Annotated in this window: 51 protein-coding genes, 4 tRNA genes, 1 pseudogene and 1 riboswitch (1 of these 57 running past the window's edge); of the genes and pseudogenes, 24 read left to right on the top strand and 32 right to left on the bottom strand. The window is 55.8% G+C overall.

The window, feature by feature from the left end; translation table 11 throughout:
- The 4 genes from ACQY5R_RS06625 to pabB form a co-directional block, all read right to left on the bottom strand.
- A protein-coding gene (locus ACQY5R_RS06625) for an ABC transporter substrate-binding protein (protein ID WP_428606056.1) crosses the window boundary here: on the bottom strand, positions 1–797 show its 5' portion. The gene continues 28 nt to the left of window position 1, outside the view; 797 of the gene's 825 nt are visible here — the first part of the coding sequence; the start codon lies at positions 795–797; the stop codon falls past the left edge of the window.
- Between the two features lie 79 nt (positions 798–876).
- A complete protein-coding gene (locus ACQY5R_RS06620; protein ID WP_428606053.1) occupies positions 877–2,709 on the bottom strand; it encodes a TonB-dependent receptor domain-containing protein in 1,833 nt (610 codons plus the stop codon).
- A 192-nt stretch (positions 2,710–2,901) separates the two neighbouring features.
- Positions 2,902–3,096: riboswitch (cobalamin riboswitch) on the bottom strand.
- Positions 3,097–3,193: 97 nt separating this feature from the next.
- Positions 3,194–4,021 (bottom strand): energy transducer TonB, encoded by an 828-nt coding sequence (locus ACQY5R_RS06615; RefSeq protein ID WP_428606051.1) that lies wholly within the window; start codon positions 4,019–4,021, stop codon positions 3,194–3,196.
- Between the two features lie 13 nt (positions 4,022–4,034).
- Positions 4,035–5,471: an aminodeoxychorismate synthase component I gene (gene pabB / locus ACQY5R_RS06610; protein WP_428606048.1), complete on the bottom strand. Its 1,437-nt coding sequence runs from the start codon at positions 5,469–5,471 to the stop codon at positions 4,035–4,037.
- A gap of 125 nt (positions 5,472–5,596) precedes the next feature.
- Between pabB and ACQY5R_RS06605 the strand changes: the two genes are divergently transcribed.
- Positions 5,597–6,169, top strand: coding sequence for a DNA-3-methyladenine glycosylase I (locus ACQY5R_RS06605; protein ID WP_428606046.1), 573 nt, complete (start codon positions 5,597–5,599; stop codon positions 6,167–6,169).
- Positions 6,170–6,246: 77 nt separating this feature from the next.
- Here ACQY5R_RS06605 and ACQY5R_RS06600 read toward each other — a convergent pair.
- The 10 genes from ACQY5R_RS06600 to ACQY5R_RS06555 all read right to left on the bottom strand — a co-directional run bounded on the left by ACQY5R_RS06600 (position 6,247) and on the right by ACQY5R_RS06555 (position 14,165).
- A tRNA-Pro gene (locus ACQY5R_RS06600) sits at positions 6,247–6,323 on the bottom strand.
- Positions 6,324–6,389: 66 nt separating this feature from the next.
- Positions 6,390–6,749 carry a MerR family transcriptional regulator gene (locus ACQY5R_RS06595; RefSeq protein ID WP_029132688.1) on the bottom strand — a complete coding sequence of 120 codons (360 nt, stop codon included), beginning with the start codon at positions 6,747–6,749 and terminating at the stop codon, positions 6,390–6,392.
- The gene (gene ihfA, locus ACQY5R_RS06590) at positions 6,730–7,029 is read right to left on the bottom strand and encodes an integration host factor subunit alpha (protein ID WP_428606043.1); all 300 of its coding nucleotides are present in this window, start codon (positions 7,027–7,029) and stop codon (positions 6,730–6,732) included. The genes ACQY5R_RS06595 and ihfA overlap by 20 nt, the downstream gene beginning before the upstream one ends.
- A 4-nt stretch (positions 7,030–7,033) precedes the next feature.
- Positions 7,034–9,412: a phenylalanine--tRNA ligase subunit beta gene (pheT, locus tag ACQY5R_RS06585; protein ID WP_428606040.1), complete on the bottom strand. Its 2,379-nt coding sequence runs from the start codon at positions 9,410–9,412 to the stop codon at positions 7,034–7,036.
- 97 nt (positions 9,413–9,509) lie between these two features.
- Positions 9,510–10,541 (bottom strand): phenylalanine--tRNA ligase subunit alpha, encoded by a 1,032-nt coding sequence (gene pheS, locus ACQY5R_RS06580; RefSeq protein WP_428606038.1) that lies wholly within the window; start codon positions 10,539–10,541, stop codon positions 9,510–9,512.
- A 140-nt stretch (positions 10,542–10,681) separates the two neighbouring features.
- Positions 10,682–11,041, bottom strand: coding sequence for a 50S ribosomal protein L20 (gene rplT, locus ACQY5R_RS06575; protein ID WP_428606036.1), 360 nt, complete (start codon positions 11,039–11,041; stop codon positions 10,682–10,684).
- 18 nt (positions 11,042–11,059) lie between these two features.
- Positions 11,060–11,257 carry a 50S ribosomal protein L35 gene (rpmI, locus tag ACQY5R_RS06570; RefSeq protein WP_428606034.1) on the bottom strand — a complete coding sequence of 66 codons (198 nt, stop codon included), beginning with the start codon at positions 11,255–11,257 and terminating at the stop codon, positions 11,060–11,062.
- A 107-nt stretch (positions 11,258–11,364) separates the two neighbouring features.
- Positions 11,365–11,856, bottom strand: coding sequence for a translation initiation factor IF-3 (gene infC / locus ACQY5R_RS06565; protein WP_428606031.1), 492 nt, complete (start codon positions 11,854–11,856; stop codon positions 11,365–11,367).
- A 100-nt stretch (positions 11,857–11,956) separates the two neighbouring features.
- Positions 11,957–13,867, bottom strand: coding sequence for a threonine--tRNA ligase (gene thrS, locus ACQY5R_RS06560; RefSeq protein ID WP_428606029.1), 1,911 nt, complete (start codon positions 13,865–13,867; stop codon positions 11,957–11,959).
- 221 nt (positions 13,868–14,088) lie between these two features.
- Positions 14,089–14,165 (bottom strand) — tRNA-Val (locus ACQY5R_RS06555).
- Positions 14,166–14,348: 183 nt separating this feature from the next.
- Here ACQY5R_RS06555 and ACQY5R_RS06550 point away from each other — a divergent pair.
- From ACQY5R_RS06550 to ACQY5R_RS06530, 5 genes are all read left to right on the top strand, one after another.
- On the top strand, positions 14,349–15,506 hold the full coding sequence (locus ACQY5R_RS06550; RefSeq protein ID WP_428606027.1) for an efflux RND transporter periplasmic adaptor subunit: 1,158 nt from the start codon (positions 14,349–14,351) through the stop codon (positions 15,504–15,506).
- A complete protein-coding gene (locus ACQY5R_RS06545; protein WP_428606025.1) occupies positions 15,503–16,189 on the top strand; it encodes an ABC transporter ATP-binding protein in 687 nt (228 codons plus the stop codon). The genes ACQY5R_RS06550 and ACQY5R_RS06545 overlap by 4 nt, the downstream gene beginning before the upstream one ends.
- Complete coding sequence (locus tag ACQY5R_RS06540) at positions 16,189–17,394, top strand: ABC transporter permease (protein ID WP_428606022.1); 1,206 nt, start codon at positions 16,189–16,191, stop codon at positions 17,392–17,394. The genes ACQY5R_RS06545 and ACQY5R_RS06540 overlap by 1 nt, the downstream gene beginning before the upstream one ends.
- A 1-nt stretch (position 17,395) precedes the next feature.
- Positions 17,396–18,595, top strand: a complete 1,200-nt coding sequence (locus tag ACQY5R_RS06535) for an ABC transporter permease (RefSeq protein ID WP_428606019.1) — start codon at positions 17,396–17,398, stop codon at positions 18,593–18,595.
- Between the two features lie 69 nt (positions 18,596–18,664).
- The gene (locus ACQY5R_RS06530) at positions 18,665–19,423 is read left to right on the top strand and encodes a phosphatase PAP2 family protein (RefSeq protein ID WP_428606017.1); all 759 of its coding nucleotides are present in this window, start codon (positions 18,665–18,667) and stop codon (positions 19,421–19,423) included.
- Between the two features lie 5 nt (positions 19,424–19,428).
- Here ACQY5R_RS06530 and uvrB read toward each other — a convergent pair whose 3' ends face one another.
- Positions 19,429–21,435, bottom strand: a complete 2,007-nt coding sequence (uvrB, locus tag ACQY5R_RS06525) for an excinuclease ABC subunit UvrB (RefSeq protein WP_428606014.1) — start codon at positions 21,433–21,435, stop codon at positions 19,429–19,431.
- Positions 21,436–21,568: 133 nt separating this feature from the next.
- On the opposite strand from uvrB, the gene ACQY5R_RS06520 reads away from it, so the two are divergent.
- Positions 21,569–22,126, top strand: a complete 558-nt coding sequence (locus tag ACQY5R_RS06520) for a GspH/FimT family protein (RefSeq protein WP_428606012.1) — start codon at positions 21,569–21,571, stop codon at positions 22,124–22,126.
- Between the two features lie 118 nt (positions 22,127–22,244).
- Positions 22,245–22,320 (top strand) — tRNA-Asn (locus ACQY5R_RS06515).
- Between the two features lie 114 nt (positions 22,321–22,434).
- Here the strand turns inward: ACQY5R_RS06515 and ACQY5R_RS06510 are convergent.
- The 7 genes from ACQY5R_RS06510 to msrB form a co-directional block, all read right to left on the bottom strand.
- The gene (locus ACQY5R_RS06510) at positions 22,435–23,418 is read right to left on the bottom strand and encodes a WD40 repeat domain-containing protein (protein WP_428606010.1); all 984 of its coding nucleotides are present in this window, start codon (positions 23,416–23,418) and stop codon (positions 22,435–22,437) included.
- 152 nt (positions 23,419–23,570) lie between these two features.
- On the bottom strand, positions 23,571–24,461 hold the full coding sequence (locus tag ACQY5R_RS06505) for an FG-GAP repeat domain-containing protein (RefSeq protein WP_428606007.1): 891 nt from the start codon (positions 24,459–24,461) through the stop codon (positions 23,571–23,573).
- A gap of 5 nt (positions 24,462–24,466) precedes the next feature.
- Complete coding sequence (locus ACQY5R_RS06500) at positions 24,467–24,691, bottom strand: DUF2835 domain-containing protein (protein WP_428606005.1); 225 nt, start codon at positions 24,689–24,691, stop codon at positions 24,467–24,469.
- 7 nt (positions 24,692–24,698) lie between these two features.
- Positions 24,699–25,118, bottom strand: coding sequence for a CBS domain-containing protein (locus tag ACQY5R_RS06495; RefSeq protein WP_428606003.1), 420 nt, complete (start codon positions 25,116–25,118; stop codon positions 24,699–24,701).
- Positions 25,119–25,263: 145 nt separating this feature from the next.
- Complete coding sequence (locus tag ACQY5R_RS06490; protein WP_428606001.1) at positions 25,264–25,854, bottom strand: class I SAM-dependent methyltransferase; 591 nt, start codon at positions 25,852–25,854, stop codon at positions 25,264–25,266.
- On the bottom strand, positions 25,847–27,031 hold the full coding sequence (locus tag ACQY5R_RS06485) for an O-succinylhomoserine sulfhydrylase (protein WP_428606000.1): 1,185 nt from the start codon (positions 27,029–27,031) through the stop codon (positions 25,847–25,849). Before ACQY5R_RS06485 ends, ACQY5R_RS06490 begins: the two co-directional genes overlap by 8 nt.
- 254 nt (positions 27,032–27,285) lie before the next feature.
- Positions 27,286–27,756 (bottom strand): peptide-methionine (R)-S-oxide reductase MsrB, encoded by a 471-nt coding sequence (gene msrB, locus ACQY5R_RS06480; protein ID WP_428605998.1) that lies wholly within the window; start codon positions 27,754–27,756, stop codon positions 27,286–27,288.
- A 297-nt stretch (positions 27,757–28,053) separates the two neighbouring features.
- Here msrB and phaZ point away from each other — a divergent pair, with 297 nt between their 5' ends.
- From phaZ to ACQY5R_RS06455, 5 genes are all read left to right on the top strand, one after another.
- Positions 28,054–29,214: a polyhydroxyalkanoate depolymerase gene (phaZ, locus tag ACQY5R_RS06475; protein ID WP_428605995.1), complete on the top strand. Its 1,161-nt coding sequence runs from the start codon at positions 28,054–28,056 to the stop codon at positions 29,212–29,214.
- Positions 29,215–29,778: 564 nt separating this feature from the next.
- Entirely contained in the window at positions 29,779–33,231 is a 3,453-nt protein-coding gene (locus ACQY5R_RS06470; RefSeq protein ID WP_428605993.1) for an indolepyruvate ferredoxin oxidoreductase family protein, read from the top strand.
- Positions 33,232–33,262: 31 nt separating this feature from the next.
- Positions 33,263–34,312 carry a Glu/Leu/Phe/Val dehydrogenase dimerization domain-containing protein gene (locus ACQY5R_RS06465; RefSeq protein WP_428605991.1) on the top strand — a complete coding sequence of 350 codons (1,050 nt, stop codon included), beginning with the start codon at positions 33,263–33,265 and terminating at the stop codon, positions 34,310–34,312.
- A gap of 132 nt (positions 34,313–34,444) precedes the next feature.
- A complete protein-coding gene (locus tag ACQY5R_RS06460; protein WP_428605989.1) occupies positions 34,445–35,248 on the top strand; it encodes an N-formylglutamate amidohydrolase in 804 nt (267 codons plus the stop codon).
- A gap of 183 nt (positions 35,249–35,431) precedes the next feature.
- Positions 35,432–36,580, top strand: a complete 1,149-nt coding sequence (locus ACQY5R_RS06455) for a carboxylate-amine ligase (protein ID WP_428605987.1) — start codon at positions 35,432–35,434, stop codon at positions 36,578–36,580.
- Between the two features lie 17 nt (positions 36,581–36,597).
- Here the strand turns inward: ACQY5R_RS06455 and ACQY5R_RS06450 are convergent, their stop codons facing one another.
- Entirely contained in the window at positions 36,598–37,080 is a 483-nt protein-coding gene (locus ACQY5R_RS06450; protein WP_428605985.1) for an asparaginase domain-containing protein, read from the bottom strand.
- Positions 37,081–37,287: 207 nt separating this feature from the next.
- On the opposite strand from ACQY5R_RS06450, the gene ACQY5R_RS06445 reads away from it, so the two are divergent.
- Entirely contained in the window at positions 37,288–38,058 is a 771-nt protein-coding gene (locus tag ACQY5R_RS06445) for a TSUP family transporter (RefSeq protein WP_428605983.1), read from the top strand.
- Between the two features lie 224 nt (positions 38,059–38,282).
- Positions 38,283–38,358, top strand: a tRNA-Gly gene (locus ACQY5R_RS06440).
- Between the two features lie 133 nt (positions 38,359–38,491).
- Here ACQY5R_RS06440 and ACQY5R_RS06435 read toward each other — a convergent pair.
- The 6 genes from ACQY5R_RS06435 to thrC form a co-directional block, all read right to left on the bottom strand.
- Positions 38,492–39,352, bottom strand: coding sequence for an HDOD domain-containing protein (locus tag ACQY5R_RS06435; protein ID WP_428605980.1), 861 nt, complete (start codon positions 39,350–39,352; stop codon positions 38,492–38,494).
- 127 nt (positions 39,353–39,479) lie between these two features.
- Complete coding sequence (locus ACQY5R_RS06430) at positions 39,480–39,950, bottom strand: hypothetical protein (RefSeq protein WP_428605977.1); 471 nt, start codon at positions 39,948–39,950, stop codon at positions 39,480–39,482.
- 195 nt (positions 39,951–40,145) lie between these two features.
- Complete coding sequence (locus tag ACQY5R_RS06425; RefSeq protein WP_428605975.1) at positions 40,146–40,583, bottom strand: arsenate reductase ArsC; 438 nt, start codon at positions 40,581–40,583, stop codon at positions 40,146–40,148.
- 16 nt (positions 40,584–40,599) lie between these two features.
- Positions 40,600–41,655 (bottom strand): methyltransferase domain-containing protein, encoded by a 1,056-nt coding sequence (locus tag ACQY5R_RS06420; RefSeq protein ID WP_428605973.1) that lies wholly within the window; start codon positions 41,653–41,655, stop codon positions 40,600–40,602.
- Positions 41,656–41,825: 170 nt separating this feature from the next.
- Complete coding sequence (locus ACQY5R_RS06415) at positions 41,826–43,367, bottom strand: alpha-isopropylmalate synthase regulatory domain-containing protein (protein ID WP_428605971.1); 1,542 nt, start codon at positions 43,365–43,367, stop codon at positions 41,826–41,828.
- A 99-nt stretch (positions 43,368–43,466) separates the two neighbouring features.
- Entirely contained in the window at positions 43,467–44,849 is a 1,383-nt protein-coding gene (gene thrC, locus ACQY5R_RS06410; RefSeq protein WP_428605969.1) for a threonine synthase, read from the bottom strand.
- 220 nt (positions 44,850–45,069) lie between these two features.
- Between thrC and ACQY5R_RS06405 the strand changes: the two genes are divergently transcribed.
- The 8 genes and pseudogenes from ACQY5R_RS06405 to ACQY5R_RS06370 all read left to right on the top strand — a co-directional run bounded on the left by ACQY5R_RS06405 (position 45,070) and on the right by ACQY5R_RS06370 (position 54,037).
- On the top strand, positions 45,070–46,515 hold the full coding sequence (locus ACQY5R_RS06405) for a helix-turn-helix domain-containing protein (RefSeq protein ID WP_428605967.1): 1,446 nt from the start codon (positions 45,070–45,072) through the stop codon (positions 46,513–46,515).
- Positions 46,516–47,030: 515 nt separating this feature from the next.
- The gene (locus ACQY5R_RS06400; protein ID WP_428605965.1) at positions 47,031–48,602 is read left to right on the top strand and encodes a methyl-accepting chemotaxis protein; all 1,572 of its coding nucleotides are present in this window, start codon (positions 47,031–47,033) and stop codon (positions 48,600–48,602) included.
- Positions 48,603–48,998: 396 nt separating this feature from the next.
- Complete coding sequence (locus ACQY5R_RS06395; protein ID WP_428605962.1) at positions 48,999–49,175, top strand: hypothetical protein; 177 nt, start codon at positions 48,999–49,001, stop codon at positions 49,173–49,175.
- A gap of 138 nt (positions 49,176–49,313) precedes the next feature.
- Positions 49,314–50,101, top strand: a pseudogene (locus tag ACQY5R_RS06390) (diguanylate cyclase domain-containing protein); the annotation flags it as partial.
- Entirely contained in the window at positions 50,099–50,980 is an 882-nt protein-coding gene (locus tag ACQY5R_RS06385) for a putative bifunctional diguanylate cyclase/phosphodiesterase (RefSeq protein ID WP_428606302.1), read from the top strand. The pseudogene ACQY5R_RS06390 and the gene ACQY5R_RS06385, both read left to right, overlap by 3 nt.
- A gap of 193 nt (positions 50,981–51,173) precedes the next feature.
- The gene (locus tag ACQY5R_RS06380) at positions 51,174–51,671 is read left to right on the top strand and encodes a substrate-binding periplasmic protein (protein WP_428605960.1); all 498 of its coding nucleotides are present in this window, start codon (positions 51,174–51,176) and stop codon (positions 51,669–51,671) included.
- On the top strand, positions 51,671–51,898 hold the full coding sequence (locus tag ACQY5R_RS06375) for a hypothetical protein (protein WP_428605958.1): 228 nt from the start codon (positions 51,671–51,673) through the stop codon (positions 51,896–51,898). The genes ACQY5R_RS06380 and ACQY5R_RS06375 overlap by 1 nt, the downstream gene beginning before the upstream one ends.
- A 12-nt stretch (positions 51,899–51,910) precedes the next feature.
- Positions 51,911–54,037: an ATP-binding protein gene (locus tag ACQY5R_RS06370; RefSeq protein WP_428605956.1), complete on the top strand. Its 2,127-nt coding sequence runs from the start codon at positions 51,911–51,913 to the stop codon at positions 54,035–54,037.
- Positions 54,038–54,451: 414 nt separating this feature from the next.
- Here the strand turns inward: ACQY5R_RS06370 and ACQY5R_RS06365 are convergent, their stop codons facing one another.
- Positions 54,452–55,117, bottom strand: coding sequence for a hypothetical protein (locus tag ACQY5R_RS06365; RefSeq protein WP_428605954.1), 666 nt, complete (start codon positions 55,115–55,117; stop codon positions 54,452–54,454).
- A gap of 147 nt (positions 55,118–55,264) precedes the next feature.
- On the opposite strand from ACQY5R_RS06365, the gene ACQY5R_RS06360 reads away from it, so the two are divergent.
- Positions 55,265–55,921, top strand: a complete 657-nt coding sequence (locus ACQY5R_RS06360; protein WP_428605951.1) for a class I SAM-dependent methyltransferase — start codon at positions 55,265–55,267, stop codon at positions 55,919–55,921.
- Between the two features lie 173 nt (positions 55,922–56,094).
- On the opposite strand, the gene ACQY5R_RS06355 is transcribed toward ACQY5R_RS06360, so the two are convergent.
- The gene (locus ACQY5R_RS06355; protein WP_428605949.1) at positions 56,095–56,463 is read right to left on the bottom strand and encodes a rhodanese-like domain-containing protein; all 369 of its coding nucleotides are present in this window, start codon (positions 56,461–56,463) and stop codon (positions 56,095–56,097) included.
- A 224-nt stretch (positions 56,464–56,687) separates the two neighbouring features.
- The coding region (locus ACQY5R_RS06350; RefSeq protein WP_428605947.1) for a DUF3362 domain-containing protein at positions 56,688–57,671 on the bottom strand (984 nt) is incomplete at its 5' end.

Below are 57,671 nucleotides of genomic sequence, written 5' to 3'. Positions count from 1 at the left end.
TCGACCGCTTCGGCGATCATCGGCCCGCCGCAAATCCAGTACTTATAGGCTACCTCGATCGGCTTGCGGCCTTCGGTCAGCCGTCGCAGTACCGGGTGTTGCAACATCTGCTGCCCCCGCGACTGGGTACCGGGCGCATAAGAGGAGGTAAACAGCTGAACCGGCTTTGCCAGGATCAATCGCTCCAGATCGATCGCACCGTAACCGACCACCCCTTCACTCACCGCAACATTGTCCCACCCGGCCAATTCGAGGGCACTGTGCTGTAAGGTGTGGGCACCACTGGTATACCCGTTGGGCTGATAAAATACCCCTTTGGGCCTGTGAGTCGGACGCTGTTGCTTGACTTGTTCCAGTCGGCTGTCCATATCGGCAACCAATAGTTCGCCTTGCGCTTTTTTGTCGATCAATCGAGCCATCAGACGAATATTGTCACGGATATCCTGAATATCGGAAGCGAGCGGAAACCGCTCCACCCGGTAACCCAGTTTCTTCAGCAAACCGACCAATGAACGATTGGTATAGGCGCCGGCCACAATCAGGTCGGGTTTCAGGGCAAGAATCTCCTCCGCCTTGCCATGGTTGACCGGGTACGCTTTCGCCTGTCGTGCCATATAGGAACTGTTGGGCTCCAATGCAAGATGACTGACCGAGGCAATTTGCCCCGGTTCACCCAACATCAGCAGCAACTGATCGGTACAAAGATTGATAGAGACGATACGTTGCGGAGGCTCTGCCGCATCGGCGATCAGTACCGTGCCGATGCATAACAGAAAAGTGAGTAATCCCTTGTTCATTATTTAGTTACTCACTTTTCTATTCGCGTGATCTCCGCCCTGCCCACCCGAGACGATGAGTGAGCAGAACGATTATCCCCTATTTCGGTTGATACTGAACAGAGACAAACAGTTCACGCCCGCCAGTGTTATAGGTGCGAATCGTCTCATAGTCCCGGTCAAACAGGTTACGGACCTGTCCGCGCAGCGTCCAATCCCGGGTCAAGTGGTGAGCCACCCTGAGATCCACTACCCCAAAGCCGTCCGTCCTGAGGGTATTGGTGGTATTGCTGTAACTGTGGCTGCGTGCCTTCCAGGTGGCGCCCAATTCGGTGTTGCCGAAGGCCCGGTCGATATCCACCCGAACGGCCCGCTCATTGCGGTCGGTCAGCAGCTTATCCGTGGCACGATTACGCGGATCGAGCAGGGTCAGACTGCCGCTAACCTGCCAACCTGCCAGCTCGGTGCTGACACCGGCCTCCAAACCGTCAATCCTCGCCTGACTGACATTTTGCGGCTGATACACGAACGGGCTGATCTCAACCCACTCAATCAAGCCGTCGATATCGGTGCGGAAGAGATTGACGTTCCACTCACCCCACGCAGGTTTACCCCTGAGCGACAACTCGACGCTCTCCGACTCTTCCGGCGTCAAATTCGGATTGCCGCTCGAACCCCATGGATCCACATAGTAGAGGTCATTAAAGGTCGGCGCACGAAAGCCGGTACCATAGGAAGCCACCAACCGTATCGTCTCGGTTAAGGCCCTTCCCCAGGCGATATTGCCTGTGTTGGCACTGCCAAATGCTTCATTGTCATCGTGGCGTAATCCAATCACCAGATCGTTCTCGCCGAATGCCGTCTGATACTGGACAAACAGCGCCTTATTGTCGCGCTGATTGACACTGTAGGCACTGGTGCCTTCGACCTGATCCCGCAAAAAATCAACGCCAACGGTGAGGATACTCTCTTCGCTGAGCGCCACATCGTTTTGCCAGGCGATCTGGCTCCGTTTGGTATTGAAGAAGGAGCTGAAACCGCTGTTGACGAAGTTGGTTGTCTCATCCCGACTTTCGCCGAGTATGAATGACATATCCCAGGCTTCGGTGGGTGAGTACTCCAGCTTGCCATTCACCGCCCGTTGCAGGAAGTCGGTATCGTATAAATTGCTGGCGCCCCAGGCGCTGTCGTATTCATTCTCGCCCTTTGCCTGTAATGCGCTAAAGCTGAGCTTAAGACCGTTCTCAAAACGGTAGCCGAGGTGACCGGAGATGGAACGATTCTGATAACCGTCCTTATCCGGATTATTGTTTTTCAACGCCGTAAAACCATCCGTTTCAAGATCGGCCAAATCGATACCGTAATCCAGGTTACCCTGACTACCGTTGACCCCCAGTGCCACCCTTCGGGTATTGTGTGAGCCATATTCCGCCTCGGCATTGATCTGCCCACCGCTTGCCCCCTTTTTAGTAAATATCTGGATCACCCCTCCCATAGCATCAGCGCCATAGAGTTGGGAGCGCGGCCCCCGGACGATCTCGATACGCTCGACCTGTGCCAACGGTATATCTTGAATCGCTGTCAGGCCCAGGGTGGCGGAACCGACACGTACACCGTCAATCAATATCAACACCTGTTTCGAGTCGGTACCACGTAGGCGGATACCGGTTGCCTTGCCCAGTCCGCCATTGCTGCTGATGGTGAGTCCCTGTGAGCCATCGAGCAGTTGGGTGAGATCTTTGGCTTGGCTGTGCAGAATATCTTCATGGGTTATCACGGTGACAGCGGCCAACGTCTCATCGATGCTCTGAGCCATCCGATTGGCGGTTACGTTCACCCTGTCAAGTGATGTGGCGGCATGGGTCGCCCCCAGCGGCAGCGCCAGGGCGAGGCTGGATAGAATTATCGATGGATACGGTTTATTGCGGATCATTGTTGGGTCTCTCCGTTACTCCACAGAGGGAGTGCATTTGGAACAAATGCAGGGCGGAAAAGAGAGACTTGCGAATGCCGAGAAGATCTCACGAATCTCAACAGCGGGACTGCATACAAGTACAGGTATTTCCGACCTGCCTGAATGCGTCAGCTAACGGAAGACCGCTCTACTGAATACCCCGTTCGGTAGAAATGCGACGCATGAAAGGCAGGTTTCCTGACTTGCAGATCGACACCCGATGTCGCCTTCCCAATCGTTGGATCAGTGGCTTCGTGAAACCGGATTACTTGCTTACAGTTGCGAGGACAGTCGAGGAGTTGCCTGGATCAGGCTCACCTTGTTCCCTATTAACCCTTAACGGGCACCTTTCAGAGGCGGCTATTTTAAGCCAAGTTGAAAAATCCACAAGGGAATTTACTCCCCATAGAATATTCGGCCATGCAGGTATTCGCTGTTTTGGGCGCTGTTTTCCATCCAGCCGTCAATTCATGGCAAAACGGATAGGTAATTGAAACTCCCACTGATCGCGGCCCAGTTGGGGGGGAATCCGCTTAAAACGCCCCAGATCCAAAACCGCCCGGGAAGCGGCCCGGTCCAGAATCGACCAGTGGGAACTGCTGACGATCTCTACGTTGGCGATGGTACCGTCCTTAAGCACAGTGAACAGCACCCTGACCTCACCCTCATAACCCTTTTTGCGCGCCCGCAACGGGTAGCGTTTGTGCCTTTCTATGGCAGCCACCAAATCATCCATGTAAGACTGTTCAATCTGATTCAGCTCCCCTTCCCGCTGCTTTGACGCGATATCAGAGCGGTGTGAGTCTGTGGCCAGCGCAGGACCGGAGGAACCGGTCTGCGACAGCTCCGACACTGCCTCAAGGGGCGAATCGGCCTGTTTCGCCGATTCCGCTATGTCTTGCGTTGTCGGCGGCAGGGGCTGCTTCTGCTGCACGGAGGAAGCGGCCGCCGGCGGTTGCTTTTCTACACGACCGGATGCGCTGGGTGCTTGAGTGGCAGGTGACGTCCGGGGCAGCCTCGGCTGTCTGGGCGGCGGTACGGGTTCGATCGCTTTCGGCGTCAACGGCCCCGCCACCCGAACAGTCGGCTTTTGTGGTGATACGCTCACTTCAGTCGAGGGCGGCTCCGGCACATTCGGTAAGCTGTTTTTGCCACGCACAACGGCAACCTTCACGCCCTTGCCCGGAGCGGCCGCTTCCGACCGCTCTTGCAACGTAACGCTACCCAAATAGAAAAAAACTGTTCCGTGGGCCAGTAGTGACAGAAACACACTGACCATGCGCGCTGACATGAGTTTCTTCAATTCAACCGTTTATCAAGTCCTGGAAAGCCGCATCTTGGGCGCGTCCAGGGAGTGAATGGTCAGGTTGCAATAGCTGGAGCATCGCCTTTGCCTTGTGAAAGGTTTCCTGATACTCGGCTTCCATTTCCGAGTCTGCTACCAGACCACCACCTGCCCAAAAGCGCATCCTACCATCAATATGCACCAGCGTGCGTATAGCGATATTGGTGTCCATTTGGCCGTCGAATCCGATATAGCCGATCGAGCCGCAATAGACACCGCGCCGCTCCGGCTCCAACTGTTCAATGATCTCCATCGCCCGCAATTTCGGCGTTCCGGTGATGGAGCCACCAGGGAAACAGCCCCGCAGCAGATCCAGCGTATCCCGATTCGATGCCAGCCGACTGTTAATAACGGAGACCAGATGATGCACCGTAGCATAGCTCTCCAAACCGAAAAGTTGGCTAACCTCGACACTGCCCAGGGCACTGGATTTACTCAGATCATTTCGCAACAGATCCACAATCATCAGGTTTTCCGCCCGATCCTTGCTACTCTCCTGTAGCCGCTTCCGCAGCAACAGATCCTCCCCGGGGTCCGCACCGCGCGGCACTGTCCCCTTGATCGGCCGGGTCTCCACCAAACCGTTCCTGACCTTGAGGAACCGCTCCGGTGATGAGCAGAGCACCTGCACCGCCGGCGTGTTGAGATAGGCCGAAAACGGTGCCGGATTGAGCCTCCGCAACTGCTGGTACGCCTGCCAGGGATCGCCCTCGGTCGTGACGGAAAAACCTTGCGCCAAATTCACCTGATAGCAGTCCCCTTCCAATATATAGCGCTGTACCTGCCGAAAGGCGTCCGCATACTGCTGCCGGGTCATATTGGATGAGAGGGTCCCTGTCACCTTGAAGGGAGCCGTTTTCGTGTGGGTACCGGGACGGCTGAAACGCTCCTCCAATTGCGTCCACTGTAGCCTTGTACGCGGGTCAAACCCGCTACCGGCCAACCAACTGCGCTGCTCCAGGTGATCCACCACCACCGCCCAGTCATAGATTCCGATGGCCATCTCCGGCAATGACTCCCTATCCCGCGCCTTTACCGGTAATCGTTCAAGCAAGCGTCCCAAGTCATAGGAGAAGTAACCCAACGCGCCACCATAAAAGGGCAATGGACCGGCCTGTTCCGCCGGATACCGTTTAAGTAACGACTGCAACAGTCGCAACGGATCCTCATTTGTCGTAGTACGAGCGCCATCCGCTGCAATCACCTCCGTCTGCCCATTGCGGGTCACCAGAGACAACATTGGATTCTCTACTATCAGGTCATAGCGGGCCTGATTGCCGATTCGGTCTCCACTATCCAGCAGTATCGACCAAGGCTCACCGGCAATCGGGGCAAACAGCCTCGAGGTATCGGACAGGTAGGGAAGTTCCTGCAGCAGTGGGATCGACTGACTCATTATCGGAGATGGATAAGGGGTATGAAAACGGTTCACAAGTTAGTTCAGGCCGGGCAGTATATCATCAGCCGTCATATCCGCCGGGTCTTAACCGGTGGATCACCCACATTCCATAGGAAAGCGACATGTCCCACCCTCTCCACCGTTGCGAATGGGCCGGAACGGACCCACTCTATCAGCAGTATCACGATCAGGAGTGGGGTGTCCCCTGCCGGGATGATCGCACGCTGTTTGAATTCCTGATCCTGGAAGGTGCACAGGCCGGACTTTCCTGGATCACCGTTCTGCGGAAACGGCAACGCTATCTTCAGGTCTACGATCAGTTTGATGCGGAAAAGATCGTCCGCTACAGCCCGCGCAAGATCGAGCAACTCCTGGCTGACCCCGGCATCATTCGCAATCGACTGAAAGTTATGGCCAGCATTAATAATGCCCGGTTATTCCTTGATATTAAAGATGAATTTGGTGATTTTTCATCCTTCATCTGGCGTTTTGTCAACGACCGGCCAATTATTAATCATTGGCCATCCCTGAACGCGGTACCCGTCACCACCCCTGAATCCGATGCCATGTCCAAAGAGCTGAAGCGGCGTGGCTTCAAATTTGTCGGTAGTACCATCTGCTATGCCTATATGCAGGCTGTTGGCATGGTCAACGACCACACGGTCAACTGTTATCGTCACCGGGAACTCTGTTGAAGCGTCGACAAAATTTCCACGACGGAGCGCCTGTTACAACATAAAAAAGGGATGCCTAATCGGCATCCCTTTTTGATTGGTCGGGCGGACAGGATTTGAACCTGCGACCACTTGTCCCCCAGACAAGCACGCTACCAGACTGCGCCACCGCCCGAAAACTGAGCGCGCATACTAGGCGGTATGCACCCCGTTGTCAATGCTGCCCTGAGCCACCCGGGAGTCAGCGCTTGAGTATCTGCAGCACCTCTTCCAACTCTGCCCGCAGCTGCCGGGCTATCTGATGACTTTGGTCCTGATCATCCTTGGCGCCCTCTCCGGAAAGCTGCTGCCGCGCACCGCCAATAGTGAACCCCTGGTCATAAAGCAGGCTGCGTATCTGGCGAATCATCAGTACGTCGTGACGTTGATAATAGCGACGATTGCCGCGCCGCTTGATCGGCTTCAGCTGCGTAAACTCTTGCTCCCAGTAACGCAGCACATGAGGCTTGACGCCGCACAGCTCGCTTACTTCACCAATGGTGAAATAACGTTTACCGGGTATCGCCGGCAGATCGGCAGTATTACTGCTTGCTTCCAGCATAAGCTTCGACCCTCGCCTTCAATTTTTGACCCGGGCGGAATGTGACCACTCTGCGTGCCGAAATCGGGATCTCTTCACCGGTCTTTGGATTTCGTCCAGGGCGCTCCTTCTTTTCACGCAGATCGAAGTTACCGAATCCGGACAACTTAACCTGGGCCCCTTCTTGCAGTGAAATGCGCACTTTCTCAAAAAACATTTCAACCATCTCCTTGGCTTCCCGTTTGTTCAGGCCAAGTTCATCAAAAAGTTTTTCGGCAATATCCGCCTTGGTCAAAGCCATATGTTCAATCTCTCAGTTGTGCGTTGTAGCGATCCGTGAGCGCAGTGATCACTTGCGCCATCACGCTTTCCACTTTTTCATCGGTAAGAGTGTGGGAACTTTCCTGTAAAATCAAGCCCAAAGCGAGACTTTTTCGTCCTGAGTCTACCTTTTCACCAGTATAGACATCAAAAAGCAGGATTTCTCTCAGAATTTCCGGCACGGTTTCACTAATTGTCTGACGAATCGCATCAAATTCGACGCCCTGATCCACCACAATCGCGATATCACGACGAATGGACGGATATTTGGAAAGGGTCTGGAAGGCCGGCAAACGCCCCTCCAAGAGGCTGTTTACGCCGATTTCGAACAGGTATACCGCACCGGTCAGGTCGAGTTTACGCTCCAACTCCGGGTGCAGCTTGCCAATCCAGCCGACAGATTCACCCTGGCGAAGCACCTGTGCACTCTGTCCCGGATGCAAGGCACTGTGCTCAGACACGCTGAACTCAAAGGCTTCCGGACAACCGGTCAGGGCGAACAGGGCCTCCAGGTCCGCCTTCAGGTCGAAGAAGTCTGCTGCGCGCGCCGGTGCTCCCCATGCCTCTGGCGCCGCCGCACCAGAAATGAGCCCAGCAATCATTAATTCTTGTTTAATTTCATTATCTTGCTTAATAAACCTAAGGCCTGACTCGAAGATTCTGACGCGGGATTGTTGGCGCGACTGGTTATACATGGCCGTCTGCAGCAGACCAGCCCAGAGCGTAGTACGCATGATGGACATATCCGATGAGATCGGATTGGCCAACACCACCGTGTCATGGCCCGAGTCGACCAGGTCGTGCATCTCTTTACTGATAAAGCTGTAGGTAATCGCCTCCTGATAATCCCGATCCACTAACAGCTGTTTGGCGCGCTGCAGACTAAAGGTAACTTCCGGCTCCGCCCGCATGACCGTAGCGGCCGCGCTGCGCCGGGTGGGAATACGCGTGTAACCGTAGATCCGCCCTACCTCTTCGATCAGATCCTCCTCGATACTGATATCGAAGCGGCAACTGGGGGCTGTCACTTTCCACCCCTCCTCGACCGCCTCAACCTGCATCTCCAGACGGGTCAGGATATCGGCAATGGTCGCATCGTCCACTTCCAAGCCCAGCACCCGCGCCACCCGCTTGCGGCGCAATAGGATTTCGGGGCGCAGTTCGATATAGCCCTCTTCCGACGACTCCGCCACGGGTCCCGGCTCACCGCCGGTGATCGACAACAGGAGCTGGGTGGCACGCTCAATGGCACGCCGCTGCAGTTGGGGATCGACTCCACGTTCAAAACGGTGTGAGGAGTCGGTATGCAGTCCGTAGCTGCGGGCTTTGCCGGTGATCATGGTAGGGGCAAAAAAGGCACTCTCCAGCAGGATATCCCGCGTGGTCTCACTGACCCCGGAATGTTCGCCCCCCATGATACCGGCCATCGCTACCGGTTTGGCCTGATCGGCAATCACCAACGTATCACTACGCAGGCTGATCTCCTGGCCATCCAGCAAAACCAGCTTTTCGCCTTCATCCGCCATGCGCACCCGGATGCCGCCCTCCAGCTCGGCCAGGTCGAAGCCGTGCATCGGTTGGCCCAACTCAAGCATCACATAGTTGGTCACATCGACGACCGGGCTAATGGACCGCAGGTCGCTACGCCGCAGCCGCTCCTGCATCCACAGCGGCGTCTCAGCGGCGGGATTGATGTTGCGCACAACCCGACACAGGTAGCGAGGGCACCCCTGCGGGGCCTCCAGAGAGACCGGGAAACAGTCCTCATGTGTCGCGGCAACCGGTTCCATGGCAGGAGGGGTAACCGGTGTACGGTTGATCACACCCACTTCCCTGGCGATGCCGGCCAGACCCAGGCAATCCCCCCTATCCGGCGTCAGGTCCACATCGATCGCCTGATCGTTGAGGGAGAGGTAATCGCGGAAATCCGTGCCCACCGGCGCATCGTCAGCCAGCGGCAAAATACCGTCCGAAGAGGCCGCCAGACCCAGTTCCGATGCGGAACAGATCATGCCCTGTGACTCCACACCACGCAGTTTGGCGCGCTTAATCTTAAAATTGCCGGGCAACAGGGCGCCGATGACCGCTACCGGGACCTTAAGCCCTGCCGCCACATTGGATGCGCCACAGACAATCTGCAAAGGCTCAGCCGCACCGACATGGACGGTACAGAGGCTGAGTTTGTCGGCATTAGGGTGCGACTCCCGAGTCAGGACTTCACCGACCACAACCCCCTCAAAGGTGCCGGCGACCGGCTCAACCGAATCCACTTCCAGACCTGCCATACTGAGCTGATCCGCCAGTTCAGTGGTCGAAACCGCTGGATTGACCCACTCACGCAACCAGGCTTCACTGAATTTCATAATCTCTTATCCAATCCTGAAGGGCACGACCGATTGATGATCAGGTCGCACCGAAAATCGTTTAATTCTGCCACCTTTGAGACAGCAAACCGGCCGCTCAAGCAAATTGCCGGAGAAACCTCAAATCATTCTCAAAAAATAGCCGTAAGTCATTGACACCATAACGTAACATGGTCAGCCTCTCCACTCCCATACCGAAGGCGTATCCAGTATATTTCTCACTATCGATGCCGACATGACGGAACACTTCGGGGTGTACCATGCCGCAACCCAGCACCTCTAACCAGCCGGTATGGCTACAGACACGACAGCCATCACCGCCGCACATGACGCACTCGATATCCACCTCAGCCGAGGGTTCGGTAAAGGGGAAGTAGGAAGGACGGAAGCGAATCTTCAGATCGCGCTCAAAGAAGCTCTGCAGGAAGTCATACAGCACCCCTTTCAAGTCGGCGAAGGAGACATTTTCATCCACCAGCAGACCTTCCACCTGGTGGAACATCGGGGTATGGGTCAAATCGGAGTCACAGCGATAGACGCGGCCCGGCGCAATGACCTTCAGCGGCGGTCCGGCATTCTCCATGGTACGAATCTGCACCGGCGAGGTATGGGTACGCAGAAGCAGATGCGCGTCAAAATAAAAGGTGTCGTGCATAGCACGTGCCGGGTGATGCGCGGGAATATTCAGCGCTTCGAAGTTATGGTAGTCGTCTTCAATCTCCGGCCCCTCTTCGATGGCGAAGCCAGCGCGCGAAAACAGATCCTCAATACGCTGTAGCGTTCGCGTCACCGGGTGCAATCCACCCTGCCCCATGCCCCGTCCCGGCAAGGTCACGTCGATACGCTCGGAACCGAGACGCGACACCAGTTCCTGCTGCTCCAGCAGGGCACGACGCTGCTCAATAGTCTCTTGCAGCGCCTGCTTGGCCTTATTGATGGCTTGCCCGGCCAACGGGCGTTCCTCAGCCGGGAGTTTTCCCAACTGCTTGAGCTGTGCCGTGAGTAAGCCGTTTTTGCCGAGAAAGCGCACCCGCACCTCGTCCAGTGCCGTCAGTTTCTCCGCCGCCGCGATCAGGCCAGTCGCCTCATCCACCAGCTTAGCAAGTTCGATATTGGATTCAGAATCCATCAAAAGGGTCCTCATCTGGAATCAGTGCCAGGGATCATACGAACTGAACACTGCCACAAAACAAAAGGGGAAAGACCTAAAGGCCTTTCCCCTGTCGTTGTCACACATAGGCGGCGGAATTTCCGCGCCATGACAAGCTATCAGCTGGAGAGACTGGCCTTGGCCTGTTCTGCCAGGGCGCTAAACGCCGGCTTGTCAAAGATAGCCAGATCGGCCAGCATCTTGCGGTCGATCTCCACACCCGCCTTCTTCAGACCGTTGATCATACGGCTGTAAGAGAGACCGTTGTTGCGGGCACCGGCATTGATACGGGCAATCCAGAGTGCACGAAACTGGCGTTTCTTCTGGCGACGATCACGGTAGGCATATTGACCAGCCTTGATCACCGCCTGCTTGGCTACACGGAAAATCTTCCGACGGGCACCGTAATAACCTTTGGCCGCTTTAAGCACTTTTTTGTGTCGGGCGTGTGCTTGTACACCACGTTTTACGCGAGGCATCTGTTCAGTCTCCTAGGCTTAAGCGTATGGGATCATACGACGGGCAACGGCCACGTCGGCTTTGTGCAGTTGTGCAGGACAACGCAGTTGGCGCTTACGCTTGGTGCTCTTTTTCGTCAGGATGTGACGACGGTGGGACTGACCGCGTTTGATGGCGCCATTACCGGTTACTTTGAACCGTTTTGCAGCGCCACGATTTGTCTTAATCTTTGGCATTACTTGTAACTCCGCTATTTAACCCGCCGATCGGGGTCGACATCCGGAACCCATGCGGCTCTGAAATGACAACCTGTCTCGATCCTTGGATCTCGATTTTAAGATACTTACTTTTTGGGACGCAGAACCATCACCATCTGCCGGCCTTCCATCTGAGGCTGCTGCTCAACTTCACCGTACTCAGACAGATCTGCCTCAACACGTTGCAGCAACTCCAGACCGAGTTCCCGATGGGCATGTTCACGACCGCGGAACCGCATGGTTACCTTGGTCTTGTCCCCGTCATTCAGGAAACGTATCAGGTTGCGTAGTTTGACCTGATAATCCCCTTCACCAGTCCCTGGCCTGAATTTGATCTCCTTAACCTGCGCCTGCTTCTGCTTTTTCTTAGCCGCAGACTTCTGCTTCTTCGCCTCGAAAACGAATTTGCCGTAATCCATCACCCGACAAACAGGTGGTTCGGCGTTCGGCTGGATCTCAACCAGATCCAGATTACTTTCTGCAGCGACAGACATGGCCTCGTCTATTGAGACAATCCCTATCTGTTCGCCATCGGCGCCGATCAGTCGGACTTCACGGACATCGATCTCATCGTTCATCCGATTTCTTTTTGGTGCAGCGATAACTCAGTTCCTCCACAGAACCAAAGCCTACCAACACAAAAAGCACCGATAACCGGTGCTTTCAACTGGTAAGCCTTTAATTTGAACGGCGGCTGATTTCGTCCTGCAGGCGTTGTGAGAAATCCTCGATGCTCATGCTACCGAGATCTTCACCGCTGCGTGTGCGGACGGCCACTGTCCCCTCTTCCATCTCGCGGTCGCCCACCACCAACAGGTAGGGAACTTTTGCCAGAGTATGTTCGCGAATTTTAAAGCCGATCTTCTCGTTTCTCAAGTCTATTTGTACCCGGAAGCCCTGATTATCCAGGATTTCGGACACTTTTTTCACATATTCGGCCTGTCGGTCGGTAATATCCATGATCACCGCCTGTTTCGGCGCCAGCCAGAGCGGCAAGGCACCCGCCGACTCCTCGATCAAAATACCGATAAAACGCTCCAGCGAACCGAGTATCGCCCGGTGCAGCATCACCGGTACCTGGCGGCTGTTATCGTCGGCGATATAACTGGCATCCAGTCGGCCCGGCATAGAGAAGTCGACCTGCATGGTGCCGCACTGCCAGACCCGACCCAGGCAGTCACGCAGGGAGAAATCGATCTTCGGGCCATAGAAAGCGCCCTCACCCGGCTGGATCTGCCAATCCAGATCCTTGGCGTTCAACGCTTGCTCCAGCGCCCGCTCCGCTTTATCCCACACTTCATCGCTGCCGACCCGCTTTTCTGGGCGGGTGGAGAGCGCAATCTGGATATCGCTGAAGCCGAAATCGGCATAGACCTCAAACAGGAGATCGACAAAGGCCGACACTTCGGCCTGGATCTGGTCTTCGGTACAGAAGATATGGGCGTCATCCTGGACGAAGTTGCGTACCCGCATCAGGCCGTGCAGGGTACCGCTCGCCTCGTTGCGATGGCAGGAACCGAATTCCGCGAGACGCAGCGGCAGATCACGGTAACTCTTCAGCCCCTGATTGAACACCTGTACATGGCAGGGGCAGTTCATGGGCTTGATGGCGAAATCCCGCTCTTCCGAATTGGTGGTAAACATATCGGCCCGGTACTTATCCCAATGCCCGGACTTCTCCCACAGACTGCGGTCGACGATCTGCGGGGTACGGATCTCCCGGTAACCGGCCTTCCTGATCTTGTTGCGGATGTACTGCTCCACTTCGCGGTAGATGGTCCAGCCGTTGGGGTGCCAGAACACCATACCGGGCGCCTCTTCCTGGATATGGAACAGGTCCTGTGCCTTGCCGAGCTTGCGGTGATCCCGCTTCTCCGCCTCTTCCAACCGGTGCAGGTAAGCCTTCAGGTCTTTCTTGTCCCGCCAGGCGGTGCCATACACCCGCTGCAGCATCTCGTTGTCCGAGTTGCCGCGCCAGTAGGCGCCGGCCAGTTTCATCAATTTAAACGCCTTCAGACACCCGGTACTGGGCACATGGGGTCCACGACAGAGATCGGTAAACTCCCCCTGGGTATAGAGTGAGAGATCCTCGTTGGCCGGGATCGATTCGATGATCTCCGCCTTGTACAGCTCCCCCAGGTCACGAAAGAACTTGACCGCTTCATCACGTGACATCACAGAGCGGGTAACAGGCAGATCGGCCTTCACCAGCTCCTTCATCTTCTCTTCGATCGCCTTCAGATCTTCAGGTGTGAAGGGGCGCTCAAAGGAGAAGTCGTAATAAAACCCATCCTCGATCGTAGGGCCGATGGTGACTTGAGCGGTGGGAAACAGCTGTTTGACCGCCTGGGCCAAAAGATGGGCCGTGGAGTGACGGATCACATCCAGCCCTTCGGCATCCCGATCGGTGATGATCGCCAGCTGGCTGTCCCGCTCGATCAGGTAGCGGGTATCCACCAACCGATCGTCTACGCGTCCGGCGAGAGCGGCCTTGGCCAGGCCGGGGCCAATGGAGGCGGCCACATCGTGAACAGTAACCGGATTGTCGAAGCTCCGCTGGGAGCCGTCTGGGAGGGTAATGACTGGCATCGATTCTCTCTCTCAGTGGTGACCCATACGAGAGGCCACATGAATTAACACGGATCTTCATGATCCACACAATTTGACATGCCGCGCATGCCGCCGATACTGACCGGGGTTTCTATTTTAGCATCGCGGATAGGCGAAATCCGCCCCACACCCGCACTTACCCGTGCTTCACCGGACAAGACAAAAAAGCCTCCGTGTTTAGCGGAGGCTTTTCTGAGTGTTGGTAGGCGCGATCGGATTCGAACCAACGACCCCTACCATGTCAAGGTAGTGCTCTAACCAACTGAGCTACGCGCCTGTAAAAGAGCGCGAATAATACACGCTGTTCGACAGGTAGTGCAAGCGGGAAAAATCAGATCTGATAGCAGGCAGGATAAATATAAGAATTGATTAAGCACCGGTTGCAAGGCTATATAACTACAGGCAGGCTAACACTGCTGTCGAACGCATCTGCAATTAGGGTTAAACCAAGGATATCGTTGTGACGTTCAAACACAAGCCACTTATTCTGTTACTGCTCTTTGTATCGATAGCGGCCATGGCCATCTGGTATGTCAGCCGCCCCAAACCCCTCTCTGTCACTACCGCTCAAGCGGATATCGGCCTGGTTGAAAAAACCGTGGCCAACACCCGTGCCGGTACAGTCAAGGCGTGCCGACGGGCCAAGTTATCACCCGGTACCGGCGGCCAGATCGCCCAACTGGATATCCACGAAGGCGACCAAGTCAAACAGGGGAAATTGCTGCTACAGCTCTGGAACAAAGACCTGATGGCCCAGATCAAATTAAGCGAATCGGAGGCCCGGGCCACCACGGCCAGTGCCCGCGCGGCCTGCCTGCAGGCAGAGGTCTCCCGCCGCGAAGCGGACCGCATGCAGCGCCTGCATAAAAAAGGGGTGGTGTCCGAAGAGGCAATCGACAAGGCCCTGACCGAGGCGCAGGCGCGCCAAGCGGATTGCGAATCCGCCAACGCCTCTTCCCGGGTAGCCTCCGACCGGGTGGAGGTGAACCGCAGTTATCTGGAACGGACCCAGCTGTTTGCCCCGTTTGACGGGATCGTCGCTGAGATCAACGGTGAGCTGAATGAATATGTCACCCCTTCACCGCCCGGTATCGCCACCCAGCCGGCCGTCGACCTGATCGATAACTCCTGCTTCTACATGGAGGCGCCGATCGACGAGGTGGACGCCGCGCATATCGAAATCGGTCAGACAGCCCGGGTCACCTTGGATGCCTTTGACAAACAGGCCTTCCCCGGCAAGGTGCGACGTATCGCCGCCTATGTGCTGGACCAGGAGAAGCAGGCGCGCACCGTCGACGTAGAAGTGGAATTCAGCAATCCGGAAGATATCCGTAAGCTGCTGGCCGGCTACTCCGCGGATGTGGAAATCATTCTCGATGGGAATCCCACCGCTTTACGCATCCCTACGGAAGCGGTGGTGGAAGAGAATCAGGTCTACCTATTGTCGACAGATAGTGGTCTGGTCGAGAAAAGAACCATTAAAACCGGCCTCTCAAACTGGGATTACACGGAAGTGACCGACGGTCTGCAGGATGGGGATCAAGTGATCACCTCGGTAGATCTGGAGGGACTCGAAGCGGGGGTGGCGGCTATCCGCAAGGAGAGCAAGACACAATGATCCGGCTCGAACAGATCAACCGCAGTTTTATGGTGGGTGACGAGACGGTGCATGCGCTACGTGATATCAACCTGGAGATGAACGCGGGTGACTACCTCTCCATTATGGGCCCCTCCGGTTCGGGCAAATCCACCTTGTTAAATATATTGGGTCTGTTGGATAAACCGGACAGCGGCCACTACTACCTGGAAGGAACCGATACCACGACGTTGGATGAAACAGAACAGGCAGTGGCTCGGCGCGACCATATCGGCTTTGTCTTTCAATCCTTTCACCTCATCCCCCGCCTCACTGCGGCACAGAATATCGAACTACCGCTGATGCTGGCCGGAGTCGATACCGCGGAGCGAACGCACAAGGTCGCCACCGTCATGGCGCAGCTCGGGCTGACCGAACGGGCCAAGCACCGCCCGGACCAGCTCTCCGGAGGCCAGCGCCAGCGCGTGGCCATTGCCCGGGCGACCATCATGCAGCCGGCCCTGCTGTTAGCGGATGAACCCACCGGAAACCTGGACAAACATTCCGGCGACGAGGTCATTCAGACCCTGGAGCAACTCAACCGGCGAGGGATCACCCTGGTGGTCGTGACCCATGATCCGGAGATCGGCGGCCGCGCTTCACGCCGGATTCGCATGGTGGATGGTGCCATTGACGGCGATCATCACGTCACGGACGTGGCCTGATGCGCCTGGAGGACGCCTTCAGCTTCGGACTGCGCGCCCTCTCCGGGGCACGCAGCCGCACCGGCCTGATGCTGTTGGCCATGGCGATCGGCGTCGCTTCGGTGGTACTCCTGACCGCCCTGGGGGAAGGGGCCAGACGTTTTGTCGCCAACGAGTTCTCCAGTCTCGGCTCCCATCTGGTGATCGTCATCCCCGGTAAGATCGAGACAACCGGCGACACGCCGCCACTGGTCGGAGGAACCCCCCGGGATCTGACTCTGGAAGACGCCCTGGCGGTGCAGCGCAGCAGCGCCATTCAACGGGTCGCCCCGTTGGTTCTGGGCGCCGCCCCCATCTCCCACCGCCAGTTGGAACGCGATATCACGGTCCTGGGTTCTACGTCCGCGCTGATGCCGGTACGTAATATGGAGTTGGCCCGCGGCAAATTTCTGCCCGAGATCGACCCCACGCGGGAAAGCGCCGTCACCGTGCTCGGCGACAAGTTAAAAAAGGAGTTATTCGGCAACAGCCGGGCAGTCGGCGAGTGGGTGCGTATCCACGACCGGCGCTTTCGGGTCATCGGGGTGTTAAAACCGCTGGGTGAATCCCTCGGCATGGATGTGGGCGATATCGCCGTTATCCCGGTAGCCTCGGCGCAAAGCCTGTTCAACACCGAGGGGCTGTTCCGGATCCTGGTGCAGGCGGACGGACGTGAAGCGGTCCCTCGCGCCCAGCAGGCGGTGATCGACATCATCAAAAAACGCCACGACGACGACGAAGACATCACCGTCATTACCCAGGACGCCCTGCTCGCCACCTTTGACAGCATCTTCCGTTCACTCACCTACACGGTGTCCGGCATCGCCTCCATCAGTCTGGCGGTGGCGGGCATCCTGATCATGAATGTGATGCTGGTAGCGGTTTCACAACGCACCGCAGAGATCGGCCTGCTGAAAGCACTAGGCGGGAGAAGTGGTGAAATCATGCTGCTGTTTCTGATTGAAGCCGGATTGCTCTCGGCAACCGGCTCGGCCATTGGGATCGTAATCGCCTATGGCGGTGTCTGGATCATGGGACAGATCTACCCTGATTTCCCGCTGGCGATCCCGCTCTGGGCGTTAACCGCCGCGCTGGGCATCTCACTAGCTACCGGCCTGCTGTTCGGTATCCTGCCCGCCCGGCATGCCGCCCGGCTGGACCCGGTCGTCGCCCTGGCGGGCCGCTGATATGTTGACCCGCGACTTTATTGCCCTCTCCCTGAGTTCGGTACGTTTTCACCGTACCCGCAGCCTGCTGACCGCGCTGGGTATCGCCGTTGGGATCGCAGCCGTGGTGCTGCTCACTTCGATTGGCGAAGGCATCAACAAGTTCGTGCTCGCCGAGTTCACCCAGTTTGGCACCAACCTGGTGGCCGTTAACCCGGGCAAGTCGGCGACATTCGGCATCTCCGGGGCTCTTGTCAACAGCGTCCGCCCCCTCAGCCTGGACGATGCCGGGACCCTCGCCCGCCTCCCCCACATCGAAGCGGTGGTACCGATGGTGCAGGGAAATGCCGCGGTGGAGTCGAGCCAGCGGTCCCGCCGCACTTACGTATATGGCGTAAGCGAGTCTGTACCCGCCGTCTGGCAGATGAAACCAGCGCTGGGACGCTTCCTGCCCGCGGATGATCCACGCTTTGCCCGCTCGTTTGTCGTACTGGGCAGCAAGATTCGTGATGAACTGTTCAAGCAGGAGAACCCGCTGGGCGAGCGGGTGCGCATTGGCGGCGAAAGTTTCCGGGTGATTGGCGTGATGGAGTCGAAAGGCCAACTACTCGGCTTCGACCTGGACGACGCCGTCTACATCCCCACCCATAAGGCGATGGCCCTGTTCGACCAGGAAGGGTTGATGGAGATCGATCTGCTATATCGAGCCGGCATCGACAGCACGGTGATTGCAGACCAGGTGAAACAGCATTTGATCGCACGCCATGGCAATGAAGATTTCACTATCACCACTCAGGACCAGATGTTGGAAACCCTCGGCTCGGTGCTCAATATCCTGACCCTGGCGGTGGGAGCCCTGGGTGGCATCTCCTTGCTGGTGGGTGGAGTCGGCATCCTCACAATCATGACCATATCGGTCAACGAACGCATCGCCGAAGTGGGACTATTGCGGGCACTGGGAGCACAGAAAAACCAAATCCTCTGGCTCTTCCTGGGTGAAGCGGTAGTGCTATCCAGCCTGGGAGGATTGGCCGGCCTGGTGATCGGCACCGGCGGTGCGGGGCTGTTGCACGCCGCTATTCCAGCACTACCGACCCACACATCCTGGAGCTATGTCCTGGCGGCAGAGTGTGTCGCCGCCGTGATCGGACTGGCAGCCGGCGTCATGCCGGCTTGGCGGGCCGCCCGGCTCGACCCGATTGAGGCGCTGCGAACAGAGTAACCGGGCTCGGTTGACTTCCCGCCGGATAGAGGCTAAAAACCTTCTCTTTTTCACTTCGGAGCGTTATTTGTGCCGCAGCAACCGCGCATCTGGTATCCCCTGCCTTTTATCCTCTGCCAGCTCTGTGCGCTGCTGATCTACGCCAGTTGGCTGTTTCAGCCGACCCGGGCACTTTGGGACGCTCTCGACAGTCGTGTCTTCTTCCTGCTCAACGGCATGCTGGCGGATGGGGATCAGGGTCGCTTGTTCTGGGCTACTGCCAACACCAAAATCGCCGATATCTTCACCGGTGTGGGGATGATCCTGTTCTTTTTCCTCTACATCTTCAGCGGCCCCAAGGCGTTACGCATCGAACGGCTTAGCATGTTCGGCATCCTTTCCGGCATGATTCTGCTGAGTCAGGATGGTGGTTTGGTCGACCTCTATAAACAGATCCTCTCGGTGCAGCGAGCCAGCCCGTCGCTAACGCTGGAACCGGTCTACCGATTGAGTGAACTGGTGCCCCATATCCACGCTAAGGACGCTTCTTCGGGCAGCTTTCCAGGAGACCACGGCATCGTCACCATGATCTGGGTCGGTTGTGTCTGGTTTTTCGCCAACTGGCGCTGGGGCGTGGCGGCCACCCTGATCGGCGCTCTGATCCTGTTACCGCGCATGGTCGCCGGCGCCCACTGGTTGTCGGACAATCTGGTCGGTTCCAGTTTGCTGGCACTGCTGATGGTGGCTTGGATTCTCTGCACCCCGCTCAGCCACGCTCTGCAGCGGCTCGGCATCTGGATCCTCGGCTTCATACTCCCAACCGGTTGGGGGAAGAGCGCGTCGGCATAAGCCTCTCAGGCCAGCAACCCCTTACCTTGCAATGAATGGATCTGATCGCGCAGCCGTGCCGCCTCTTCAAATTCCAGATCCCGGGCATGCTGGTACATCTGTTTTTCCAGCTCCTGGATACGCTTGGCCATCTGCTTCGGCGAAAGTGAAGCGTACTCCGCCGTCTCCTCGGCAACCTTGGCGTAACGCTTGGCCGACATGGGTCCACCGGGGCGGGCACCTTCCATAATATCCGCTACCGATTTGATGATGGTCTGCGGGGTGATGCCGTGCGCAATATTGTGAGCGATCTGCTTCTCGCGTCGGCGATTGGTCTCGCCGATCGCCCGCTGCATGGAACCGGTCACCCGATCGGCATAGAGGATCGCCTTACCGTTGACATTGCGGGCAGCACGGCCGATGGTCTGGATCAACGCCCCCTCGGAACGCAGGAACCCCTCCTTGTCCGCATCCAGGATCGCCACCAACGACACTTCCGGCATATCCAACCCCTCACGCAGCAGGTTGATGCCGACCAGCACATCGAACTCGCCGAGTCGTAGATCGCGGATGATCTCCACCCGTTCCACGGTGTCGATATCCGAATGCAGGTAACGCACCCGGATCCCGTGGTCGTTCAGGTAGTCGGTCAAATCCTCCGCCATGCGCTTGGTCAGGGTGGTCACCAACACCCGCTCTTTCACGGCGATACGCAGGTTGATCTCCGACAGTAGATCATCTACCTGACTGCCGGCAGGACGCACCTCCAGTTCCGGATCCACCAGACCGGTGGGACGCACCACTTGCTCAATCACCGCACCGGAGTGTTCCAGTTCGTAGTCGCGCGGGGTGGCGGAGACATAGATCGTCTGGGGCGAGCGCTGCTCAAACTCTTCAAAGCGCAGTGGCCGGTTATCCAAAGCGGACGGTAGCCGGAAGCCATACTCCACCAAGGTCTCCTTGCGCGAGCGATCCCCGCGGAACATGCCGCCCACCTGGGGAATGGAAACATGGCTTTCATCCACGACCAACAGGGCACTCTCCGGCAAGTAATCGAACAAGGTGGGAGGCGCCTCCCCGGCCTGGCGACCAGAGAGATAGCGGGAGTAATTCTCGATGCCGGAGCAGTAGCCCAACTCCAGAATCATCTCGATATCGAATCGCGTGCGCTGCTCCAGCCGCTGTGCCTCCACCAGTTTGTTGGCCTCGCGCAGTTGCTCCAGCCGCTCCTTCAGCTCTTCTTTGATCTGTTCCACTGCGACCAGCAGGGTTTCGCGCGGGGTCACATAGTGTGACTTGGGATAGATGGTGTAACGCGGTACCTTGCGCAGGATCTCGCCGGTCAGCGGATCGAACAGGGAGATGGACTCCACCTCACCGTCAAACAGTTCCAGCCGCACCGCCTCCCCATCCGATTCAGCTGGATAGATGTCGATCAGTTCACCGCGCACCCGATAGGTGGCACGGTGCAGCTCCACATCATTGCGGGTGTACTGCAGTTCTGCCAGACGCCGCAAGATAGCGCGTTGATCCAGCACGTCACCACGTACCAGGTGCAGCACCATACTGAGATAGGAGCGCGGATCGCCCAGGCCGTAGATGCAGGAGACCGTTGTGACAATGATGGTATCCGGCCTTTCCAACAACGCCTTGGTGGCGGAGAGCCGCATCTGCTCGATATGTTCATTGATCGAGGCATCTTTCTCGATGAAGGTGTCCGAAGAGGGAACGTAGGCTTCCGGCTGGTAGTAATCATAATAGGAGACGAAATACTCCACCGAATTGTTCGGAAAGAACTCCTTCATCTCACCGTACAATTGGGCCGCCAGGGTCTTGTTATGGACCAGGACCAGTGTGGGCCGCTGTAGCTCCTGAATCACATTGGCAATCGTGAAGGTCTTTCCGGAGCCGGTTACCCCCAACAGGGTCAACCCCGCCTCACCATCCTGCAGCCCCTCGATCAGTCGACGAATCGCCTCGGGCTGATCGCCCGCCGGCGCAAAATCGGATACCAGTTGGAACGCTTTAGACATATCAACTCTTTCAATCGGAAAATTCCTACCGCGACTTCACGGCAATCCTATCGGGATCGGATACCAACTCGGTTACATTCTACCCCGCCAGGCACAAAGGGATTGTGCCATAAGCACGCAAAGGAGTGTCATCATGAAATCTCATGTTTATGGGAACGCGTTATATTGTAGGGGCGTCACCCTGCTGGAAATGTTAACCACCCTGACCATCGGCAGCATCACCCTCTCCCTCGGGATACCGGCCATGGGCGCCCTCACCGGGAACAGCGCCCGCAGCAGCGCCATCAATACCATGATCAGCCACATCCAACTGGCCAGAAGTGAAGCGATCACGCGCGCCAACCGGATGATTCTCTGTCCCAGCCTCGACGGGCAAACCTGCGATAACAGCACCACCTGGGATCAGGGGTACATTCTGGTTGAAGACAGCAACGATAACAAAACCGTAGACAGCGGCGACAAATTGCTTCGGGTATTTCAGAGCCTGGATGAGAGAATATCCATCCACTCTACCACCGGCCGAAAGCGGATTTTATTCAATCCCCTCGGTATGTCATTTGGATATAACCTGACACTCAGCTTCTGTGATCAGCAACAGCTCGTTGCACCCAAGACCGTGATCGTCTCCAATACCGGCCGCCCTCGTGTATCCGACACCAAGCCGGATGGTTCATCCATTGACTGCAATTAATGGACTGACGGACATCCTCAAACCGGGCCATAACGACCCTGATAATCAATTTGAAACTTTTTCCGCCTTGGCCTTGACCCCGAACTGATAGCTGATTAGTATACGCGCCTCGACACATTCCTCGGTAGCTCAGTTGGTAGAGCGGGTGACTGTTAATCACTAGGTCGGCGGTTCGAGCCCGTCCCGAGGAGCCAAACAAAACAAAGGGTTAGATCATATTTGATCTAACCCTTTTTTGTTTGCATGGCATTTTTTAGCGCGTTATAACATCGCAGATAAACCAGCGAGTGCAGATAAAATCTACATCACTACCAACTGTCGCCCACCCGCTGTGGCCGATACGGTTTGCTGAGATCGTACAACCGGACACTCTCATCATCACTGCCACTGGCGACATAGCGTCCATCCGGGCTGAAACGCACAGCCGCGCCACACAGTCGATGCCCCTGCAACCGCCGCAACACCTTGCCGTCAGCCGTCGTCACCAGACGCAGATTGGCGTCGGTGTGACGCCCCAGACTGATCAGCCGCTTGCCATCAGGATGGTAGTCCAGTGAAGCCACCGCACCCCAGTGTTCCGTCTCTTGTACGCGCAGGCGGCCGCTCTCCAGATCCCAGTAAAAAACGTGATACCAGGCCCCGGCCGCCAGCGCCCTATCATCCGGCGAGAAACGCAACTCCAGGGCAGAACGGGGCGGCGGCGTCAGCTCCACCGGCTGGTAAAAAGTTGCGTCCCAAATCCGTACACGTTTATCGTCAGTGGAAACAGCCAATTTATCTCCGTTATGGTTGGTCGCCAGGGCAATCACTTCGGCGCCAAGATCAAGCTGCTTCACCGGTAGCAGATCGGGATACCGAAAGAGCCGCAGCAAACCATCGCGATAACCGGCTACGATCAACCGGGAACGACTTATATAGGCCAATGCAGTCAAACCATCCGCCGTCTCCAGCCGCTTTGAAATCAGCCGCCGCGTCACGTCGGTTATGACGATACCACCCGCCTCTTCCCCGCTGAGCAACTGATCCTGTCCAATCCAAACCAACCCGCGAACCGGCGAGTGATGCCAGTTGAAGCGATCGAGAGCCGCTCCCTGCGGTACCGACCAGATCGCCAAGTCTCCTTTATAGCCGGCTGTAGCGATACGTTTGCCCGTGGTATCAAAACTGAGTTGAGTGACACCAAAGAGATGACTTTGCGGGATATTCAGATCGGGCGGTTGTGCCGGTTCAAGCCCGGCACAACCGACAAGCAATAAAGATAGCAACACCACTAAACCTACCGCACTTCGCATGCACCCACCCTGCTTTCTATCCTTTGAAGTGTAAAGCGCTATCCCGCGTCGGCAACACCAGATGCCAAATAACACAGCTGTTCATTTCCCGTTATTCGCCGCTAAAAACGCATTGGTCCAATAGGAGAGTCTGGTCGATTGAACGGTATCCATCAAGGCAGCAACAGTTCCACCTGTTGCCCATCGGCAAGTCCATAACGGAGATCCTGATCGCCGTCTCCATCCAGGTCCGTCACCTGTATTGCCGTTGCAATGGGACTGCCATGCACCACTCGCCTGACTTCCGTCAGAGTCCCGTCAATGATGGCGATCAGCCGAAGTTCATGAAAACCGACGGCGGGAACGGCCAGGTCCGCGATGCCGTCACCGTTGACGTCCACTACCGCCGATTGGCCCAGTATCCGGGAACCGATTCGGTGGTTGGAAAAACCGGGCATATGCTGGACCGGCAATAACCGCTCCCCTTGCCGTTTATAGAGGGTCAGGACACCACCAATATGGGGCGTGATCACCGCAGCGAGTTCGATTTCACCGTCCTGATCGAAATCGCCAGCACCGACGGGATTCATCCAACGATGCGGCAATCCGATCGGATCCGACTCCGCCAGGATCTTCAGCCCGTCCGACGTAGACTTCAGCACCACCAGCGCGGCACCATGCTGCAGATAACTGCGCACCAGGATGATCTCTTCCTCACCGTCGCCATCCAGGTCGATCAATCTCGGATAGAGATCTTCAAAAACCGAATCATTCGGTAACCTGAATGTCTGGATGATGCCGGATGCCCGTTCAATCCTGACGCCGCCCGCCTCGATGTCATCACCCAGAATGGCATGATCATAACGCCGCGTCGGAAACACCAGCCAGGCACGGCGCACATCTCCCGCCCCCACTGTCACCACTCCATCCGGCAGGGCTTGTTTCTCAGCCAGCGGCGGCATCACCGTCTCTGCCACGGATAAACGCTCACCGGCCGTTGGGCGCTTCTCCCCTGCCTGGCCAGCCGCAGGCACCACCAGGGCAAGCAGGAGTAACCATTGCATTCTCATCATGTGATTCGGCGCAGATCAATCAGCTTGTTTTGGGCATCCAGCGTCAACTCAAAACGACCGACTATGCCGCTGGCGGTAACAAAGGGTCGAAGGCGATTGGCCGGTAGCTGGATGGTACGCCCATCCTCGGCCTGGACAATCACGGCACGGGCGGCGCCGCGATAGTAGTGCAGGAATCTTTCCGCACTGAGATTCAATTGGAAACGATAACGTTGCGTCACAACGTTGTCATCGCTGCTGTTCGAGTCCCAGGAAGATGCCATCCAGCACCAGCAGGTTGGGGCTGATGGTTCCGAGTATTTTCTTATCCTCCACCACCAATGCCCTGACCAGATCGAATCGGGCAAACAGGCGGGAGCAATAGCGGATATCCATCTGGGGATCCACATAGACGGCCGGCTTAGTCATCACCTCATACACATTGACCCGCTTGGGAGAGCGATCCAGCGCCAACACCTGACGGGCGATATCCGATACCAGCAATAACCCGTACTCATCATCCTCATGGCGCTTGTTCACTACCAGGAGCGAGGTGCGGAGCTTTTTCATCATTAGCAACGCCTCGAAGATCGTAGCGCTGCCTTCAATCAGGCCAAACTCGGTTTTCATGACATCCCGTACACTGATACGGGGTAGTGCCTCATTCATGTCGCTCTCCTTGAGTCAAAGCAAGCACGCCCTGCACGTTCGTTGCCCTGTTTAAGCCGGCGACCACGGATCGGCCGACCGGGTGCAATGGGACGGCATGGCGATGTCTGTCATTATCCTGCAACTCGCTGGCTAACTCTAGCGCTCAGACCCATTCCGCCACCAACATGGCCAAGTCACGCCAACCGCGGCTCGTGTCACCCAGGCAACGCTCTTCCCGATAGACCCGCACTTTGAGCATGGCAAACAGATCAAGCAGTTCATTATCGCCCAAACGATACTGTTCAGACCTCGGCCCCTCGTCACTGACCGCCGCACGACTAAAGGTTTGGTAGAACAGCAGACCACCCGGCCTGAGTGCCCGGGCTATCGCCGGCGCTAGTGAACGTTCGAGAAAATAGCTGACCAGTACCAGATCAAAACTGGCCGGTTCCGGCGGTGCGGCGATGACATCCCGTACGGCAGTCCGGATGGAGAGACCCTGCTCTGCCGCCGCCAACTCCAAACGTTGGATAGCGACCGGGGAGAGATCCCAGGCGGTCACATCCAATCCTGCGGCCGCCATATACAGGGCGGTTGCCCCGCGCCCGCAAGCCAGATCCAGCGCCTGGACACCCGGCTTTACCAGATGCAGATTCTGCTCCACCACCGTGGCGACCCGCCCCAGGTCTTCCGCCTCGGCGTGGCGGCGGTTCCACGTCTCAAGCAACGCCTGGTCGACCATCGAATCAGCCACTCAGTCCCGCGGCCAGATCTCCTTTAATATCTTCGATATCTTCCAGCCCGACCGCCACCCGGATCAATCCCTCTTCAATACCGGCCAACCGCTTCTCTTCATCGGTCAGCCGCCCGTGGGTGGTGGATGCCGGATGAGTGATGGTGCTTTTGGTATCCCCCAGATTGGCCGTAATGGAGATCATCCGGGTGGCGTCAATCAGACGCCAGGCTTGCTCACGCCCGCCCTTTACCACAAACGAGACCATACCCCCTGCCGCCCGTTGCTGGCGGGTAGCCAGTTCATATTGCGGGTGGCTCGACAGGCCGGGATAAAAGACCTTCTCAACCCCCGGCTGATCCTCCAACCAGCGCGCCAGGGTGAGGGCGTTGTCGGAATGGGCCTGCATGCGCAGTTGCAAGGTTTCCAGACCCTTCAAGAACACCCAGGCATTAAATGGACTCATGGTGGGACCGGCGGTGCGCAGGAAACCAAACACCTCTTCGCCCACCAACTTTCCATCGCCGACAACGGCCCCCCCCACACAGCGTCCCTGTCCATCCAGGTACTTGGTGGCGGAATGGATCACAATATCCGCCCCCAACGCCAGCGGCTGTTGCAACGCAGGGGTACAGAAACAGTTGTCCACTACCAGCAGCAATCCTTTGGAATGGGCCAGGTCTGCCAGGGCGGCAATATCACACAACTCGGTAATGGGATTGGAGGGTGTCTCGGCGTACAGCAGCCGTGTTTCCGGGCGGATGGCCGCCTCCCAGGCCGACAGGTCACTGAGCGGCACAAAGCTGGTTTCGATATTCACCTTGGCAAGAAACTTGTTGAACAACACATTGGTGGTGCCAAAGATGCTGCGGGAAGAGACGATATGATCGCCCGATTTGAGCAGCGCCAAACAAGTGGAGAGGATCGCGGACATCCCGGACGCCGTGGCAACGCAGGCCTCCCCCCCTTCGAGCGCCGCCAGCCGCTGTTCAAAACAGGCTACTGTCGGATTGGTAAAGCGGGAGTAAATATTCCCGGGCTCGTCTCCGCCAAAACGGGCAGCGGCCTCAGCCGCACTTTGAAAGACAAAGCTGGAGGTGGTAAAAATCGGTTCCGAATGCTCGCCCTCCGCCGTACGAGTGTGGCCTGCCCTGATCGCCCGGGTTGCCAGACCCCAGTCATCATACGCTTCTGTCATTTCTGAATACCTTTACTGAATAAAAAACGCAGGCATCGCTGCTCCCGTCCATCCCTGGCCTCCGCGGCATACCTCCATCCGTGGACATAAAAAAACCCGCCTGGCCGACACAGCCAAAGCAGGTGTTCCTCGCTTTAGCCGTATTTCTATAGCGCCCGCAATCTGAGATAAATCGGCGCTTTGGACTAGACTAGGTCGGCGACCGCGTTATTGTCAAGCGATTGTGCCGATCCGGGCTATTTCACAACACGGTATTACTCAAACAGCTTGAGATAGTCGCCATACCCCTCCTCTTCCAGCGACTCCCTGGGGATAAAGCGGAGCGAGGCGGAGTTGATGCAGTAGCGCAGACCGGTCGGGGCGGGGCCATCGGCAAACAGATGCCCCAGGTGGGAATCACCCTCCCGACTGCGTACCTCAGTGCGCTCCATAAACAGCTTGCGATCCGTCCGCTCAACGATGCGTGTCGGTTCTACCGGGCGGGAAAAACTGGGCCAACCTGTTCCTGAATCGAATTTATCCCGGGAACAAAACAGCGGTTCGCCGCTGACGATATCCACATAGAGCCCCTCTCGCTTCTCATCCCAGAAGGCATTTTGAAATGGCCGCTCGGTACCCTCTTGCTGGGTCACCTGATACTGCAGTTCGGTCAATTTGTCACGCAACTCATCCTCTGAAGGGCGTTGGTAGGTCGTAGTTTTGGATGATGATTTTTCACTGTTCATGATGGTCCTCTCCTGATCTGCTTTAGAGCTATAGACTAAAAACTGCCTAAAGAAAACCTGATCATTATGCGGTTCGTCATGACATCCGCACCCTCGCCTCAACGCTACACCCATTCCCTTATGCTTTTCAGGTTAATGACATTTACTACCTATATTTCAATCAGTTACATTTGATACCAATCAGATCGATTGATCGTCAACGCGTTACAGCCCGCTGGTGACGGTTTTTTTGGTTGCTGCACCGCACTATTATCGTTACTGTAACCTTCATCTGATGCAGTCTGTCGAGTTACTTCTATGCTTTACAATCTTCACTCCATGGGGGCTTTCTGGGCCCGCTCGGTCAATTATTACGCCTTTCTCAATGCCACCCTGACCAAAGACATCCCCTGGTTGAAGCAGTGGCATGCAGCCAGTCGACTCCTGGAGCGTTACACCCGCCCCTATTCCCGTCCCGCGTTTGACCTGGGAGTCGAAGAGAGTGTGGTCATTCGCAAGTCATTCGGCGATCTGCTGCTGTTCGGCACCCCCGATAGCGGTAAGCCCAACTTGCTGATGGTGGCACCGATGTCCGGTCACTATGCCACCCTGTTGCGGGGTACCGTCAGGGAGTTTATGCAAGACCACAACGTTTATATTACGGATTGGCATGACGCCGGCAGCGTGCCCTTGTTGGACGGTCGTTTTACCCTCGATAGCTACGTCGATTATCTGCGCGAATTCATTGGCTTTTTTGACGGGGACGTGCATCTGATGGCGGTCTGCCAACCCTCTGTCCCGGCGATTGCAGCAGTCTCCCTGATGGCGGAAGACGGCGAGAAAGTCCCGCTCAGCATGATCTTGATGGGTGGACCGATCGATACCCGCAAGACTCCGACGGAAGTGAACGATTTTGCCGAAAAACGCAGTCTGAATTGGTTTAGACGCCACACGATTCACACCGTACCGTTGAACCGCCGTGGCGCGGGCCGCCGCGTCTACCCCGGATTCCTGCAGTTGGCGGGATTCCTCTCCATGAATCTGGACCGGCACATGACGGCCCACCACGACTATTTTGAGCATCTGGTTTCGGGCGACGGTGACAGTGCCGCGCAACATGAAGCCTTTTATGATGAGTATCTGGCAGTGATGGATCTGGACGCCCTGTTCTATCTGCAAACCATCCAGAAGGTGTTCCTGGAGCACCACTTGCCGAAAGGGATCCTGCATTGTCACGGTCGGCTGATCAAGCCGGAATTGATCAACGCCACCGCACTGATGACGATTGAAGGCGAACTGGACGATATCACCGGCCCTGGGCAGACCCGTGCGGCGCACAAGCTCTGCCCTGCCGCACCGTTACATGAGCACTTAACGCAAAAAAGTGTCGGCCATTACGGCATTTTTAACGGCCGGCGCTTCCGCGAAGAGATCGCACCGAAAATCCGCGCCTTCATCGGCCAGGCGAGCCATCGATAGACCGGCCACGTAGGGCAGGCCCCTGTGCCTGTCCGCTCCAACAGGCATACCGTGCTCCCGGGCAACCACCGGTTTACCCTACATACCCCGGAGTGTCGACTGTCACCGAAATCCATTCCCCATGGCCTATAATGGATAACAATGGAAAATAAATCCGGGCCAGGCAAAACCAAACTTGACGCATTTACTGAGTTATCCTATTGTCTGCGTCCAACCTGCCTCACCCAGGCAGTTGGAAAATTGTGATTCTGAGGCCCCACAAGGGCTATTGATCAGTCTGAACCCCGGTTCAGGCAACAACCAGATGCGGCGACCCCGCATTGGAGGACAGAAAAATGAGTTACTCAATCCCCCGGTGGATTAAACCACCCGTGCACCGCCATACCGCTCCCGAATCCGTGCAAGCACTCGGCCGATCAGCGCCCATCAGCTAGCCGCCAACACTGACCGATTTCACACGTCGTGCGCACCCTGTCGCAACGGGCGAACCGTTGTGCCGGCGCGATTGCCGACATCTGACTTTTCCGGGCCACAGGCCCGAATCAGGCCTTGGGAGATCCTCACATGGCGCTAGCGGATATCAAGCTCGATGATAAGTACACCCTCGACTCCGGTCGGGTTTACCTGACCGGCGTGCAGGCACTGACCCGCCTGCCGATGCTGCAGCAGCAGCGCGACCAGCAGGCCGGTCTCAATACCGCCGGTTTTATTTCAGGTTATCGCGGGTCCCCACTGGGCGGACTCGATAAAGAACTCTGGAAAGCCAGAAAGTATCTGGACCAACACCGCATAACCTTCAAGCCGGGACTCAACGAGGATTTGGCCGCCACCGCCGTCTGGGGCACACAGCAAGTCAATCTGTTCGAGGGCGCCCGCTACGATGGGGTGTTCAGCATGTGGTACGGCAAGGGTCCGGGAGTTGACCGTTCGGGCGACGTTTTCAAGCACGCCAATGCCGCCGGCACCTCACCCCATGGCGGGGTCCTGGTTATCGCCGGTGATGATCACAACAGCAAATCTTCCACCCTCCCGCATCAAACCGAATACGCCTTCATGGACGCCATGATCCCGGTGCTCAACCCGGCCGGCGTGCAGGAGATCCTGGACTATGGACAGATTGGCTGGGCGCTGTCGCGCTACTCCGGCTGCTGGGTAGCTCTCAAGACCATCGCCGAGACCGTCGACACCTCCGCTTCGGTCTCCATCGACCCGGCGCGTGTGCAGATTACCATCCCGGATAATTACGTGATCCCTGAGGGAGGACTCAACATTCGCTGGCCGCACACGCCGCTGGATCAAGAGGCGCTGCAGCACCGCCATCGGCTTTACGCCGCCCTCGCCTTTGCCCGGGTCAACAAACTGAACCGCATTGTCATCGACAGTCCGCAACCCAAGCTGGGCATTGCCACGACCGGAAAGTCTTACCTGGATGTCCTGCAGGCGCTGGAGGATCTGGGGATCACCCCAGACATGGCGGCACGCATCGGCATCCGGCTCTACAAGATCGGCATGAGTTGGCCATTGGAGCGCGAAGGGGTACGGCAGTTTGCCGAGGGACTGGATGAAATCCTGGTCGTTGAAGAGAAACGGGGCCTGATCGAGAACCAGATCAAGGAGCAACTCTATAACTGGAAGGAGGCGGTACGCCCCAAGATAGTCGGTAAGTTCGATGAGACCAACCAGTGGCTGCTGCCCTCGGCGGGTGAACTGACTCCGGCGCGGATCGCCCGGGTGATCGCCGCACGGATCGAGCGTTTCCACCAAAGCGAAGTGATCGAAAAACGGCTCCATTTCCTGCAGAAAAAAGAGGCGGAACTGGCACTTCCCCGTCTAACCCTGGACCGGGTGCCCCACTTCTGTTCCGGCTGTCCCCACAACACCTCCACCCGGCTGCCTGAGGGGAGCCGCGCCACCGGCGGTATCGGTTGCCACTACATGGCTACCTGGATGGACCGGGGCACCGACACCTTCACCCAGATGGGCGGCGAAGGCGTTCCCTGGATCGGCCAGGCCCCCTACACCGATACCCCACACATCTTTGCCAACCTGGGAGAAGGGACCTACTTCCACTCCGGCGTATTGGCCATCCGTGCCGCCTTGGCCGCCAACGTCAACATCACTTACAAGATCCTCTATAACGACGCCGTGGCAATGACCGGCGGCCAGCCGGTGGATGGACAGTTCAGCGTGCAGCAATTGAGCCAGCAGCTGGCAGCGGAAGGGGTGAAACGCATCGCCCTGGTGAGCGACGCACCTGAAAAGTTCACCGACCCCAGCCAATTCGCCGCCGGCACCACCTTCGATCATCGGGACAATCTGGAGAAGATTCAGCGCGAACTGCGCACCACCCCGGGCGTCTCGGTTTTGATCTACGAACAAACCTGCGCGGCCGAGAAACGGCGCCGACGCAAACGGGGCACCCTGGAAGACCCCAAGGTCCGCCCCTTTATCAACAGCGCGGTATGCGAAAACTGCGGCGACTGCAGTACCCAGTCCAACTGCCTCTCGGTAATTCCGATAGAAACCGAGTTCCGTCGTAAACGGGCCATCGATCAATCCTCCTGCAACAAGGATATGCGCTGCGTCGAGGGCTACTGCCCGAGCTTTGTCACCGTGCATGGCGGTCAGCTCAAACGTGCCGCCAACCAGCCCGATGGTCTGGCCTGGCCCGATCTGCCACTACCCGTTTTACCCGATCTGGAGCGCCCCCACAGTATCCTGTTGACCGGTATCGGCGGTACCGGCGTAGTCACCATCGGTGCCCTGTTGGGAATGGCGGCCCACATTGACGGGCGCGGTGTCACGGTACTGGATATGACCGGGCTGGCACAGAAATACGGCGCCGTGGTCAGCCACATACGTATCGCCAAAAGGCCGGAGGATATCCATGCCATGCGCATTGCAGCCGGACAGGCCGACACCCTGCTGGCCTGTGATCTGGCGGTCGCCACCGGTTTTGAGGCGATGGCCAAACTCAATCCCGAACGTACCGACGCAGTGGTCAACAGCCATCAGACCATGACCTCCGGATTCATCAAGCAGAAGGATCTCACCTTCCCGGCCCAGGCGCTGGAATCCCAGTTGGAGAAGACGACCCGCCATACCCAGTTCCTGGATGCCAGCCGGTTGGCGGAATCGCTGCTGGGGGACGCCATCGGCGCCAATCTGTTCATGGTTGGTTTCGCCTGGCAGAAAGGCTATCTGCCGCTGTCGCTGGAAGCGCTAAAAAAGGCCATCGAGCTGAACGGCGTATCGGTTGAAGACAATCTGCGCGCACTGCTCTGGGGGAGGCGTGCCGCGGTCGATCTGGAAGCGGTACAACAGTTGGCCGCACCGGACAAACTCCCGATTGAACCACCCAAAACCCTGGATGAGTTGATTGACCAGCGTAGTCGACACCTCACCGATTATCAGGATGCCGCCTATGCCGCACGCTATCGCCATCTGGTGGAACGCGTCAGGGAGCGGGAACAGGCCCTCAACCTTCAAGGCTTGACCGAAGCAGTGGCGGAAAACTATGCCCGCTTGCTGGCCTACAAGGATGAGTACGAAGTGGCCAGACTCTACAGCGCCCCAGCCTTCCGGGAACAGATCGCCAACCAGTTCGAAGGCGATTTCCATCTGGCGTTCCATTTTGATCCGCCCTTCCTGTCGAAGGCCGATGCGGAAACCGGCCGTCACAACAAACGCCGCTTCGGCCCCTGGATGCTGAAAATGATGGGACTGCTGAGCCGTTTCAAACGGCTGCGCGGCAGCTGGCTGGACCCGTTCAAGCGTAACCCGGACCGGCAGTTGGAACGGGCGCTGATCAGCGACTACGAACAGACCCTGGAAACCCTGCTCACCCATCTGGATAGCGACAATCTGGAAACGGCGATTGCTATCGCCCGTCTGCCGGAGTCGATTCGCGGGTTCGGCTATATCAAGCAGTCGGAGGCAGAACAGGCAGCCAACAGACAAGAGGAACTGCTCGAGCAGTTCCTGGACCAACCGGCGAATACTAATCGGGCGGCCTAATCTCAAATTGATCAGAGTAGGAATAACAAAGATGAAACTGTTTACCCATCACGAATTCGACAATCACGAACAGGTGGTCTTTTGCCACGACAAGGCATCCGGATTGAAGGCCATCATCGCTATCCACAATACCCATCGGGGTCCCGCCCTGGGCGGCTGCCGCATGTACCCCTACGCCAGCGAAGCGGAGGCGTTGAACGACGTATTGCGCCTCTCCCGTGGAATGACTTACAAATCCGCCATCGCCAACCTCCCCCTAGGCGGCGGTAAATCGGTCATCATCGGCGACCCCCGGCGGGACAAGACACCGGCACTGATGCGCGCCATGGGCCTGGCGGTAGAGCGTCTCGGTGGCCGTTACATCGTGGCGGAGGACTCCGGTACCCATGTGGCCGATATGCAGTTGATCGGCGAAGTTACGAACCATGTATCCGGGATTGCCGAAAAGTGCGATGCGGAAGGCAACTGCCGCAACGGTGATCCTTCACCCATGACCGCACGCGGCACCTTTGTCGGAATTCAAGCGGCGGTGCGGCACCGCTTGGGCCGGGATAGCCTGCAGGGTCTGAGGGTAGCGATCCAGGGCGTGGGCAACGTCGGTCACCATTTAGCCAAACACCTGCACGATGCCGGCGCACAGATCTGGGTCTCCGACATCAACCGTGAAGCGGTACAACACATGGTCAACGAACTCGGTGCCGTTGCCGTTGCCAACGAAGAGATCTACGACCAGGATGTGGATGTATTCGCCCCCTGCGCCATGGGCGCCATCCTGAACGACGAAACTATACCCCGCCTGCGCGCCCGTATCGTCGCCGGTGCCGCCAACAATCAGTTGGCGGAGAAGCGTCACGGCTCGATTCTCACCGAGAAAGGCATCCTCTACGCACCCGATTATGTGATCAACGCCGGGGGTGTCATCGACGTCTGTTACGAACGCAACGCAACCGACCCACAACAGATCGTGCGGCAGGTGGACGCCATCGGTGAAACGCTGTCGGAGATTTTCAATCGTGCCGAACAGCAACATCGACCCACCGATGAACTGGCGGATCAACTGGCCGAAGAGCGATTTGCCTGAGCACGGGTATTATTTTTTAACATGGGCGGCCACGGGGGCCGCCCCTACTCCTTGGATAGTCGGTTTATCCACCTTCGGATATACTCCGACTAATCAACAGCGCCTTCTGCTACTACGCACAGGACAACCTGCTTGAATCGTCCATATCACCAACATAACCCGGTCACCCAGAGCCTCCTCACACCCGAGGAACCCGGCCCCTGGGAAGAGTTGAATAGCGAAAGCCCATCTCCCCTGCTGTTTCTCTGCGACCATGCCAGCAATCGGATTCCAAAAAAGCTGGCCCACCTCGGGCTTGAGCTCAGTGTGTTCGGTAAACATGTTGCCTATGACATCGGCTGCGAAAAACTGACCCGTCTATTGTCTAGCCGTTTCGATGCCAGCGCCTTGCTGGCCCACTATTCCCGTCTCGTGATCGACCTCAATCGCCATCCGGGCGATGGCTCTTCCATACCGGAGGTGAGCGACAACATCGAGATTCCCGGCAATCACGCCCTGACACCCGCACGGATGCGGGAACGGGAAGCATCGCTGTTTTGGCCCTATCACAACCGGATAGAACAGATCCTGGGTAGAATCTGCGGTCGCGGCCAAACCCCGATACTTTGCTCCATTCACAGCTTCACCCCGGTATTCAGAGGATTTCAGCGCCCCTGGCATATCGGTGTCCTGTGGGACCGCGATCAGCGCCTCTCCACGCCCCTGTTGGAGAGCCTAAGATCATCAACACCCTTTTGTATCGGTGACAATGAGCCGTATCATGCACGCAATCCGGTCGGCTATACCATGGACGTCCACGGTGAAAAAAACGGCTATCCCCACGTGCTGTTGGAGATACGCCAAGATCTGATCGGCCACGATGAGGGCGTCGCCGAATGGGCCACCATCATCCATACTCAACTGAAGCGGGTTCTGGCCCAGGTGACTATTCCCTGAACCGTGAACAATTAGGGTACCGCAAAAAATCAAGATTTTTTATGAGCGCGAGGAAGTACCGTGCGGAGAACCGCCGTTTACAAAGAGTCAATGAAGACTCAAGCACAGAGCTGACGCGGCAAGCGCGTAAAAGAGAGTTTTTAGAGGCGCCGAAGAATAATAACCGGGTGATTTGGAGCAAGTATGAAAGAACCGTCATTTACCATCGGCATCGAAGAGGAGTACATGCTGGTCGACAAGGATTCGAGGAATCTGATCAGCCATGCCCCGGAAACCATGCTGACGGAGTGCGAAGCGCTCCTTGAAGGGCAGGTTTCACCGGAGTTCCTGCAGTGCCAGATCGAGGTCGGTACCCGGGTTTGCACCACCCTGAACGAAGCGCGGGATGATCTCGCCTACCTGCGCCGTACTGTTTCCAGTGTGGCCGATCGGCATAATCTGGCGGTGGTGGCGGTCTCCACCCACCCTTTCGGCAAACCGAGTCAACTGGAACATACCCATAAAGAGCGCTATGACCAATTGGCCAATGACCTGCAGGAGGTGGTCCGGCAACTGGTGATCAGCGGCATGCATATCCATGTCGGTATCGAGGATGACGATCTCAGAACCGACCTGATGGCGCAGACCACCTACATCCTGCCCCACATCCTGGCGCTCACCACCTCGTCCCCCTTCTGGCGTGGTCGCAACACGGGGTTGAAGTCTTACCGCATCTCGCTATGGGATGGGATGCCGAGGACCGGCCTGCCGGAGTATTTCGACAGCTTCGGGGAGTATCAGCGTCATATCGATGTCTTGGTCAAGGCTGGCGTGATCGAGGATGCCACCAAGATCTGGTGGGATATCCGCCCCAGCAACCGCTACCAGACCCTGGAGATGCGCATCTCCGATGTCTGTACCCGACTGGATGACGCCCTCTGTGTCGCAGCCTTCTACCGTTGCTGGTTGCGCATGCTCTACCGACTACGCCGCAGCAACCAGCGCTGGCGCCGCTACACCCTGTTTTTGATTAACGAAAACCGCTGGCGCGCCCACCGATACGGTATCGATGAGGGGCTGTTGGATTTTGGACAAGGTGAAATCGCCCCGTTTAATGATTTGGTTGAGGAGATCCTCGAGCTGCTGCAGGAAGATGCCGCTTATTTCGGTTGCGAAAAAGAACTCAACCACATGCGTACCATCATCAACGAAGGCACCAGCGCCCACCGCCAAGTCAAAATCTACGAGCAATCACTGGCCGAGGGCATGAGCCATGAAGAGGCGCTACGCGCTGTAGTCGATCTGCTGATTGAGGAGACGCTGGTCGGCACACTGCCCCTCCAGGAGAGTTAAAAACGCGCCAGAGGTGATCAGATCGCCTCAAAACGGTGGCACGCCACATTCTTTCGCGCGTGCAACGGATCGAATACCTGCCCGTTCATCGCCACGTAGATCCCCGGTGGCATCATCTGGACGGTCGCGAAAGCATAACCGATATTAAAAATGGCATCGCTATAGCGAAGACGCGCCGGCTGCATCGATCCCACCAGCACAATGGTCTTACCCTCAATGCCAACCAGCGCTTTTGCCGTCTCCACCATGGTGTCGGTGCCATGGGTCAGCAGGATGCGCTTATTGGGATCATTGCGTATGCGCTCGGCGATCAGTTTACGATCAGCCTCATTCATGTCCAGGCTATCCTTGCGCATCAACGATTCCACTTCAAAATCAACCGTGATATTAGCCTCGCGCAACAGTTCGGAAATCTGTGGATCGCCCACCTGAAATTCACTCTTCTGATCGAAGTAGATCTTGTCGATGGTGCCGCCGGTTGTATAGATTTTAATCTTCATAAAACGTCTGTCCTCTGTTGCCCGACCCCGATTGCCACCTACGCCGTGAATGGATAACCGCGGTGTAGTGTGACCGTGAAGCGCGGCCGAACTACTTTGATCTGCAGATATCGATCACTATTGTAGGCGGATGGGCGGTTCTCGGCTAACATGCAGATTTTCCCACGGTGCAACGCATGCCTATCACGCTATCTTATCCTATCCGCCATGTCCGGAGTTGAACTCTCGCTGGATATTTTGGCACTCCTGTTTTTTACCGGCGTGCTGGCCGGCATGGTAGATGCCATCGCCGGCGGTGGTGGCTTGATCGCCCTGCCGGTGTTGCTCTCAACCGGCTTGGCGCCAACCCAGGCACTGGCCACCAACAAGCTGCAGGGTTCCTTCGGCACCTTTTCGTCGACTCTCTATTTCATTCGCAACGACCTGATCAGATTGGGCGAACTGAAATTCATGATCGCCTGTACCTTTGTCGGCGCCGCCACCGGTACCCTGATCGTGCAGCGTATCAGCACCCAGTTTCTGGCCGGCATCATCCCGCTGTTACTGATCGGCATTGCGCTCTATTTCCTGCTCTCACCCACTATCAGTGACGATCATCGAAGCCCCCGGATCAGCCCGCTGCTGTTTTCGCTAAGCGTCGGTTTCGGAGTCGGTTTTTATGACGGTTTTTTCGGCCCGGGCGCCGGCTCCTTTTTCGCCATCGGCTTTGTCGGATTACTGGGATTTGGCCTCACCAAGGCCACGGCACACACTAAAGTACTGAACCTGACCAGCAATCTGGCGTCCCTCATATTTTTTGTTATCAGCGGACACGTGATCTGGAGTATCGGCCTTACCATGGGCATTGGACAGATGATTGGCGCCCGTTTTGGCGCCCGCCTGGTGCTGCGCCGTGGGGTGCGTTTGATTCGTCCGATGATCGTACTGATCTGTATCTTGATCAGTAGCAAACTGTTGCTGCAGATCCACCCGGGCTGACTGGACGGGCTGACACCGTAAGGGGATCAGTAACCTGAAGCCTGAGGTGAACCCGTGAATCCCAACTGAATTTCTTGGGTGTAGGCGATGCTGTTGAGTTTGTTCCCCACTCCAACTCGCGGTCCTTGGAAACGCCCTGAAGCCGGTCGCCATGCGGCGAGAAAATCCACAGTTAATACTTGACATAACAGCCATAACCAATAGAATACCGGCCTTCGATTGATGCGGGAATAGCTCAGCTGGTAGAGCACAACCTTGCCAAGGTTGGGGTCGCGAGTTCGAATCTCGTTTCCCGCTCCAAATACAGAAAGGCCCGAAGCCGAATGGCTTCGGGCCTTTTTACTTCTTATGCCCAGGGATGGAAGCTGTAGAGCCGAGGCCAGGCAAACTCACACCCCCGTGGTTGCCCAGAGCCAGACCAGGCTTAACCCCATCAATTCAACATATCGCTCAATTCGGACTCGGAATCGTCATCCGGGGAACGGTTTTCCAGCTTGGCAATCAAATCCAGCCCGATGCGCTTGCAAGCCAGGTTCTCTTTGATATCCACGTCCGACCAGCGACTCTGATTCCCTTTATGACTGAGGATATTGGCCACCTGGATGATATCCACGTAGTCAACCTTGTCGCCCTTCGGCACCCGATCCATCTTGTCGTGATTGGCGGCCACATCCACCAGGCTGGGATCAAAATTCCAACGGGATAGCATGAATTTGCCAATCGGCATATGCAATCGGTCGATAACCCTGTCGAGGTTCTCTTCCTTCTCCAGCAACACCGGGTATTCGGCCGCTTTAATCAGTACCGGAATAGCGCCCACATCGTGAATCAACCCCGCCAGCATCGCCTCATCCTTGTTGAGGTGGGGAAAATGGGCCGCCAACAGGGTAGCCTTGGCGGCCACATCGACACTGTGTTTCCACAGCATCTCCATGCGCGACTGAATCGGCTTGAAAGCTGTGGTAAAGACATCCCGCATAGCCAGACTGAGGATGGCGTTCTTGACCGCATCGAAGCCGATCCGGGTAATCGCCGCCTTGACCGAACTGACCACATTTACCCCGCGATAGAGCGGGCTGTTGGCATAGCGGACCAGACGGGCCGCCATTGAGGTATCTTTGCTAATAATCTTGGCGACATCCGCCATGGAGCTGCCGGCGTCGTTCACCACCAGCAGTGCTTCAAGCGAGATCGCCGGTAAGGTCGGAAGTCGTATACGGTTGCTTTCGATATCCTCCACGAGGGTATTCGCGAAGGCTTTCATATCGAATTTGGGACTGTCACTGGAGCTCATTCGGCAACCGGGAAGAATTAAAATTGCAACCTGCGGATTATAGCGATTGATCGCTTGCAAATCGATACGCCAGTCCCACTTCCAGGCATTCAATCTGAATTAGGTAACGGGCAATTTAAGCTATTTGTTATTCGACCAGTATAGAGACACTACGCGCGGTCCAGTTTTCACCACCAAAAGCCGGACGATCAAGGTCGTTCCACAGGCTGGCGATCTGGGCAAAGGAGATCGCATTACTCAGCAGATCACCGGCATCTTTCCTTAGCGCAGCCACATAAGCCGTCTTGCCAATGGTTTGCGCCAGACCGGCAATATCGACCTCTATATCGTGGTCGCTCTTCAGGAGGTCTATGACGTCCTCCAGGCTGTGGCCCTGTTTTTCCAGGAGTTCGATGGCAATGGCCTTAACATCCGGTCCACTATCGTGGGCTTTCTTCTCGTCTCCGTAATCGAACAGGATACGATCTTTGACCTTTTTCCAGGTTTCGACACTTTCATGGGTGGATTCGGATGCCAGATGTGCAAATCGATTGTTGAGTTGATCCAGCCTGTCGGCGCATGCATCTACAGTTTCAAACAGTTTTCGCATTTTATCCATCAAGCAATCTCCAACAGATCCTGTGCCTATGCCGGGTTAGCGACAGTCGCAGAAAATACTTTAAATAGAATTAATTTCCATTTATAGCTCCAGCCGCCTAAATCGACCCGACTGTCACTAGTATAGTCGTCGTGGGATCGAATGATCGGAACGACATGCCTTCTTTTTGGAATTGCGTTCGGAGTCGAACCGTCACTAAGTCAGAGACGACGGCAGGTGGGTTACCCAGTTCCTGATCTGATCACACACGTGCAGGTAGTGCCCCAAGGCCTCCAGCTCGGTGCCGGCGGACGCCGCCAACTGCGGTGGATCATCAAAGGGTTGATGAATGAGACGCGTCTGCCCCGGAAACAGCGGACAGCGCTGCCTGGCGTGGTCACAGACCGTCACCACATAATCGAACATCACGTCAGCCAAGTCCGCCACCGTCTTGGAATGGTGGTGCGCAATCGATACGCCCAATTCGGCCATCGCCCGGACCGCCAACGGATTCAACCCCTGGGCAACCGTACCGGCCGAATAAACGTTAAACTTATCCCCGTGCAACTGTCGCGCCCAGCCTTCCGCCATCTGACTGCGGCAGGAGTTGCCGGTGCAGAGAAACAGTAGGTTAGGCTTGGATGAGTTAACCATTTCAGCTTCGGACCAGTTAACAGCAACCGCCGCTCTGGCTCTCTTCAGCGCCGGTAGCCGTGGAGAACGGCATGGCGGTCCCACAGCCATCAAAAATACCGTAGTGGGTATCCCGGTTACCGTAAAAATCAAAAAAGATCGCCAAACGGCTCTCGTTTAACATGCGGTAGGTGTTACCGCACACCGGAAACATCTTCCCCTTCTCCATTAGGTGGTGCTTGTCCAGCTCAAAACGGTTTTCATTGTTGGCGATGCCGCCCTTATAGATCACCGCCTGTCCATAATCCTCACAGTGGCTCTCCAACCCTTCCAGCTTGAACAGGCGGTAGGTCGCAGAGAAGAAACGGATATGGCCGATCTTGCGGTGGATTTCATCATTACCGATGACAATCGGGTGATCCTCCACCAGCCGGGGATCGAGAAACCCAGCCTTTTTTGCCAAATTCTGGAAGTCATTCCAGTACAGCGCACCACTCAGGCACTCGCCATACAACACCTGGTCATTCAGCAGTTCTGCCGGTACCCGACGGTCCGAGTAGACATCGGAAAAATAGAGTTCGCCGCCCGGTTTCAACAGACGATACGCTTCCCGCAGTACCGCCTCCTTGTCGGGCGACAGATTGATCACGCAGTTGGAGACGATGACATCGAAGCTGTTATCTTCCAGACCCAGTTCATCCAACTGCTCGATATACCCTTTGCGGAACTCCACATTGGAATGGGCATAACCGAAACGCTGCCGATGCCAGTCGATATGCCGGTTGGCCACCGCCAACTGTTCATCGGTCATATCCACGCCCAGCACATAGCCGTTCTCACCCACCAACTGCGCCAACAGATAACAATCACGACCGGAACCACTGCCCAGATCCAGGATGCGCATCCCCTCCAGCACCTCCGGATGCACTAATCCGCAACCGTAGTAACGGGCCGCCACCTCGTCATGGATGTTGGCCATAGCCTGTTTCAGAAAATCGGGGGTAGTCGCATCCGCGGTACAACACGCGTTGGTTTGCAGATCGTTGGAGTGCTGCAGAATCTTGCCGTAATACTCTTGAACTGACTCTTTCATTCTGGAATCTCTTTTACCTTTACAGATTTGTCACGATGGATCCTGCTTGGATGCCCCGCCTGGGCACGAACAGCGCGCCCAACCCACCAAAGTTACCGGCTGGATCGGGCTCTCCGCTACTAGACCGCCCAAACCGGCCATTTCATTCAACCGATTTTGAAGCGATCCCGCTAACCGAGTTTTTCCAATCGATGCAGCAAGATATTCAGCATACGCATGGTGGCGTTGATGGCGGCGAAAACCTGGTTGTAATGAATACCGCGGGTGTTATAGCTGCGGCCATCCACATCCCAGGCGATGGTGGCTTCAGTCAGGGCGTTGGTCTTGCCGCCGCGCGGGATACGCACTTCAAAGTCCACCAGCTTCGGCAACGCCACATCATATTTTTTCAACACCTTGGCGATGGCGTTCATAAAGGCGTCGAATCCGCCGTTACCGATCCCGGCAGTACGGATCTCTTCACCCTGGATCATCACCCGGATGCTAGCTGTGGACTCCAGGTCCAGCCCGGAGGTGATGGAACAGTTGATCAGCTCAATATGGTGGTAATCCTTGCTCTCCAGTACCTCGGCAATGATGAACGGCAGATCATCGGAGGTGATCGCCTTCTTTTCATCGCCCAGTTCCACCACCCGCTTCAACACCTTTTCAAGGTTCTCGGGCGACAGGGAGATATCCATCTTCTCCAGGTTCTTCTGCAGGGATGCCTTGCCGCTCATCTTGCCCAGGGCATAACTGCGACGACGGGAAAAGCGCTCCGGCGTCAGTTTGGTCTGGTACAGACCACCCTTCTTATCGCCATCGGCGTGGATACCGCTGGTCTGGGTAAAGACATCGGCACCGATAATCGGCGCATTGTCCGCCACCCGCTTGCCGGAGAAACTCTCCACCATCTGACTCAGCAGCACCAGGTGCGACTCCCGGATACCCAGCTTCATGCCCATCTGATCCTTCAGATTCACCGCCACCTCGGCCAGGGAAGCGTTACCGGCCCGCTCGCCCAGGCAGTTCAGAGTACAGTGAATGGAAGAGATCCCCGCCTTTACGGCCATCACCGCATTGGCGGTACCCAGGCCGTAATCGTTGTGCGGATGGAAATCGAACTGACACGCCGGGAAACGCTGGATCATGTCGGTGAGATCGGCAAACACTTCATCCGGCGTTAGCACCCCCAGGGTATCCGGCAGCATAAAGTGTTCGATCCCCAGTCCCTGCAGACGCGTCATCAACTCATATACATAATCGGGATTGTCACGGTAACCGTTGGACCAGTCTTCCAGATAGAGATTGACCCGCATCCCCTGCTTATGGGCATAGTTGATAGTCTTTTTGATATCACCCACATGTTGGGTCAGCGTCTTCTTCAATTGATTGACGCAGTGATTCTCGCTGCCCTTGGCCAACAGATTGATCACCTGCCCGCCTGCGCCACGAATCCAGTCGACGCTTCGTTTGTAATCGACAAATCCCAACACTTCGACCCGATCGGCCATGCCGACACTGTCCGCCCAGCGGATGATCTCCGCGACAGCTGCCTTCTCCCCTTCGGAGATGCGTGCAGAAGCCACTTCGATTCGGTCCACCCGGAGCAGTTCCAACAGTGCCTTGGCAATGTTCAGCTTCTCCTCGGGCGAAAAGGAGACCCCTTGGGTCTGCTCGCCATCGCGCAGCGTTGTATCGACGATCTTGATCTGTCTGGAGTCGGTTGCCATGGTTCTCGCTTATCTGTCTGTTATATTTTTGGAGCTTTGCCTGATTAGCACGCTAATTCAGGTGGAATCAGGAAAAATAACACCTTGTATAAAAACGACCTACCTGGCCAGGGTGTCCTTCATAAAATCCCGAATCACCGCCGCATCCGCATCCAATACGGCGCAACGGGTCTCTTTCTCCATCAGCCCCTGCAAGGAAGCCGGGGGTTCGGACTCCACGCCAATCGCCTCTTTCACCGCCGCACCGAATTTGGCCGGATGGGCAGTCGCCAGGCAGATGGCCCCGGCAATACCCTTGGCCGCATGCACACCGACTGCGGTATGGGGATCCAGAATGTAGCCGGTCTCGGCATAGGTTTCCCGAATCTGTTCGCGGGTCTCATCTTCACTGACGGCCGCGGCCTGGAACAGCGCACGCACCTCCGCCTGTTTCCCGGCCGGCACTTCCAGTTTGCCCTCCCGGCTCATCTGCTCCATCAACGCGCGCACATGGGCCGGATCCTGATCCATCAGGTAGTAGAGATAACGCTCAAAGTTGGAAGAGATCTGGATATCCATCGAAGGACTGATGGTGGGATAAACCTCTCCCGTCTCATACACGCCACTGTTCACGAAACGGCTGAGGATATCGTTGCGGTTGGTGGCCAATATCAATCGCTCCACCGGCAACCCCATGCGCAACGCCACATAGCCGGCGAAGATATCGCCAAAGTTGCCGGTCGGCACCGAGAAGGTCACTGTCTGTGCGGCATCACCGCCGCTGACCCGACCCCAGGCGTAGAAGTAGTAGACCACCTGCGCCAGGATACGTGCCCAGTTGATCGAGTTGACCGCACCCAGGTTGTACGACTGTTTGAACGGCAGGTCGTTGAACAGCTCCTTGACGATACGTTGGCCGTCATCAAAGGTGCCGGTGATAGCGATGTTATGTACGTTGGCATCCAGCACCGTGGTCATCTGCCGCTCCTGGATGGGCGACACCCGACCCTTGGGATGGAGGATGAAGATGTCGATGCGCTCCTGTCCGCGCACGCCATAAATGGCGGCGGAGCCGGTATCACCGGAGGTGGCGCCAAGGATATTCAGGCGGCCGCCACTGCGCTCCAGCAACAATTCGAACAGGTTACCCAGAAACTGCAACGCCACATCCTTAAAGGCGGCGGTGGGACCGTGAAACAACTCCAGGATGCGCAGATCCCCCAACTCCACCAGCGGCGTCACCTCGGGATGGGTAAAAGTGGCGTAGGAGCGCTCAACCAGATCTTCCAGTTCCGACCGTGAAATGTCCTCACCGACGAAGGGGTACATCACCTCGACCGCCAGTGCCTTGAAGGGCAAACCGGCCCACTGCCTCAGAGTCGCCGCGTCGACCTGCGGAAAGGACTCTGGCAACAGCAGGCCACCATCGGTGGCCAGGCCCATCATCACGGCCTGGGAAAAGGTAACCGGCTCAATGCCACCACGGGTACTCACATAACGCATCGTTGATCTTCCTCGATCCTGGAAACCATAAAAAAGCACAGCGGCACAGTATACCAGCCTTGAACAGAGATTCAGATTCCAACAGCTTCAAAGAAACCACTCCCTGCAAAGATTTCAAAGGCTTATTGCTAAACCATAACTTATAACATAAGATGCTGTTTGTTATGTATTTTTATGCAAGTATATTTGCAAATAAGCATATTCCACGAGTAGACGTCGAATGACTAAGCTGACCAATCTGGGTAGTCGAATCCGGAAACTGCGTGACCACAAGGGGCTGACCCAGGCCGCCTTGGCGGAAAAGATGGCGATCTCGGCCAGTTACCTGAATCAGATCGAGAATGATGCCCGCCCGCTCAACAAGCGCATTCTGACCAAGCTTGAGCTGGCCCTGAATATCGATTTCACCGACTGGACCGAAGATGAGGACCGGCGTGCCAACCAGCTCAGGGAGTCCCTCAACGACCCGCTGTTTCGCGGCACCGACATCCCGATTCACGAACTGCGCGAAGTGGTCTCCACCTCATCCCGGCTAGCCGACCGATTCCTGCAGCTGTTCCGGGCCTATCAACGGCTGCAGGTGGACCACCAGACCCTGGCGGAATCGATTGCCGGTGAAGAGCGCATCAAAGCGCTGCACGGAGCCCAATTTCCCTATGAAGAGGTGCGTGACTTTTTCTATCGCCGCAACAACCATATCGACGCCCTCGATCAAGCGGCCGAAAGCCTGTTTGAGCAGCAGGGCTTCAGTATCGATGACCTGGAGCAAGGGTTGGCGGAATATCTGCAACATCAACACGGTATCTCGGTCAAGCTGAACAGCTTTGAAGAGAAACGTTCGCTGCAGAAAAAGTTCGATGCGCAAAACCGCGTCCTCTACCTGACCAAACCCTCTTCACCGGCCCGCCGCGCCTTCCACATGGCACACCAGATTGCGCTACTGGCCTTCCATGATCTGATCGACCAGGAGCTGCAGGATGCCGACCTGGTGAGCAGCCAGGCCCAAGCCATCTGCCGGGTAGGTTTAGCCAACTATTTTGCCGGCGCCTTGCTGATGCCCTACAGCCAGTTTCTCAACAACGCCAAACGGCTGCGCTATGACATCGGTTGCCTGAGTGGTCTCTACGGCACCAGTTTCGAGCAGGTGTGCCACCGTCTCAGCACCATGCAGCGACCTGGTGACAAGGGCGTCCCGTTCTATTTCGTGCGGGTGGACATGGCCGGCAATATCTCCAAGCGACAGAGCGCCACCAGCTTCCATTTCGCCCGCCTGGGCGGCGTCTGTCCGCTGTGGAACGTGCACGAAGCGTTCTCTTCTCCCGGCACCATCCTACGACAATTGGCCCGGATGCCGGACGGCAAGACCTATCTCTGCCTGGCACGCACGGTCCACGAAAGCGGCACCAGCTACCTGCAACCGCAACGCAAATTTGCCATCGGCCTGGGTTGTGAAATCAAGCATGCCCATAAGCTGATCTACTCCACCGGACTGAACCTGGAAGACCAGGATGCGGTAGAACCGATCGGCGTCAGTTGCCGAGTGTGCGAGCGGCGGGACTGTCCGCAGCGTGCCTTCCCACCCCTGTCACGGCGCATCAGCATCGACGAAAATGCCCGCAGCGCCTTCCCTTATTCATTTGAAGGGTCCGAGGCAAACGACGGTTGATCTAACCATTGGCCCGACCGGCTGGCCCAACCTGCTTAACCGGTATGTACTTTGGAGTTGAAGCCGCCCCCCCGGTGCGTTGGCCGACCACAAGCACGTGGATAAGCGGCAACTCTCCTGCCTGAATGCCATTGAGAAACTGAACTGCCTTTATTGTAGCGATAGCAACGGGGTAGTGGACTATTGCCGGGAGATCAGTGCGTAGACGCCAGCCCCTATCTTCACGAGAGGCTACTCGCTGACTGCGAAGATGCCGAAACATATTGGAAACAGCCAAAGAACCTGCATCCGCATTGGGCCGGAATATGCAGTTATTTCCATGTGGATGGTTTTATATCCCAACAGACTGTTGAGATGGGTTAGCAGCGGCTCTGAAACGAGTTGATATTTTTTCTTCACGGAGAATATTTATCTCTACTATAAGTATGGTAATAAGGGTTCCAGTAATGAGTACCTCCTTTTAAGTAGTCAAGCAGAATGAATTTAATGGACAACTTTTTAGAGAGATTGTGACAATGAAAACGAATATGCCGATCACCGAAAATGAACAGCTGTTTGATGAGTATCAGCGGATCATCTCCACAACCGATTTGAAGGGATGCATTACCTATGCAAATCAATCGTTCATCCAGATCAGCGGATTTGATGAGGAAGAGCTACGCGGAAAGTCGCACAATATTGTGCGGCACCCTCACATGCCGGCCGAGGCTTTCGCCAACTTGTGGGAAAATATCAAGGCTGGCCATGATTGGATGGGGTTGGTACAAAATCGCTGCAAAAATGGTGATTTCTACTGGGTGAATGCCTATGTAAGCCCGGTATATTCGGGAACGGAACTTGTTGGTTACCAGTCTGTTCGTACCAAACCGCAACGAGAATACGTGAAACAGGCCGAAAAAACCTATCGGAGAATACGCGATGGACGTGGACTGTGGCCAAAGCTCCATTTGTCTCAGGCAGTACGAATCTGGCTTCTCAATCTGGTAGTGATGCTGTTGCCGGCACTGCTTGTAGTCTGGTGGACAGATGCCAGTGCGATGGTCGGTGTGATTGTCACGGCTATCATGCTGGGTTCGGCTTTCTTGTTAACGCATCTGCAGATGCAACCCTGGCGGCGCTTGGCTTCCAAGGCCAGAAATCACTATCAGAGCGAGCTCTCATGCGCTGCCTACTGCGGTGATCCTGGCGAGGCAGCACAAATAGAAGTTGCCCTGAATGCCCTCAACTCCTCCAAGACGACGATGATTGAGTTGATCCTTGATGCCTCCAGGCAGTTACGCGATCTGGTGGATACTACCAATGAGATTGTACGACGTAACGATGAAGGTATTAGCCAGCAGAAATTAGATATCTCTCAACTAGCCACAGCCATCACGGAGATGTCTGCCACGATAAAGGAGGTGGCCCGAAATGCTCTGGATACGTCGATGAATGCAAACCAGGCAGGTGAAGAGGCGGACCAGGGTAAGGTTGTAGTGAACAGCGCCGCCGCCTCCATAGAGGGACTCGCGCACGAGGTAGATACCGCTTCAAAGCTGATGTCGCAACTGAAAGATGATGCACTAAGAATCAATGATGTTCTCGATGTCATCAAGGGTATTGCCGATCAGACCAATCTGTTGGCGTTGAATGCCGCTATCGAAGCGTCACGGGCGGGTGAAAGCGGACGGGGATTCGCGGTGGTCGCTGACGAGGTACGCACACTGGCACAACGCACCCAGGAATCGACCATTGAGATTGAATCCACCATCAACAATTTAAATCAGCGGGTTGATGAGGTGGTTACCGCGATGGATAGTGGACGCGAGCAGGCGAGCCAGAGTGTCACCGAGGCGAGAAATGCCGGTGAAAGGCTGCAAAAAATCGTCTCTGTGGTGTCTAAATTGCATGAAATGAATGTGCAGATAGCAACCGCCACCGAGGAACAAAGCGCCGTCATGGAAGATATCAATCGGACTATGGTCAGTATCCAGGGTGTTGCCGAATCACTCGAATCAACTTCCAGACAGTCCACTGAGTCTGGTAAGAGGCTGAGTACTATGTCGGATGGCTTGGGTACCGTGGTGGCTCATTTCAAGAAGGGCTAATCGGGCGGGCCGAGCCTGTCGGGTTTGATGATCCTGGAAATTGTGGGTGTGTATCCCCTATCGCAGTACCATTTGTTCGTAGTCTTTAAGGGGCCTCGGGAACAAGCATACCTGTTGTTTTAGAAGTCCTGAGCAAAGAGAGCAATTGTCACTAATATTAGAGTTAATTGTTCTTTTCAATGAACCGAAAGATTTTCAAATACTGGGTATTTAAATGACTACGTTACTTATGTTTATAAAGTTTTTGATAAGTGGCCTAACATTTGGAATTGGAATAGATCTGTTTCTCCAGCAACAATAATAAATGGCTCCCATAGGATTCGAAGAGCAGCAGGATTATTAAGGGATAAGCGCATCCTTACTAGCCTGAATCAGGCGATAGATGCGGAGCGACTCATGAAAAATAATCTTCCGATTGCCTCGACAGAAGTCATGCTCGGCGGTGACGAGCGCATCATTCCGATTACCAGCCTGTCAGATATCCGCCCAGCTGCGCGCAGATCGCTTCGCGTAGAGAATACAAACGATACGAGCAGGGTATTAGGTGCGTTAATCAAACAGTCTGAAAGCTGATATGAAATACAACACAATTCTGCTGGTCGACGATAACCCCGCCAATATCAAGCTGGTGGTTGACTCTCTTGAGGCGCAGAATACAAGGTAGCTGTAGCGCAAAATGGTCAGGAAGCGCTTCAGCGACTTAAGCGGGCTCATCTACCAAAGCCTGACCTTATCCTGCTGGATGTGATAATGCCTGGCATCGATGGTTTTGAAACCTGCCAGAGAATAAAGGCCATACAAGATTTACGTGAAATTCCCGTGATATTTATGAGTGCCTTGACGGACACTGCTGACAAGGTCTCCGGGTTTTCCATGGGAGGGGTCGATTACATCACCAAACCGATTCAAGTTGAAGAGATGCTGGCACGCATCAAGACTCATCTTGAACTAGCCGAGTTGCGTAAAAAGCTTGACTGGCGCATAAAAATGCGGACTCAGGAACTCGTCGATGTGAACAACTCCCTGCGACATGAGATAGAGGAAAAAAAGCGAATAGAAGAACAAGTTCGCTACATCGCAACTCACGATTCATTGACCGACCTGCCTAACCGGGTTTTACTCGAGGACCGTCTCAACCTGTTGATCGCACAAGCAGAACGTCGCAATGAAAAAGTAGTATTAATGTTCCTCGACCTAGATCAGTTTAAAATTGTAAACGATTCTCTGGGACATCATGTCGGCGACGAGTTACTACGGGAAGTTTCCCAGAGGCTAAAGAACAGTTTACGAAATGAAGATACTGTCGCAAGATTGGAGGAGATGAATTTGTTCTCTGTTTTCCCATTCATGATTGCGATGAAGAGATCCATCTAATTGCCAAGAAGGTTTTTGATTCACTGCGCGAGCCTTTTTGCGTTGATAAACACAATCTCCACGTCGGATCCAGTATTGGGGTCGCAATCTTTCCAGATGACGGAAATGATGCTGATATCCTGATGCGTAATGCCGATATCGCGATGTATCATGCCAAACGGTCTGGCAGGGCGGAAATCAAGTTGTATACCGCCGATTTAAACGAGAACGCACATGCCCGCCTAAATATGTCTAATTTGCTCAGGAAGGCGATAACGGACCGCGAATTGTACATGGAGTACCAACCACAGATTGATCTTGGTTCCGGGAAAATTATCGGTGCTGAAGCGCTTATGCGATGGTGTCGACACGATGGGACATTGATATCTCCGGCAGAGTTTATTCCAGTAGCAGAATCAAATGGCCTAATCAAGGAGCTTGGCGAGTGGGGGCTGCGTCAGAGTTGTCAGGAACTGAGGCGGTGGCATGATGCAGGATATGGCCACTTGCGCATGTCCGTTAACATCTCAGTGCCACAATTGCATTCGGCCGGCTTTGTAGAAGCAACTCATGGTGTCATTAATGAATTTCAGTTACCGCCGCAGCAGCTTGAACTGGAGATCACCGAAAGCCTGCTCATGCAGCATAGTAAAACCAATCTGAGAATTTTGCGTGATCTCAGTGAATTTGGTATTCGACTCTCTATCGACGATTTCGGTACAGGCTATTCAAGCCTGGCCTATCTACAGGACTTTCCTGTCAATATACTGAAAATCGATCTTTCATTTGTTAGAAACATGGGTACTGAACATGGCAATGCGATTCCATCAGCCATTATTGCGATGGCTCATAGCCTGCATCTGAAGGTGGTTGCGGAAGGCATCGAGTCGGCGGTACAGGAGAACATCCTGAAATCATTGGGTTGTGACTTTGCACAAGGCTTCTATTATAGCCGAGCTGTTCCGGGTAAAGACCTCTTGGAGATGTGTGACACCGGAATATCCCAGATAACAAGGGAGAGTTAGTTTAGCTGCAAGGTTCACGATTCGTACCGGAAAACACATCTAACATGTTGAGGTGACTATCATGCAAGTCTCCAATGTTCGGACCAGGCACGTACATCCTCCTGTAACGAGTAAAAGTGGATTCTTCTATAGCAATTACTATAGTGTTTTCACCATACGTTTGATACACGCGGTATATCTATTCATTTGTCTCATGGCACTCACCCTAACTCTACCACGCCCAACCGTGGCGCAGCAGCTAACGATTGTTTCAGACCCCTACCCGCCGCTTGGTTATGTCAAAAACGGAGAGATTGTCGGGTTTACGGTGGAGCTTCTGAAGGAACTCCTGAAGCGAACCGGCATTGATGGAACTTTCGCCATGTACCCCTGGGCTCGGGCATACGAACTAGCCCAGCAGGAGAAAAATATCCTTATTTACCAGCTGACCTGGACTGAGGAGAGAGATCGTCTGTTTCAATTGGTTGGCCCTGTGGTCGGAGATACAGACGCCCTTTGGAAATTGAAGAAACGAGAGGATATCGTCCTTGACAGCTTGGACGATGCAAAACAGTACCGTGTGGGCGTCGTCAGGGATTATTATGTTCACAAATACCTGCTGGAACATGGCTTTGAAGACAGTAAGAATCTGGAGCCGATTCATGATGACGATCGAACATTAAAAAGCTGGTTTCCGGGCGCATTGATTTAATGTTTCTTGCGGAGTTCATTTTCCAGTATCGAATTAAAGAACTGGGCTTAAACAAGGATGATTTTGAGATCACTCTTCCGGTCACATCAAATGAAGGTTTTCTAGGCTTCAGCCGGCAGACTTCTCCGGATATTGTGGCACGATTTGAACGTGCCCTGGAGGAGGTCAAGGCTGATGGTACGTATGATGCCATTCGAGAGCGCTATGGCATAAGTCCCACAAAATAAACAGAAATTGAAATGAGCGCAGTATTGGAAAACAAGACAAGATCCAGATCTATATCCAGACGACTTGTGGCGGTATTGACAACCGCCGTCGTTCTTGTATTTCTTGCCACCATGTCGGCGCTCTATATCGGAGCAATACGTGAACAGGAAACTGATCTGACACGAAAAGTCGACGAATACACAGAATATCTGGCCGAAGCCCTGGCTGTCCCGCTCTGGAACTACGACGACAGGACCACCCAAGCAATATCACAAGCCTTTCTTCAGAATGAACTTGTCGAGGGTGTGATCGTCAGAAATAATTCTGGGGTCGTGGTATTTAGTGAAGTGGGACAGGGTCAAGCGCTCCTCAAGAGGAGCGGCAAAATTGTTTACCGAGGGCTGCAACTGGGAGAGGTTGAACTGACCGTTACCAAGCGATTAGCCAGCGAAGCCGGGCACAAGCTGTTGACCACCTTTGCCACAATTATACTCGTGGTCTGTCTCTCTCTTTCCCTGCTCACCTACCTGTTGGTGCGTCTTTTTCTGAGAAAGCCTGTCGATCTCCTCGAACAGATGATACGCCCTTATGCTGCCGGTATTTATGACCAGCAGATGCCTACTCTTCCCTATCGCGAGTTTCAAACCTTCGGCCGTACCCTGACGCGGATGGGCGAAACTATTCGCTCTCAGATGGCGGAATTGAGGACACATCGGGATAAGCTTGAAGAAATCGTTCGGCAGCGAACAGCAGATATGACCATTGCCAAAGAACAGGCAGAAAATGCGAACCATGCAAAAAGCATATTTCTGGCCAACATGAGCCATGAACTGCGGACTCCGCTAAACGCCATCCTGGGATTCACTAACATAATGCTAAAGGACACGCGGATCCCCGATAACCAGAAACAAAACCTGCACATCATCAGCCATAGCGGCGAACACCTGTTGATCCTGATTAATGACATATTGGATATGGCCAAGATCGAAGCGGGTCGGGTACAGCTGAAAAATGCACCTTTTGACCTAGGTGCTATGGTACGCGATGTTACCGATATGATGCGCCAGCGCGCCGAGGTCAAGAATCTGCTACTGGTGATCGATCAAACATCGCTGTTCCCACGCTACATCGTAGGAGACGAAGCCCGCTTGAGGCAAATTCTAACCAACCTAATAGGCAACGCCATTAAATGCACCGAACAGGGAGGCGTGACCCTACGCCTTGGCACCAAGAACAACAAGACTACTCACCTGCTGATCGAGGTGGAAGATAGCGGTATCGGCATCACACCAGAAGATCAACAACGCATCTTTGAACCCTTCGTGCAATTGGACACACGGTTTAGCAAGGGCACCGGGCTCGGGTTGAGTATCACCCGTCAATTTGTACGATTGATGGGCGGAAGTATCAGCCTGGAGAGTGTGCCTAGCAAAGGCTCCCTGTTCAGGGTCGATTTGCCATTGAGTGAGGCTGAGGAAAGTGCCATCCTGAAACCGAAACAAGCAGAGGTGGGCGACGTAACGGGCTTGGAACCGGGGCAACCCGAGTACCGCATTCTGATCGTGGAAGACCAGCGAGACAATCAGTTGCTGTTAGCTCAGCTACTGGAGTCTGTCGGATTCCAGGTCAAGATAGCCGAGAACGGCGCGCAAGGCATCCAACTGTTCCAAAGCTGGCATCCACACTTCATCTGGATGGATCAACGCATGCCCGTGATGGATGGTATGGAAGCGACAAAGCGCATCCGCGCACTACCTGAAGGCACGAAAGTAAAAATCGTGGCAGTGACAGCCTCGGCATTTACCGATCAGTGCAGCGAATTACTCGCGGTCGGGATGGACGACTACGTCCGTAAGCCCTTCCGTTCAGCAGAAATCTACGACTGTCTGACGAAACACCTCGGAGTAAAATATACTTACAAAAGTCCACCCGCTTCGCTAGAGCAGGATGAAGCCTTAACACCGGAGATGTTGGATAGGCTGCCAGGGGAACTGCGTCGCGATCTCACCGAGGCGCTGGAAAGTCTGGAAATTGAGCGTATAGAGTCGGTCATACAGCAGATCTCTTTGCACGACAAGGTTTTAGAAAATAAGCTGAGGCAGTTCACCAGGTACTTCGATTACCACGCAATACTGAAAATACTACAGCAGAAGCAATGAGGTATCCGACATCGACGGAGCGAGCGGCTGATCCAGCGCGCGCGCCTATCTGACCCAGGTTAATAGCACGGTAAACTATTTGGCGTCTTGCTCCCCCGGCATTCGCGCCATAGATGGTGGTGGATCTTGGTAGATCAAAAGGGAGGCGCTGGGTTTTAGCTGTTCAACCTCGAATGGGGAGGGGTATCATTCATGGCGTGAGTTTCCAGGTGCACCGATGATAGGTCTGAAGCCCCCCCGCCAAACCAATTGTCGATAACCTTCAAACCCTGCACGTGACGGCCGGGCGCTGAGGTGCTGCAGCGGTCCGATTCCAGCCGGTCGGTCTCGTGCCCCTGTCATCGCACCTTAAAAATCATTACAGCTCTCAAAAAGACTTCCACAATCCAGCGAATCTCATGGACGTAAAGGCGATCAATAGGCCGGTGACATCATATCTTCGCCTTGATACATAAAGCCCATGTGTTGCTTGGCTTGCATCAATCCCCCTTCCCCCTTCATCCAACTCACCTGCCCGTCACCGTTGGCATCAAAACCGTCGATGATGTGCTGCGTCAGCTCGTTTATCCGATTGACCAGCTTGGCTGCGTCCGGCGAGCTGCTTGCCGCCTGAACCTGCTGCCCCAAGGCGACAACCTCTTTACCCAGTGCCGCCGCATTCTCCGCGGCCGTGGCCACATGTACAGCATGGGTTTTAACATTGCCGCTGGCACCCTCACTCTTGGCCGCCAAGTTGATATGTTTTGCCACACCGCTCGCCGCCTTGATCACGCCATAACCGAGCCCAGGACCTTTGATCGTGGAAGCCGGATCCATGGCGTGCATCACGTGCGTGGCATGCATCTTCATCCAAGCCAGGTCATCCGGCTTGCTGGCAGCAAAACCGGCGTGTTGCCGGGCAATCTTGGCCTCCGCTATCGCAGTGGGCAGCAACCCGGCCTTGTTGGGTGTATCACCCCAGGATGTCGTGACATGGCCCATATGCGCATGGGACATATTGACCGAATCCATTTTGTTGGGAGTGGCGGCGTAACAGCCACTGATAAACAGGGCGAGCATAAGCGGAAGAATCAATTTCATAACGGTACTCCTCGGTAATTTTTGTGGTAGACACTCTAACTAACACCCGGATGCCGGAATTTATTCCACCCGCCATACAAATTTATTGTTCCCCTGGCGATCCCCGCCAAGCGGCTCCGTTCAGTGATTTAATCCATTAGCAGTTGTATGCTTAAGCAAATCGACACAGAGACAACCATGACCACCGACCGCAAAACACATTGGGAACATATCTACCAAACCCGGGACGCCGAGGCGGTAAGCTGGTTCCAGCCCACTCCAGCCCTGTCACTGGCGTTGATTCAGCAGTGCGACCTGGCCCCCGACCACACCATTCTCGATGTGGGCGGCGGTGCATCCACCCTGGTCGACCACCTGATTCAGGCCGGCTATCAAGCCATTACGGTATTGGATATTGCCCAACAGGCGCTGGAGATAGCCCAGCAAAGGCTTGGCAAGGCGGCAGAACAGGTGCAATGGCTGGTGGCGGATGCCACCGATTTTCAACTGGCACACCAAGTCCACCTCTGGCACGACCGGGCGGTGTTTCACTTCCTCACCCAGGCCCATGATCGGCACGCCTACATCGGCAATCTAAAAAAGACGCTGCTGCCTGGCGGTCACCTGATCATCGCCGCCTTCGCCCCAGAGGGACCCAAACAGTGCAGCAATCTGGATATCGTGCAATACGACAGCCGCAAGATCTCCCTGGAGCTGGGACACGCCTTTGAGCTGCAGCAGACCCGACAAGAGATCCACACCACCCCGGCCGGTGCCGAACAAGCGTTCAACTATTTCCTGTTTCGTTACACGCCGGCACTTTGAATCCAATCGCGCCACCGCGAGACCCTGGGGGCAATCCCATTGGTTGCCCTTCCATTTAGTGACGCCCAGGGCAGGCACGGGGGCCTGCCCCTACGGATTGAAGAGTCCCCTGCGGAACCTTACCCCCACTCCCTTGAGGGAGCGGGGGTATACTTACCACCGCCTCCGAACCGTTAGCGCTCGGTCGGATAACCGGCGTCCAGCCAGCCCTGAGTGCCCCCATCAATGTAGTAGACGTGGTTGAACCCTTGTTGCTTCAGGGTATGGGCAGCAAGCGCCCCCATCGGGCCGCCCTGACAGGCGGTGATAATGGTCTGCTGCCGGTCGCTCAACCGCTCATCCCTGGCCGACTCCAGTTGATCCAGCGGCAGGCTGATGGCGCCCGGAATGATACCGGTGGTGGCGGTGATGTCATACTGATTGCGCGGGTCCAGGAACAGCAGGTCCCTGCACTCCTCTTTCAACTGCATGGCTTGATGCGCGGTAACTGATGGCACGGCCGCCATGGCCTCTTTCACTCGGGTGTTGAAACACTTTTCCATGATTGCTCTCCGAAATTAAACATGTCCTGTCCATAACTGCTTATTTCGCGCGGGGAGGTGGCCACCGATTACCTACGCTTAGAGGTAAAGACGCAGGGCTGCGTAAAAAGGTCCAGAAAATGAAACGGGCTGACACGGGTATTACTGGCCGCCATGTCGCACGCGGCAGGCAATAGGCAGAGAACAGTATTCGATGCCGTTCAGCTTTGGCATGTTTTGGCGAGCTAGCGCCGTTTTGTGGAGCGTCCCTTTCGTCCCGCAGGCGACCGGGCCGGCCTTGCCCGACCGCTGTGGGCGGCGGCCGGTTTGCGCGACTCGCCGGTACGGGCAGACTTTCCGCCGGTACCCCCCGGTTGCCAGCTCGGCACCAGATGCCGCTTACCGTTGCCGATCAGATCGGCCCGGCCCATCTGCTTCAGTGCCTCGCGCAGCAGCGGCCAGTTCTCCGCATCGTGGTAGCGCAGGAACGCCTTGTGGATACGCCGTTGGCGCCCGCCCTTGGGGGTGGACACCTGTTCCGAATCGCGCTTCACCTTCTTCAGCGGATTGCGCTCGGTGTGGTACATGGCCGAAGCGATCGCCAGGGGTGTCGGCAGGAAGGCCTGCACCTGGTCCAGGCGGAAGTCATTCTGCTTCAACCACAGCGCCAGATTGAGCATGTCCTTGTCCGAAGTCCCGGGATGGGCGGCGATAAAGTAAGGAATCAGGTACTGCTCCTTGCCCGCCTCCCGGGAATACTTCTCGAACAGCTTCTTGAAGCGGTCATAGGTACCGATGCCCGGCTTCATCATCTTGTCCAGCGGCCCCTCTTCGGTGTGTTCCGGGGCGATCTTCAAGTAACCGCCCACGTGGTAGGTCACCAGCTCCTTGATGTACTCGGGGTCCCGTACCGCCAGGTCATAGCGCAGGCCTGAGGCGATCAATACCCGCTTCACCCCGGGCACCGCCCGCGCCTTGCGGTAAAGCTGGGTCAGGGAGCTATGATCGGTCTGCATGTGCTTGCAGACATCGGGAAACACACAGGAGAGCCGGCGACAGGCGGACTCAATCTTCTCGCTCTCGCAGCGCATCCGGTACATGTTGGCGGTCGGTCCGCCGATGTCGCTGACGGTCCCCTTGAACTCCGGGTCGGCGCCCATCGCGCGGAGTTCCCCGAGGATCGACTCCCGGCTGCGCGACTGGATGATCCGGCCCTGGTGGGTCGTGAT

The sequence above is a fragment of the Sedimenticola sp. genome, assembly GCF_050289425.1.
Classification (GTDB): Bacteria; Pseudomonadota; Gammaproteobacteria; order Chromatiales; family Chromatiaceae; genus Sedimenticola.
The sequence above is the reverse complement of the archived record's forward strand: the minus strand, read 5'-3'. Positions and strand labels throughout refer to the sequence as shown.

What these genes read in the sequence shown, in the direction of transcription:
- rplT (WP_428606036.1), bottom strand. Translation starts at nt 11,041, where the DNA reads ATGCCTCGCGTAAAACGTGGTGTACAAGCACACGCCCGACACAAAAAA.
- ACQY5R_RS06470 (WP_428605993.1), top strand. Translation starts at nt 29,779, where the DNA reads ATGGCGCTAGCGGATATCAAGCTCGATGATAAGTACACCCTCGACTCC.
- ACQY5R_RS06380 (WP_428605960.1), top strand. Translation starts at nt 51,174, where the DNA reads ATGGCACTCACCCTAACTCTACCACGCCCAACCGTGGCGCAGCAGCTA.
- ACQY5R_RS06510 (WP_428606010.1), bottom strand. Translation starts at nt 23,418, where the DNA reads ATGCGAAGTGCGGTAGGTTTAGTGGTGTTGCTATCTTTATTGCTTGTC.
- ACQY5R_RS06495 (WP_428606003.1), bottom strand. Translation starts at nt 25,118, where the DNA reads ATGAATGAGGCACTACCCCGTATCAGTGTACGGGATGTCATGAAAACC.
- phaZ (WP_428605995.1), top strand. Translation starts at nt 28,054, where the DNA reads ATGCTTTACAATCTTCACTCCATGGGGGCTTTCTGGGCCCGCTCGGTC.
- pheS (WP_428606038.1), bottom strand. Translation starts at nt 10,541, where the DNA reads ATGGATTCTGAATCCAATATCGAACTTGCTAAGCTGGTGGATGAGGCG.
- pabB (WP_428606048.1), bottom strand. Translation starts at nt 5,471, where the DNA reads ATGAGTCAGTCGATCCCACTGCTGCAGGAACTTCCCTACCTGTCCGAT.
- msrB (WP_428605998.1), bottom strand. Translation starts at nt 27,756, where the DNA reads ATGAACAGTGAAAAATCATCATCCAAAACTACGACCTACCAACGCCCT.
- ACQY5R_RS06365 (WP_428605954.1), bottom strand. Translation starts at nt 55,117, where the DNA reads ATGAAATTGATTCTTCCGCTTATGCTCGCCCTGTTTATCAGTGGCTGT.
- ACQY5R_RS06375 (WP_428605958.1), top strand. Translation starts at nt 51,671, where the DNA reads ATGTTTCTTGCGGAGTTCATTTTCCAGTATCGAATTAAAGAACTGGGC.
- ACQY5R_RS06425 (WP_428605975.1), bottom strand. Translation starts at nt 40,583, where the DNA reads ATGGTTAACTCATCCAAGCCTAACCTACTGTTTCTCTGCACCGGCAAC.
- ACQY5R_RS06540 (WP_428606022.1), top strand. Translation starts at nt 16,189, where the DNA reads ATGCGCCTGGAGGACGCCTTCAGCTTCGGACTGCGCGCCCTCTCCGGG.
- uvrB (WP_428606014.1), bottom strand. Translation starts at nt 21,435, where the DNA reads ATGTCTAAAGCGTTCCAACTGGTATCCGATTTTGCGCCGGCGGGCGAT.
- ACQY5R_RS06430 (WP_428605977.1), bottom strand. Translation starts at nt 39,950, where the DNA reads ATGGATAAAATGCGAAAACTGTTTGAAACTGTAGATGCATGCGCCGAC.
- ACQY5R_RS06595 (WP_029132688.1), bottom strand. Translation starts at nt 6,749, where the DNA reads ATGCTGGAAGCAAGCAGTAATACTGCCGATCTGCCGGCGATACCCGGT.
- ACQY5R_RS06455 (WP_428605987.1), top strand. Translation starts at nt 35,432, where the DNA reads ATGAAAGAACCGTCATTTACCATCGGCATCGAAGAGGAGTACATGCTG.
- ACQY5R_RS06505 (WP_428606007.1), bottom strand. Translation starts at nt 24,461, where the DNA reads ATGCAATGGTTACTCCTGCTTGCCCTGGTGGTGCCTGCGGCTGGCCAG.
- ACQY5R_RS06485 (WP_428606000.1), bottom strand. Translation starts at nt 27,031, where the DNA reads ATGACAGAAGCGTATGATGACTGGGGTCTGGCAACCCGGGCGATCAGG.
- ACQY5R_RS06395 (WP_428605962.1), top strand. Translation starts at nt 48,999, where the DNA reads ATGAAAAATAATCTTCCGATTGCCTCGACAGAAGTCATGCTCGGCGGT.
- ACQY5R_RS06355 (WP_428605949.1), bottom strand. Translation starts at nt 56,463, where the DNA reads ATGGAAAAGTGTTTCAACACCCGAGTGAAAGAGGCCATGGCGGCCGTG.
- infC (WP_428606031.1), bottom strand. Translation starts at nt 11,856, where the DNA reads ATGAACGATGAGATCGATGTCCGTGAAGTCCGACTGATCGGCGCCGAT.
- ACQY5R_RS06605 (WP_428606046.1), top strand. Translation starts at nt 5,597, where the DNA reads ATGTCCCACCCTCTCCACCGTTGCGAATGGGCCGGAACGGACCCACTC.
- ACQY5R_RS06615 (WP_428606051.1), bottom strand. Translation starts at nt 4,021, where the DNA reads ATGTCAGCGCGCATGGTCAGTGTGTTTCTGTCACTACTGGCCCACGGA.
- ACQY5R_RS06545 (WP_428606025.1), top strand. Translation starts at nt 15,503, where the DNA reads ATGATCCGGCTCGAACAGATCAACCGCAGTTTTATGGTGGGTGACGAG.
- ACQY5R_RS06415 (WP_428605971.1), bottom strand. Translation starts at nt 43,367, where the DNA reads ATGGCAACCGACTCCAGACAGATCAAGATCGTCGATACAACGCTGCGC.
- ACQY5R_RS06465 (WP_428605991.1), top strand. Translation starts at nt 33,263, where the DNA reads ATGAAACTGTTTACCCATCACGAATTCGACAATCACGAACAGGTGGTC.
- thrC (WP_428605969.1), bottom strand. Translation starts at nt 44,849, where the DNA reads ATGCGTTATGTGAGTACCCGTGGTGGCATTGAGCCGGTTACCTTTTCC.
- ACQY5R_RS06450 (WP_428605985.1), bottom strand. Translation starts at nt 37,080, where the DNA reads ATGAAGATTAAAATCTATACAACCGGCGGCACCATCGACAAGATCTAC.
- ACQY5R_RS06405 (WP_428605967.1), top strand. Translation starts at nt 45,070, where the DNA reads ATGACTAAGCTGACCAATCTGGGTAGTCGAATCCGGAAACTGCGTGAC.
- ihfA (WP_428606043.1), bottom strand. Translation starts at nt 7,029, where the DNA reads ATGGCTTTGACCAAGGCGGATATTGCCGAAAAACTTTTTGATGAACTT.
- thrS (WP_428606029.1), bottom strand. Translation starts at nt 13,867, where the DNA reads ATGCCAGTCATTACCCTCCCAGACGGCTCCCAGCGGAGCTTCGACAAT.
- ACQY5R_RS06370 (WP_428605956.1), top strand. Translation starts at nt 51,911, where the DNA reads ATGAGCGCAGTATTGGAAAACAAGACAAGATCCAGATCTATATCCAGA.
- ACQY5R_RS06435 (WP_428605980.1), bottom strand. Translation starts at nt 39,352, where the DNA reads ATGAGCTCCAGTGACAGTCCCAAATTCGATATGAAAGCCTTCGCGAAT.
- rpmI (WP_428606034.1), bottom strand. Translation starts at nt 11,257, where the DNA reads ATGCCAAAGATTAAGACAAATCGTGGCGCTGCAAAACGGTTCAAAGTA.
- ACQY5R_RS06445 (WP_428605983.1), top strand. Translation starts at nt 37,288, where the DNA reads ATGTCCGGAGTTGAACTCTCGCTGGATATTTTGGCACTCCTGTTTTTT.
- ACQY5R_RS06420 (WP_428605973.1), bottom strand. Translation starts at nt 41,655, where the DNA reads ATGAAAGAGTCAGTTCAAGAGTATTACGGCAAGATTCTGCAGCACTCC.
- pheT (WP_428606040.1), bottom strand. Translation starts at nt 9,412, where the DNA reads ATGAAATTCAGTGAAGCCTGGTTGCGTGAGTGGGTCAATCCAGCGGTT.
- ACQY5R_RS06520 (WP_428606012.1), top strand. Translation starts at nt 21,569, where the DNA reads ATGAAATCTCATGTTTATGGGAACGCGTTATATTGTAGGGGCGTCACC.
- ACQY5R_RS06400 (WP_428605965.1), top strand. Translation starts at nt 47,031, where the DNA reads ATGAAAACGAATATGCCGATCACCGAAAATGAACAGCTGTTTGATGAG.
- ACQY5R_RS06535 (WP_428606019.1), top strand. Translation starts at nt 17,396, where the DNA reads ATGTTGACCCGCGACTTTATTGCCCTCTCCCTGAGTTCGGTACGTTTT.
- ACQY5R_RS06620 (WP_428606053.1), bottom strand. Translation starts at nt 2,709, where the DNA reads ATGATCCGCAATAAACCGTATCCATCGATAATTCTATCCAGCCTCGCC.
- ACQY5R_RS06360 (WP_428605951.1), top strand. Translation starts at nt 55,265, where the DNA reads ATGCTTAAGCAAATCGACACAGAGACAACCATGACCACCGACCGCAAA.
- ACQY5R_RS06385 (WP_428606302.1), top strand. Translation starts at nt 50,099, where the DNA reads ATGCGTAATGCCGATATCGCGATGTATCATGCCAAACGGTCTGGCAGG.